Below are 57,671 nucleotides of genomic sequence, written 5' to 3'. Positions count from 1 at the left end.
CTCCCCGGCGCGGGCGCGCAGCGCGGCGGCGCAGCCGACCGCGAAGCCCGCCGCGGCCAGCGCGACGGCCACCGCCGTGGCCGCGGCGAGCGCCGCCCGCGGGCCGCGGCCCAGCGGGTCGCCGTGGAGCGCGGCGGCGGTCTCGTCGCGGACCAGGACCTGCCCGGGCTCGGTGTCGGCGCGCCCGCGCAGGGCGGCCGCGGCCCGCGCCGCGTCGCCGCCCGCGGGCCGGATCCACCACTCGGTGGCGGGCAGCGGCGCCGCGTCGCGGTCGGTGAGCGCCTCGTTGACGGCGCCGAGGTCGACGAGGAGCCCCGCGCCGTCGGCGGGCCGGTCGGCGGGGCCGGGCAGCGCCCGCACGGCGCGGACGATACGGGCCCGCAGCGGCTGCCCGTTGACGGTGACGTCCACCGTCGCGCCCGTTGTGGAGCCGCTGGCGCGCAGATACGCGTCGGTGGCGACGGCGGGCAGCGGGCCGCGCGGCGGATGGGCGGCGAGGGTGCGGACGGTGGTGACGGCGGCGCCGTAGCCGTCGGCGGGCCGGGCGCCGGTGTCGTAGGTCTGGGCGGCGAGCGCACCGGGCGGGACGGTGGCGGCACCGGCGCGCGGGCCGAAATCCTGGTCGGCGTAGGTGCTCTTGGTGCCGAGCTGCCCGGTCCAGGCCAGGCCGCGGGGCGGGCGCAGGGTGTGGTGGGTGCCGTCGGGGAGGTCGGCGCGGGCGGCGGTGAGGGTGAGCTGCTGGCGGTGGGCGACCGGCGGCTGGGACAGGGTGGCGGTGAGCGCGGTCAGCCGCAGCGGCCCGACGGCCGCGCCGCCGCTCCCGGCCGCGGCGGTGAGATCGGCGGTGAGGGTGTGCGGCCGCCCGTCGGCGGCGACGCGGCCCAGGGCCAGCGGGTACGGCGCGCCGTGGCCGTCGGTGAGCTGGACGGTCAGGTCGGCGGGGACCGGCCCGGTGTCGTGCGCCGGGGCGCCGGGGGCGGCGGCGAGGGTGTGCAGCGAGCGGAGGGCGACGGTCAGCCGTAGCCGGGCGGTGCGGTCGGGCAGGGCCACACCGGGGGCGCCGCCCGCGGGGGCCGGGGCCCGCAGGACGGGGTCGGCGGCGCGGCCCGGCGGGGCGTCGGCCGAGCCGCCGACGAGGTCGCCGCGGAGCAGCAGGGTGCCGGTGGCGGCCCGGGTGTCGAGGGTGAGGAGGGTGGCGGTGTGGCCGTCGGAGAGGCTCAGCGTGGCCTGCCCGGCGGGCAGCGCCGCCGCCACGCCCGGGGTGGCCGCCAGCGCGCCGCCCGTCCCGAACTGCGGGGCACGGCCCGCCAGGACGCGGACGGCGGCGCCCGCGCGGTGGTCGGCCTGGTCGTCCTGGGAGCGGTCCCAGGAGGCGCGTTGGCCGACGGCCAGCATGCCCAGCGCGGTGGCGAGGACGAGCAGCAGCACCGGGCCGGTGGCGCCGGTGGTGCGGCGGCCGATCTGCCAGGCGGCGAGCGCGGCGGTCAGGCCCCGCCCGGCGGCCGCGGCGCGCTCGGCGAGGCGGGCGGCGAGCGGCAGCAGCCGCAGCGTCACCACGGCGCCCGCGAGCAGCGCCAGCGCGGGCGCCGCCACCGGCACCGGATCGATGACCGGACGCCCGGCGGCATCCTCGGTCAGCACCCCGCCGCCGTCCGCGGCGTGCTGCCGCAGCTGCACGTAGGCGACAGCGGCGAGGACGAGAAGCCCCAGATCGGCCCCGGCGCGCAGCGCCCCGGGCGGCGCGGCGAACCGGCGGCGGCCGGGCCGCGCCGCCCCGGTGCGCAGGGCGGGCGCCGCCAGGGTGAGGGCGCACCCCAGCGCCACGGCGGCGCCGGTGGCCCAGGTGGTGGCGGTCGGGGCGGTGTCGAGCGGCAGGCCGTCGGAGGCGAGGAGCCGCAGCAGCGGTACGGCGAGGAGCGGGGCGGCGACGGCGGCGGGCAGGGCGAGGAGCAGCGCCTCGGTGAGGGCGGCGGCGGCCAGGGTGCGGCGGGCGCCGCCGCGGGCCCGCAACAGCGCGCCCTCCGTGGCGCGTTCCCCGTTCAGCGCCCCGGCGACCAGCAGCAGCGCGGCACCCGCGAGAAGGATCAGCTGGAGGGCGACGATCCGGACGCCGGAGCGGTTGACGAGCAGGGCGCGCCGCAACTCCCGCAGGGTGTCGGGGAGTTCGGTGCTCGCGGTGGCGCGCCCCGCGAACGCCGGATCGGCCATCAGCGCCTTGGCCGCCGGGCGGGCGGCATCCGTCAGCGCGTCCAGCCGCCCCGCGGTCAGGGTGCGGAAGTCCCCGGTGACCAGCCACCCGGCCGACTCCTGGGCGACCCGCCCGCCGTGGAACGCCTCCGGGGCGGTCAGCAGCGGCCCGTAGGTGGTGAACCCGAGGGTGCGCACGCCCCGGCCGCCGAGTTCGTCGAGTTTCCAGTAGGGGTCGGTGCGGTTCTTGGGGCGCCATACGCCGGTGACGCGGATGGTCAGGTCGGGGCCGGACAGCCGGTCGGTGAGGGTGAGGCGGCGGCCGGGGGCGATCCCCAGCCGGGCGGCGGCCGCCTCCGGCAGCGCCACCTGGAGCGGCCCGCCGCCGCTGGGCGCGGCGGGCCGGGTGCCCGCGGTGAAGGTGACGCGGGACGGGTCGAGGGCGGCGAGCTGGGTGAGGTCCGGGTCGCCGCCGCGCCGCGGACGGACGCCGGGCGCCGCGAGGCCGCCGGGCAGTGCGTACGGGCCGGAGCGGACCGGCGTCCGGACGCCGTAGGGCAGGCCGCCGAAGGCCCGGTCGGCGCCGCGGCGCACCGCGCGGTCGGCGGGTGCGGTGGCGTCGGCTGGCAGCTGCGCGGTGACGCGGAGGGCCGCCGCGGGCGCGGCGCGGGTGGCGAGGGCCCGGCGGAGTCCGGCGTCACCGACGGCGTCGGCGTAGCCGGTGAGGGTGGTCAGGACCGTCGTGGTCAGCAGCACCGCGACGAGCGCGGCGCCGGGCAGCAGCCGGTGCGCACGCAGACGCGGAAGGACGAAGCCGAACACGGGGCCCCCTGCACCGTTCAGCAACCGAACACTGTTCGGATGCTGTCAGAGCGGGGCCCGTGCCGTCAGCCGACCGCCGGGACGTCACCGGATCGTGACACGCGGCGCCACCGGGCCGCTCAGCCCGGGGAGTTGATCATCGTGGTGGCGGCGTACGTGAAGTAGTTCCACAGCTGCGCGGCGTGCTCCTCGGACAGCTCCAGGGAGTCCACCGCGTCCCGCATCAGGCGCAGCCAGGCGTCGTGGGCGGCGCGGTCCACGGTGAACGGCGCGTGCCGCATCCGCAGCCGCGGGTGGCCGCGGCGCTCGCTGTAGGTGCGCGGCCCGCCCCAGTACTGCATCAGGAACAGCGTCATCCGCTCCTCGGCCGGACCGAGGTCCTCCTCCGGGTACATCGGCCGCAGCAGCGGGTCGCCGGCCACGCCCTCGTAGAAGCGGCGCACCAGACGGCGGAAGGTTTCCTCGCCGCCGACCTGGTCGTAGAAGGTCTGCTCCGGATCGGTGGTGCGTGGGTCGTCAGTCACCCGTCCATGGTGTCAGACACGCCGACCGGCGCGGGCCGGGTCGCGGGGTGGACAGTGGAGACATGGACGCGGAACGGGGCGACCCCGCCGGGCCCGCGGCGGCGGTCGCGGAGCGGGAGCGGCTGGTACGCGGCATCGAACGCGGCGGCGGGCTGCGCGATGCGCGCTGGCGGGCGGCGTTCGCCGCGGTGCCGCGCGAGGCGTTCGTCCCGGTCTTCCACGACAGCGTCCTCGGCGGCTACGAGCGGCTGTCGGGCGACGACGCCGATCCGCTGCGCCGGGCCGCCTGGCTGCGCGGCGTCTACCAGGACGCGCCGCTGGCGCTCCGCGTCGACGACGAGGGGCGGCTGGTGTCGTCCAGCAGCCAGCCGTCGCTGATGGCGCTGATGCTGGAGGAGCTGGAGGTCACCGACGGCTGCCGGGTCCTGGAGGTCGGCACTGGCAGCGGCTACAACGCCGCCCTCCTCACCCACCGGCTCGGCGCCTCCCGGGTGACCACCGTCGACCTGGAGGAGGAGATCACCGCGCCGGCCCGGGAACGGCTGGCGGCCGCCGGGTTCCGGCCGTACGTGGTGACCGGCGACGGGGCGCTCGGCTGCCCGTCCCGCGCCCCCTTCGACCGGATCATCGCAACCTGCTCGCTGGGGGCGGTGCCGACGGCCTGGCCCCGGCAGTGCGCGGCGGACGCGGTGATCCTCGCGCCGCTCGGCACCGGCCTGCTGAAGCTGCGGGTGGCGCCGGACGGCCGCGCCGAGGGCCGCTTCCTGCCCACCCCGGTGTACTTCGTACCGCTGCGCACCCCCGGCCGGGCGGCCGGCGCCGACGGGGCGTACGAGGTGGACGCGGTGGGGCTGGGGCTGCCCCGCGAGGCGCTGGGTGACGACCGGTTCCGCTTCCTGCTGGACATCGGCGCGGCCGGACTGCTGCCGCAGGAGGCGTACGTGCTGTGGCGGCGCGAGCGGCGGCCGCGGCGGGAGCGGTACGGCGTGACGGTCGAGGGCGACCGCCAGTGGTTCTGGCTCGACGATCCGTCCGGCCCCTACGCCTGGGAGCTGGGCGGATACCCGAACGGGGCGTGACCGTGCAGGTCACGCCCCGTTCGTGGGGTCAGCCGCGGCGGACGGTCAGCGTCGTCCACGCGCCGACGTGCACCCGGTCGCCCTCGTGCAGCGCGACGGGGACGTACGGCTGGATCGGCTCCTCGGCGAGGTTGAGCGTGGTGCCGTTGGTGGAGTTCTGGTCCACCACGGCCCAGCTGCCGTCCGGCTGCTGCACCAGCAGCGCGTGCTGATGCGAGACACCCGGGTCCTCGGGCGAGCGGCCCAGGTCGACGTCGGGCGACTCACCGGTGCTGTTGCGCCGCCGCCCGATGGCGATCTGCCCACCGGCCAGCGGCAGCTGCTGCTCGGGGCCGTACGCGGGGAGGTTGAGCCCCGTGGCCTCCGGGCCGCTGCGCTCCATCATCGCCGCGAAGTACGCACGGTCCGGTGCGATGGCGACGACCCAGCCGTCCCCGACGACCGGAGCCGGACCCTGCGGCGCCTCCGGCGCCTGCCCCGGGCCGCCGCCCCACTGCTGCTCACCCGGCGGGGGCGGCGTCTGCTGCGGGTCGTACGGACCGGGCTGCTGCGGCGGCACCGGGCCCTGCGGCGGTCCGGGCGGCTGCTGCCCGAACGGCGCCGGGGGCGCGGGCGGCGCGCCCTGGGCGTCCGGCGGGCTCAGCGGCCAGTCGTCCCCGGGCTGCTGCGGCGGCACGGGCTGACCACCGGGCGGCGGGCCCTGCTGCGGCGGCGGGAAGCCGTAACCGTCCTGCGGCGGCGGGAAGCCCTGCGGGCCGGGGCCCGGTGCGGGCGGGAAGCCGTAGCCGCCCTGGGGGCCGCCGGGCGGCGGGCCCGGGTGTCCGACGGGCGGCGCGAACGACGCGGGCGCCTGCCCGGCGAAGGCGAAGCGGCACTCCTCACAGGACGGCGCACCCGCGGCCCGCGGCGTACCGCACTGCGGGCACGCCTCGGGCACCCCCTGCTGCTCGGGGCCCGGCGCGGGCGGGAAACCGTAAGCGCCCTGCGGCGGCTGACCCGGACCACCCTGCGGGCCGGGGCCCGGCGCGGGCGGGAAGCCGTAACCGCCCTGGGGGCCGCCGGGACCGGCCGCACCCGGGGGCGGCGGGAAGCCCTGGCCGCCCTGGGGACCGCCGGGCGGCGGGAAACCGGGCGCACCCTGCGGCGCGGGCGGCGGGAAGCCGTAACCGCCCTGCGACGGGCCGTCCTGCGGCGCGGGCGGCGGGAAACCGTAGCCGTCCTGCGGCGCGGGTGGCGGGAAGCCGTAGCCGTCCTGCGGCGCGGGCGGCGGGAAGCCGTAGCCGTCCTGCGGGGCACCGGGAGGCGGCGGCATCTGACCGGGCGGCGGACCGGCCTGGCCCGGCGGCGGGAAGCCGTAACCGTCCTGCGGCTGGCCCTGGGGACCACCCGGCGGCGGGAAGGCGTAGCCGTCCTGCGGACCCGGGCCGCCCTGGGGCGAGGGGGGCGGCGGGAAACCGTAGCCATCCTGGGGGCCGCCCGGAGGCGGGGGCATCTGACCCGGGGGAGGCCCGGTGGGTGCGCCGGGAGGCGGCGGCATCTGACCGGGCGGCGGACCGGTGGGCGCGCCCGGCGGCGGACCGGCCTGGCCCGGCGGCGGGAAGCCGTAACCGTCCTGTGGCGGGGGGAAGCCCTGGCCGTCCTGCGGCGGGGGACCTCCCTGGGGGCCGCCGGGCGGCGGGAAGCCCTGACCCGGGGGCGGCGGGCCGGGGCTTCCGGCGGGCGGGGCGTTCAGGAAGCCGGCGGGCAGGGAGGGCGGCGGGGGGACGGCGCCCGCCATCGGCCGGCCGCACACCTCGCACCAGTCCTCGGCCACCGACTGGTGTCCGTTCGGGCAGGTAGGCATGTCGGTTTCTTCCCCCTCCGTACCGTCTCCGGCGCTTACGGCCGGTGCTCTCGTTGGTCTGTCATGGCGTGGGGCGGACCGTCTCACGGCCGCGGCGGGAGTGCCCCACGCGCGGCGGAGCCGCCGCCCCGTCGCACAGTACCGTTCGCCCTGCCACGGCCGCCGCCCGCCTCGGAAGGGGGAACGCCCGCCGCCGGGGCGTCACCGGGCGTCGCGGCCCCCGCCCGCCCCGGGCTGTGGAGTGCGTCACCCGCCACCCGAAACGGTGCCGATCCGACGAATCCGTACGTCCCACCCAAGAGTGGCCGCGACGTTCCGCCGGACCGGCACCGGGCGCCCGGGTCAGGCCGTCGCGGCGTGTCCCGCGGGTGCGGGGAACGGCACCACCGCGACCGTGATGTTGTCGTGGCCGCCGCCGTCGAGCGCGTGCGTCACCAGCGTCCGGGCGCTCTCCAGCGGGCGGACGTGCGCGTCGGCGGGCAGCACCGCGGCCATCAGCTCGGCGGACTCCGCGTAGTTCCACAGCCCGTCCGTGCAGACCACGACGACGCCCGGACCGTCCGGCTGGAAGTGCCGGGTGTGCGGCTCGACCTCGTACGCGTCCGCGCCCAGCCAGCCGGTGATGGCGTGCGCCCGCTCGTCGGCCATCGCCTCCGCCTCGGACATCAGATTGCCCGCGATCATCTGCGCGGCCCACGAGTCGTCCTCGGTGAGACGGGTCGCCGGGACGCTGCGGTCGTCGGGCACCCAGTAGGCGCGGCTGTCGCCGACCCAGCCGACGGTCAGCAGCCCGCCGCCGACCACCGCGCCGACGAAGGTGCAGGCCGGGGCGTTCTCCCGGCGCGGCTCCTGCGGATCGTCCGGCCCGGCCAGCGCGTTCACCGCTGCCGCCGCCACCACCACCGCGTCGTGCATCGCCCGCTGGGCGTGGACCCCGCGCGGCAGCGACTCCAGCAGCGCCTCGCCCGCCGCCTCGCACGCCGCGGCCGACGCCTCGTCGGGCCGGGTCGCGGAGGACACCCCGTCGCAGACGACGGCGACGACGGCGGGCGAACCGTCCTGGAGGGCCGTCGCCGACACCGTGAAGAAGTCCTCGTTGCGGTGGTGGCGGCGGCCGATGTCGCTGACCGCGCCGACGCCCTCCAACTCCCGCTCCATGTGGTCGCGTTCGCGCGGCTGGGCCTGGCCGCAGCGGGGGCAGTAACCGGCCGCGTCCACGCCGCCCGCGCCGCACAGCACGCACCGGCGGATGCCGCGCACCGGCGTCTGCTCGGCGGCGTCGGCGACCGCCTCGTACCCGGCGACCCGCGGGTCGGTGGCCGGTTGCCGTCCGGTCGCCTCCCCGCCCAGCGCCGCGTCGGGGATCCGGGCCTGCGGGTCGGGCGGCGCCGGGTTTCCGGCGCCGCAGCGTCCGCAGCCCGCGCCCTCCTCCTCCGGCGGCTCGCCGCAGCTCGGACACCTGGACGGCCCAGTCACACCCATGTCACACCCACGTCCCGGGGCGGAAACGGTAGGCCCGCTCCACCAGCTCGATCCTTGTCTCGCCACGCCGCGCCCTGCCGCGCGGTCGGCGCCGCCTCCGGCGGTGCGGCGGCTCCGGCGGCACCGCACGGCCCGGTCCGTCGGCCGGACGGGCACCGTGGCCCCCGGAGAGTACCCAGTCCGCGCCGTGGTTCCGTACTCCGGTGGCCCCGCTGGCCGGATCCTCCCGGTGCCGTCCGCCCCGGCCGAAGTCGGCGGACGGGCCGGTGCGTTCGGCCGGGGGCCCGCTCACGCCTCGCCCCGGTCGGGTACGAGCGCCTCCGCCGCCGCCCGCTGGTAGCGCGCCACCGCCGCCTCGGCGGCCCGCAGATCGCAGGGCGCGCTCCACAGCAGCCGCCGGGCCGCGTCGTACCGCTCGGCCGGCAGCGGATCGCCCGCCAGACCGTGCCGGGCCAGCTTCGCCTTGTACGCGTCGAGGCGGCCGCGCAGCTCGGCGCGGACCGCGAGCGGTGCGGTCACCGCCGTCAGTGACTCGCGGGCGCGCAGCAGTTCGTCCTCGGCGCTCTCCTCCAGCCGGTCCAGCAGTGGCGAGAGGCGGTGCCACTGGGCGCGCCGCCGGAAGTCGGCGGCGGCCGTGAGCTGTTCGTGCAGCGCCGTCGACGGGCCGCTGACGGCCGGGACCTCGCACGCCGCGATCTTCGCCAGCACCTCGCCGCGCGCCTGCCGCGCCTCGGTCAGGGTGCGGTCCGCGCGGGAGAGGACGTCCCGCAGGCGCATCAGCCGGGCCTCGGCGTCCTGCCGTACGTCCAGCACCGCCTCGATCTCCCGGCGGACGTCCTCCAGCGCGCGGGCCGCCCGGTCGTAGCGCGCGGTGTCGGGCCGTCCGCCGCCGGGCGCGGCGCTGCCGCCCGCCGGGGCCACCCAGAACGCCAGCGGGTCGGCGATCACCTCGGCGCGCAGCCGGGTCAGCTCGTCGGTGATGTCCTCCAGGTCGTCGCCGGAGGGGTGGGTGCCGGGGCGGACGCCCACGGAGTGCGCCAGCGAGCGGGTGCGCCGCAGCTCCTCGGCGAGCAGGTCGATACGGGCGGGCAGCGTGGACCAGACCGCGTCCGCGGCGACGATGGTGTCCAGCGCGCGGGCGTAGCGGCCGTTCAGCCGTGCCACCAGCTCGCGCAGCGTGCACGGCGTGGCGTCGGCCCCGTCGGTGGCCCCGGTCGCCGGGATCGGTGCGTCGCGCAGCAGGCCGGTCAGTTCGGCGAGGTCGTCGGGGGAGAGCCAGCGCCGCCGCTCGCGCAGCGTGCGGACGGTGGCCAGCGCCTCGGTGTACGCGTCGAAGTCCGCCCAGAGCGCGGCCAGCGAGCGTTCGGTGGCCGCCCAGCGCTCCTTGGTCACGCCGGTCAGGTCCGCGCCCTCCAGCAGCCGCCGCCCCGCGTGGTCCTGGAGCGCCTGTAGCGAGGAATCGATCGCCTCGTACTCGGCGCTCAGCCGCTCCAGCGCACGGTCGGCCTCCTCGCGGTCCAGAGCCTGGCCGGGCGGCCGCTCCGCGGATCCGGGAAAGGGTCCCAAGACCCCCATCGATCACCTCTCCAAACTGCGTACGGGGCGCGGTGGTTGGTGCGCTTCGGCCGCCTCTCGGGTGCTGCTACCCCCACTTTTCCTCAATACTGACGCCCCGGCGCACCGAGTGGGGGCGATCAGGCGGGGTATTTCGCCGACGGTGGTCCCACGATGCCGGAATTGCCGGAATCACCGGAAATGGGGGTCGGGGGGCGGGGTGCGAGCCTCGGGAGCCCTGGCCTCGGAACGTGAGCTGCGGAAGCCCGTGCGCCCGGATCCGGGGCCCGGGGGCCCGGGCCCCGGATCCGGGCGCACACGCGAAAGAGGCGCGGGGCGGTGGCGCGGCGCCCTCCGCAGCCGCCGCCCGCCCCGCGCCCCTGCGCGCGGATCGGTGTGCCGTTACGTCCAGGTCTCCCGCAGTCGCGCGTACGCCGCCGTCGGGGCCCCGGCCCGGTCCAGGGCGGACAGGGCGGCGCCCAGCACCGGGGGAGCGGTCACCACCTGAGCGACCGCCTTCGGCGCGCGCTCCGCCAGCAGCCGGACCACCCGCTCGTGCAGCAGCGGATGGCGGGCGGCCAGCACCCCGCCGCCGAGCACCACCCGGGTCTCCTCGCCGAGGAGCTCCAGCCGCTCCAGTGCGACCGCCGCCAGCAGCACCACCTCGTCCGCCTGCCGCGCCACGATCGACCGGGCCACCGGGTCGCCGTCCGCCGCGGCGTCGAACAGCACCGGCGTCAGCTCGTACCGCCGGTGGTCGGGGAGGTGCCGCAGATGCAGCGCCTCGATCAGTTCGGCCATGGTGGTCAGGCCGAAGTGGGCGGGGAGCGCCCGCGCCAGCGTGCTGGGGCCGCCGCGGCCGTCCTCGGCGCGCGCCGCGAACCACAGCGCCTCGTCGGCGAGATGGCCGCCGCCGCCCCAGTCGCCGGAGATCCGGCCGACCGACGGGAACCGCGCCGTCGCCCCGTCCCGGCCCAGGCCCACGCCGTTGATCCCGGCGCCGCAGACCACGGCCACGCCGCGTGGCTCCGCGCCGTCCGGCAGCCCGGCCCGCAGCAGCGCGAAGGTGTCGTTGGCGACGGTCACCGACCCGGCCCAGCCGCGGCCGGTGATCTCCGCCTCCAGCGCGGCCTCCTCGACCGGCAGATCGGCGTTGGCGAGGTACGCCGCGACGTGCGCCACCGGGCCCTCGGCCCCCGCCTGCGCCAGGACCGACGCCACCAGCGGCGCCAGGACGTCCACCGCGGGGCCGACGCCGACCACCGGCGGCTGGAAGCCCCCGCCGCGGGCCGTGCCAAGCACCCGGCCGTCGGCGCCCACCAGGGCCACGTCCGTCTTGCTGTTGCCCGCGTCGATCGCGAGCGAGGCGCCGCTCAGGCCCACGTCAGGTGCTCCCGGTTGTGTGCGAGGAGATCGTCGGTCAGCTGCTCGGCGTAGGCGATCTGGCCGATCAGCGGGTGTGCCAGCAGCGCCTGGAAGACCCGGTCCCGGCCGCCCTTGAGCGCCGCGTCCAGCGCGAGGCGTTCGTACGCGGTGACGTTCGCGATCAGCCCGGAGAACAGCGGCTCCAGGGGGCGCACGGGCAGTGGCCGCGCGCCGGTGGCGCCGACCGTCGCCGGGACCTCGATCACCGCGTCGTCCGGCAGGAACGGCAGCGTCCCGTTGTTGAAGGTGTTGACGATCTGGGTGTCGCCGGTGTCCCGCAGCAGCGACGACGTCAGCGCCACCGCCGCCTCCGAGTAGAACGCTCCGCCGCGCTTGGCCAGCAGCTCCGGCTTCTCGTCCAGGCTCTCGTCGCCGTACATCTCCAGCAGCTGCTTCTCGATCGCGGCGACCTCCGCCGCCCGCGACGGCTTCCGCCGCAGCTCCCGCACCACCTCGTCGTGCTGGTAGTAGTAGCGCAGGTAGTACGAGGGGACGACGCCGAGGCGGTCCACCAGGGAGCGCGGCATGTGCAGGTCCTCGGCGACCGCGTCGCCGTGCTCGGCCAGCAGCCGCGGCAGCACGTCCTCGCCGTCGACGCGGACCGCCCGCTCCCACGTGAGGTGGTTGAGCCCGACATGCTCCAGTTCCACCTGTTCGGGCGTGACGCCCAGCAGGCGGGCGAACTTCCGCTGGAAGCCGATGGCGACGTTGCACAGCCCGACGGCCCGGTGGCCCTCGGTGAGCAGCGCCCGGGTGACGATGCCGACCGGGTTGGTGAAGTCCACGATCCACGCGTCGGGGTTGCGCCGCCGCACCCGCTCGGCGATGTCGAGGACCACCGGCACGGTCCGCAGCGCCTTGGCGAGCCCGCCGGCGCCGGTGGTCTCCTGGCCCACGCAGCCGCACTCCAGCGGCCACGTCTCGTCCTGGTTGCGGGCCGCCTGCCCGCCGACGCGCAGCTGGAGCAGGACCGCGTCGGCGCCGTCCACGCCCGCGTCCAGGTCGGAGGTCCAGGAGATCCGGCCCGGGTGGCCCTGCTTGGCGAAGATACGGCGGGCGAGCCCGCCGACCAGCTCCAGCCGGTCGGCCGCCGGGTCGATGAGGACCAGCTCCGCAAGCGGCAGGACGTCCCGCAACCGCGCGAAGCCGTCGATGAGTTCGGGGGTGTAGGTCGACCCGCCGCCGACCACGGCGAGTTTCATGGGAACAGCCACAGGTTCAGCCCTTTACTCCGGTGAGAGTGACGCCTTCGACGAAGGCTTTCTGTGCGAAAAAGAACACGAGGATGACCGGAACCATGATCAGCAGCGTCGCCGCCATGGTCAGATTCCAGTCGACGTTGTGTGCGCTCTTGAAGGATTCGAGGCCGTAGGAGAGCGTCCAGGCCCCGGGGTTCTGCGCCGCATAGATCTGCGGGCCGAAATAGTCGTTCCAGCAGTAGAAGAACTGGAACAGCGCGATGGCGGCGATACCGGGCTTCGCCATCGGCACGACGATTTTCAGCAGCGTACGGACCTCACCGCAGCCGTCCACCTTCGCCGACTCGATGTACTCCTGCGGAATCGTCAGCAGGAACTGCCGCAGCAGGAAGATGGAATACGCGTCGCCGAACGCCATCGGAATGATCAGCGGCCACAGCGACCCGGACAGGTGCAGCTGCTGCGCCCACACCAGATACATCGGAATGACGATGACCTGCGGCGGCAGCATCATCGTGGAAATCACCAGGATCATCGCCGCCCGGCGGCCACGGAAGCGGAACTTCGCCAGCGCGTACGCCACCGGAACCGCCGAGCACACCGTGAAGAGCGTGCCCAGGCTCGCGTACATCAGGGAGTTCTTCCACCAGTCCAGAAAGCCCGGGGTGTGGAAGACGGTGGCGTAGTTGGACCAGTGCCATTCGGTGGGCCACAATTCGCCGCTCATCGCCTGGCCGTCGCTCATCACCGACGTCAGAAAGACGAAGGCGAACGGCAGCACGAAGAAGAGCGCGGCGGCGACGGCCACCGTGTGCACGGCGATCCAGTGCAGCAGCCGGGTGCGGCGGGCCCGCAGCGCCGGGCCGATCGCGTCGCCGCCGCCGGTACGGGCAGGTGCGCCGGGGGCGCTCAGGGTCGTGGTGGTCATGGGATCAGTCCTCCGCCGGGAGCAGGCCCGCGCGCTTGCGCATCAGCAGGGTGGTGACGGCCATGGCGATGACGAAGAGCACGAGCGAGAGCACGCACGCCGCGCCGGTGTTGAAGTTCTGGAAGCCCAGCGAGTAGACGAGCTGCGGGACGGTCAGGGTGGAGTGGTCCGGGTAGCCGGGCTGGATGACCGTGCCGGGGCCGATGGTGATGCCGGAGGCGAGCTTCCCGGCGACCAGTGCCTGCGTGTAGTACTGCATGGTCTGCACGACGCCGGTGACCACCGCGAACATCACGATCGGGGTGATCGCCGGCCAGGTGACGTAGCGGAACTTCCCCCACGCCCCGGCGCCGTCCAGCTCCGCCGCCTCGTACTGCTCGCGCGGCACGTCCAGCAGCGCCGCCATGAAGATCACCATCAGGTCGCCGATGCCCCACAGTGACAGCAGCACCAGCGACGGCTTCGCCCAGTTCGGATCGTTGAACCACGAGGGTGCGTCGATGCCGACGGCGCCGAGGATCTCGTTGACCGGCCCGGTTCCCGGGTTCAGCAGGAAGACGAACGCGACGGTCGCGGCGACCGGCGGTGCCAGATACGGCAGATAGAACGCGGTGCGGAAGAACCCCGCCCCCGACTTGATCTTCGTGACGAGCAGGCCGATACCGAGCCCGAAGACCACCCGCAGCGCGACCATCACCACGACCAGCCACAGCGTGTTCCACAGCGCCGGACCGAACAGCGGCATCTGTGTCAGCACGTACTTCCAGTTCTTCAGCCCCACAAAAGCGGGCTGTTCGATCTGGTTGTAGTGCATGAACGAGAAATAGATGGTGGCGAGCAGCGGATAGCCGAAGAAGACCGAGAAGCCGACCAGCCAGGGGGAGAGAAAACCGACCGTGCGCAGTTTCTCGCGCATTTTCTTACGGCGCAGCGCGGGCGCGCGGGTGTTGAGTGCCATGGCGGGCTCCGTCAGTTCTCGGACTGGAGGTTGTCGGCGTCGATCTGCGAGTCGAGGGTCCGCAGTCCCTTGTCGAGATCGGGGACCTTTCCGGCTTCGACGTCGTAGGAGAAGTCCTGGAGCGTGGTGACGTACTGCCCGCCGTTGTTGGATGGCGGCAGCGCCGAACTGTGCGGGTTCTTCGCGATGTTCAGAAAGCTGCGGAACGTCGGGTCCGCGTCCAGCTTCGGCGATTTCAGCGCGGCGAACGTCGAGGGGACGTTGTGGATGGCGTTGGCGAAGGCGACCACCTGATCGGTGTCGGCGGTCAGGAACTTCACCAGTTCCCAGGCGGCATTCTGATGCGTGCTGCTGTGCGCGATTCCGGCGACGGTGCCGGTGAGATAGCCGCGCCCGTAGGTGTCCGCCTGGTCGTCGGGGACGGGCAGCGGCGCGGTGTCCCAGTGGAACTTCGCTTTGGCGTCCTTGAGCATCAACCCGCGCCATTCGCCGTCCAGATGCATCGCCACCTTCTGCGTGAGGAAGGCGTTCTGCGACGACATCTCGTCACCGAACATGGTGCGGAACTTCTCCAGCGGACCGTAGCCGCCCTGCGCCTTGATCAGCGCGAGCTGCGTACGGAAGAAATCCTTGCTGCGCGGATCCTTCGCCAGCGCCGCCTTGCCCTTCGCGTCGAAATAGGTGGGACCCCACTGCGCGAACAGCCGGTCCGGACTGTTCTGGTACATCCGGAAGGCGGGCATGAAACCCACCCGCCGGTACGAACCGTCCTGCCGGCGCTTGGTCAGCTTCGCCGCGTCCCGCTCGAATTCCGACATCGTCCGCGGCGGCCGGGAGATCCCGGCTTCCTCGAACGCGTCCTTGTTGTAGTAGAGCCCGAACGCGTCGGCCAGCAGCGGCAGCGCGCACTGCCGCCCCTTGTACTGCGTGTAGTCGAGCAGCGTCTTCGGAAAGACCTTCTCCTTCTCCATCCCGCTCTTCTTCAGGAACGGATCGAGATCCGCCCACATGCCCGAGGAGCAGTACTGCCCGACGTTGTTGGTGGTGAACGACGACACGACATCGGGGGCGTCGTCCCCGCCCGCCCGCAGCGCCTGGTTCATCGTCTCGTCGGTGACATTGCCGACGACCTCGACCTTGATGTTGCGGTGGAGTTTCTCGAAGCGGGCGATGCTGTCGTTCACCGCCTTCACCTCACCCGCCTCCGACCAGCCGTGCCAGAACTTCAGCGTCACCGGCTTCGTCGGATCGTCACGGTCACTGCCGACACTCGGCCGGGCACACCCCGAGACGAGCAGCCCGGCACCGGCCAGCGCCACGATCAGACACCGGCGTACGCGCGTGGGTGACATGGCGCACTTCCTTTACCGCGGGAGGAATGAAAGGAGTAATCGAGCAGGAAAAGGGAGTTCAGGCCGTGTTGAAGACGATGTCGCGGGCGGCGGCGAGTGCGGTGCGGAGCGCGCCGGTGAGAATCGGATTGCCTTCGAGGTGGCTGATGCGCAGTTCGGGCCGGGGCAGCGTCAGCCCGGTGAACTCCTCCTTGACCAGCGCCCGCAGCTCCTCCCCGCCGGCGTGCGCGACCGACCCGGACAACACCACCAGCTGCGGATCGACGACGGCCACCACGGCGGCGAGCCCGGTGGCCAGCCGTCCCGCGACCTCCGTGCGTACGGAGTCGACGCGCAGCGCCTCCTCGACGGTGCGGACGTGCCCGGCGCCGTGCCGGTGGGCGAGTTCGACGACGCTGGGCGCGCCGACCAGGCTCTGGAAGCCACCGCCGCCGTCGGGCTGCGCGGCGCTGCGGTCCCCGCCGCGCGCCAGCGGCGCCCCGGGCAGCGGCATGTAGCCGATCTCCCCGGCGCCGCCGGTCGCCCCGCGCAGCAGCGTGCCGTTCAGCACGATCGCGGCGCCGACGCCCTCGTCCGCCCAGACCAGTACGAAGTCGTCGTAGTCCTGGGCGGCGCCGTCGTGCTGCTCGGCGACGGCCGCGAGGTTGACGTCGTTCTCGATCTCGATGGGCGTGCCCAGGACCTCCGCCAGCTCCTCCTTGAGGGCCCGCGAGTGCCAGCCGGGCAGATGCGGTGCGTACCGCAGCCGCCCGGTGCCCGGGTCGAGCGCACCGGGCGTGCCGATCACCGCGCCGTGCAGCTGCTCCCGGCCCAGCCCGGCCTTGGCGAGCGCCGCGTCGACGGCCGCCGCGACCAGCTGCGCCGTGCGGTGCGGTACGTCCTCGGCCACCGCGTCGGTCCCCACCCGTGCCTCGCCGCGCACCTGCCCGGCGATGTCGGCCACGGCCGCCGTGATCCCCTCCTGATCCACGGCGAGCGCGGCGACCTGCGCCACGAACGGATTGACCTCGTAGAGTTGGGCGTTGGGCCCCGGGCGCCCGGTGACGTTGCCGGTGGTCCGCACCAGCCCGACGGCCTCCAGGCGCGCGAGCAGCTGCGAGGCGGTCGGCTTCGACAGGCCGGTCAGCTCGCCGATCTGGGTGCGGGTCAACGGCCCTTGGGACACCAGCAGGTCGAGCGCGGCCCGGTCGTTCATCGCCCGGAGTACCCGAGGCGTTCCGGGCGTCCCCTGCCCCGCTGCGGCCATGTGCGCACCCACCTCTTTCCCGGTGGCCCCGCCACCATCTGTTAGGAAACTTTCCAATCGGTTGCAAGGACGGTAGGGCGCGCCCAGAGCGGCCGTCAATGGTTTACGCGCGAAGATTTTTCCCGGAGGTGGCCGGAACGTCATCTGCCGCCCACCGCCCGGCCGTTGCCCCGCGCCGCAGGTCCCGCCACGCGAACAGCCCCCGTACCGCGCGGTGCGGTACGGGGGCCGTGGGGCGTCGGCGTGCGGGCCGTTACTTGCCCAGCTTCGGCCGGGCGATCGGCGCCGCGGCGAGGGACTGCGGCGAATCCGGGTTGTTGAGCGCGGACGGCGCGGCCACCGCGGCGGACGGGTCCGCGGCGCCCTCGTCCTCCTCCGGCTCCGGGCGCGGTGCGAGGCGGATGGCGGCGCGGTCCAGCGCCTGCTTGACCCGCCAGCGCAGCTCCCGCTCGATGCCCGCGGCCTTCCCCGGCATGGTCCTGGCCGAGATGCCCAGCGTGACGGTGTCCAGGGAGACCTCGCTCAGGCCCAGCACCTCCACCGGCTCCCACAGCTGTTCGTTCCACGGCTCCGCCTTGGACATCTCCTCGCCGACGGCGGTGATGACCTCGCGGGCCCGCTCCAGGTCCTGGTCGGCGGCGAGCTGCACATCGACGTGGGCGGTCGACCAGCCCTGGCTGAGGTTGCCGATCCGCTTGACCTCGCCGTTGCGTATGTACCAGATGGCGCCGTTCGGCCCGCGTAGCTTCGTCACCCGCAGACCGACCTCGATGACGGTGCCGGTGGCCACCCCGGCGTCGATCTCGTCGCCGACGCCGTACTGGTCCTCCAGGATCATGAAGACGCCGGAGAGGAAGTCGGTGACGAGGTTGCGGGCGCCGAAACCGATCGCGACGCCCGCCACACCGGCGCTGGCCAGCAGCGGCGCCAGGTTGATGCTGAGGGTGGACAGCACCATCAGCGCCGCCGTCCCCATGATCACGAAGGAGGCGACGGAGCGCAGTACCGAACCGATCGCCTCGGACCGTTGCCGGCGCCGCTCGGCGTTGACCAGCAGACCGCCGAGCGCGGTGCCCTGGGCGGCGCTCGCGGTGCGGTTCATCCGCTCGATGAGCCGGGTGAGGGTGCGGCGCACCACATGCCGCAGCACCACGGCGATCACGATGATCAGCACGATCTGGAGGCCGGACGCGACCCACGTCCCCCAGTTCTCCTGGATCCACCCGGCGGCGTTGGTGGCCTTCTCCGTCGCGTCGTCGAGCGAGGTCGGGCCGGTGGCGTCGGGCGCCGGGGCTGCGCTGTAGGGCGCGGCGGCGACCGGCAGGGCTGACCAGTGCACAGCAGAACCTTCCGTGTGGGGCGGGACGCCCGGACCGAGGTGGCGCCACGGCTCGGGCAGACCCACCACACTAACGGGGCAACGGACCTGAACCGCGCCCTTGTTCGAACGCCGACGGTTTCCGGAGGGTTCCCGCAGCGCCGCGAGTGCGCCCGAATGAGGGCGAAGTAACACCGTGCCGCGCGAACTGAGGGGGTGTGCCGGAAAACACCTCCGGCCCGTTACCCGGTCATGGTGGCGCCGCGGCCGGGCACCGGGTGACACTGGGGGAGATCGTCCCGGCGCGAGCCACGCGCCGCCGGCGTACAAGGAGGCACCCGTGCCGCATGTCCTGGTCCTCAACGCGTCGTACGAGCCGCTCGGCGTCGTACCGCTCCGCCGCGCGCTCATCCTCGTCCTCAATGAGAAGGCCGTCAGCCTTGAGGAGTCCGGCGCCCTGATGCACAGTGCGACCCGCGTCATCCCCGCCCCGAGCGTGGTCCGTCTCAAACGCTTCGTGCGGGTGCCTTTCCGTGGCCCCGTTCCGCTCACCCGGCGGGCACTGTTCGCCCGCGACGGCGGCCGCTGCATGTACTGCGGTGGCGTCGCCACCAGCGTCGACCACGTCATCCCCCGCAGCCGCGGCGGCCAGCACACCTGGGAGAACGTCGTCGCCGCCTGCCGTCGCTGCAACCACGTCAAGGCCGACCGTCATGTCGCCGAGATCGGCTGGCGCCTGCGTCATCAACCGGCCCCGCCGTCCGGCTTGGCCTGGCGGATCATCGGGACGGGCCACCGCGATCCGCGGTGGCTGCCGTATTTGCAGCCGTACGGCGCCGACGACGCCCTGGCCCGGATCAGTGCCGTGACGGCATAGATCCGGGCCTTCGTGTGCCGGGCCCGGCCCGGGGTGCGCGGGCCGCTGGGCGGGTGGGAGCGCCGTCCCGCCGCGCGGCGCCCTTCGCGTCCCGGGCCGTCGCGCGTACGGGGGCGGCCTCCGTGCGACGGGTCGGCCGGCGGCCCCGCGCCCCGCAGAACTTGCCGCCGGGAACCCGCTCCCGCCGCAATCTGTGCGCCCGGCCCGGGGCCGTACCGCGAAATCGCCCGTCCCGAGCCATATGATGTGGGTCACGTTTACCGGGTGGGGGCGTCTGTGATCCGGATCGCTGGGTAGTTCAGCCCTTGTCACACTGCCGATGAACGGGAGGCCCTCGTGGCCGGGTCCGCTCAGTTGCTCCTCGACGCCCTGTCCTCCACACCCGGCGACGGGCCCGTGGAACCGGACCTCTTCGACGGGCTCTCCGGCCCCGACTGCCTGGACGGCTCCGGCTCCGGCAGCTTCATCGAACCGCCGCTCACCAGCGAGCCGCCGCTCGCCGACGCCGCCCCGCTGATCAGCGAGGTCCCGATCTCCGCCGAACTGCCGCTGACGAGCGAGCCGACCGCCGCCGGTCTGGGCACGGAGTCCATGGAGGTCTGACGGCCCCGGGCCGTGCGGCCCGGGGCCGTCCCGGTGCCGCCTGATGCCCGTGCGGCCGCCTTTCTCCGGCGGTGCCGCCTTGCGTCACCCCGGGCGCGCGGGCGGTCGGGGCGTCCTATACGTTGAGTCCGTGAGCAACAAGGTCAAGAAGAATGCCCTGCGCGCCGGAACCGTCACGGCCGGCACCGCGCTGATGCTGCTGATGTCGTCCCCCGCGTTTGCGCTCACCCGCGACGACGGTGACGACCCGGGTCCGGGTCTGAGCGTGCTCTCCACGCTCGGCCTCTACGTCGCTGCCCCCATCGTTCTCTTCCTGGTCATCGCCGGGCTGGTCGTGGCGGGCGACAAGTCCCGCAAGCAGGCCAAGCCCAAGGGCTGACGCCGGGCGCCGACGCCTTCGAGGGCGCCCTTCGGTTCGTACGAACCGAAGGGCGCCCTTTGTCGTTTCCGCAGGTGAACGAGGTGAAATCGGGCGATTTGGCAGGGCGGGCGCTTAACTCGACCTCACCTACGATGCCGTAACCTACGGAGCCGTAGGTCCAACCTACGGAGCCGTAGGTCATCGTCGTCCCCAGGAGTTCCCCCGTGACCATCGCCCCCGCCCGCCATGACGGAGAGCCTGGCCTCAGTGCCTGGAGCGACGCCCACCTCCTCCACGCCCTCGAAGAGGTCGTGGAGAAGGAGCTGAACCGCCATCTGAAGGTCGCCAAGGAGTGGATGCCCCACGAGTACGTGCCGTGGAGCGACGGCCGGAACTTCGACGGCGTCATGGGCGGTGAGGCGTGGGCGCCCGAGCAGTCCAAGGTGACCGACATCGGCCGCATCGCCCTCGTGGTCAACCTCCTCACCGAGGACAACCTCCCCAGCTACCACCACGAGATCGCCACCCTCTTCGGCCGCGACGGCGCCTGGGGCACCTGGGTGCACCGCTGGACCGCCGAGGAGGGACGGCACGGCATCGTGATGCGCGACTACCTGCTCACCAGCCGCGCCGTGGACCCGGTCGAGCTGGAGCGGTTCCGGATGGCCCACATGTCGGAGGGGTTCGAGTCCGACAACAGCCACAGCATGCTGCACTCCGTCGCGTACGTCGCGTTCCAGGAGCTGGCCACCCGTATCTCGCACCGCAACACCGGCCACCACTCCGGTGACCCGGTCTGCGACCGGATGCTGACCCGGATCGCCACCGACGAGAACCTCCACATGGTCTTCTACCGCAACCTCCTGCGCGCCGCCTTCGAGCTGGCCCCCGACCAGACCATGGCCGCCGTCCGCGATGTCGTCACCGGCTTCCGGATGCCCGGCCACGGCATGCCCGGCTTCGAGCGGGCCGCCGCCCGGATGGCCATCGGCGGCATCTACAACCTCCGCATCCACCACGACGACGTGCTCCAGCCGGTGCTGCGCCACCTCAAGGTGCTGGAGATCGGCGGCCTCGGCCCCGTCGGCCTGGCGGCGCAGGAGGAGCTGGGTCTGTTCATGGGCGGGCTCGACGACCAGGCGCGCAAGTTCGACGAGCGGCGCGCCGCCCTGAAGGCCCGCCGGGCCGCCCGCGCCGCGTAGGTCACACCGTTCAGTTCGACTGAACGGAACACGTCGAATATTTCGATGGACCTGATGTTTCCGGTACTGCCACGGTGCCACGGTGGGCGGGCACCCTCCCGACCGAAAGGGCACCGTGGCAGTTCTGGAACGGCCCCGCACCCCCGCGCGGGAGCGGCGCGCGCCGTCGGCCTGACGCTCGCCCCCTCTTGCTGCGCCGCCGCCCCGACGGCATCGGCCAAGGCGCCTACCTCTTCATGACGTTCGCCCTGGGCGCCGCGATGCTGCTGCCCGCCTACGGCGTCAGCCTCGCCGTCGAGGGCGGCTTCCCGCTCACCGCCGCCACCGCCGGGCGGCTGCTCCCAAACGGCGTCCTCTCCTCCGCCGTCGCCTTCTTCACCTGGAACAAGGCCGTCGCGCCGCCCGCGCCGGAGTCGTCCACCACCTGCAGCCGGTCTGCGTGGCGCTGCTGTCGTACGCGGTCCTGGGCGAGGGCGCCGGAGCCGTCCAAGTGGTGTGCATGGCGCTGATCGTCGCCGGGGTGGTGCTGGGGGCGGGCGGCAAACGGTGAGCCCGCCCGAGGGCCGCCGCCGGGAAGCGGTGGGCGCGCCCCCGGATGCGTACGCTGCCCGCATGGCCGACTGGGACATCAAGAAGCTGCGGATCCTGCGCACGCTGCACGAGCTGGGCACGGTCACCGCGACCGCCGAGGCGCTGCACCTGACGCCGTCGGCGGTCTCCCAGCAGCTGGCCGGACTCGCCAAGGCGCTCGGCGTCCCGCTGCTGGAGGCCCACGGCCGCCGGGTGCGGCTGACCGGCGCGGCCCATCTGGTGCTCCGCCATGCCGACGTCGTCTTCGCCCAGTTGGAACGCGCCGACGCGGAACTCCTCGGCCATCTGCGGGGCGAGGCGGGCCGGGTCCGTATCGGCGCGTTCTCCACCGCGATTCCCGCCCTCGTCGTCCCCGCGGTCCAGGAGCTGCGCCGCACCCATCCCGGGCTCGCCGTCGCCGTACGGGAGGTCGAGGCGGAGGCCGCGTACGAGCTGCTGGCCGAGGGCAGCGTCGACCTGGCGCTCTCCCTCGCCGCGCACGCGCCCACCCCCAGGGACCCCAAGTTCAGCCGCCTTTCGCTGCTCGCCGACCCGCTGGACGTGGCGCTGCCCGCCGGGCATCCGCTCACCGCCGAGCCGGGGCTGCGCCTCGCCGATCTCGCGGGCGAGCCGTGGATCTTCGGCAGCAGCGGCCCCTGGTCGCAGATCACCACCGCCGCCTGCGAGAACGCCGGTTTCGTCCCCGAGCGGGCGCACGCCGCCGCCGACTGGAACGCGATCTGGGCGATGGTCGCCGCGGGCATGGGCGTCGCGCTGGTGCCCCGGATGGCGCGGCCCGGCGGCGTCGGCGCGCCCGTCCGGGGCGCGGGCGGCGGCCCCGGTGTCGTCCTGCGGGTCCTCCACGCCGACCAGCCGCGCCGCCATGTCGTCGCCGCCGCCCGCCGCGGCTCCGAGGGGGCGCCGGGGCTGTCCCGGGTGCTGGCCGCGCTCCAGCAGGCGGCCGCAGCGCGCGCCAGTGCCCGTACGGCGCCCGCGGACGGCGACGCGCCCCCGGACGGGCCGCCCACCGTTCAGTCCAGCTGAACAACGACCTCACGAACTGTCGATGGACCTGCCGGGTGGCCGCTGCGACGGTGGAGAGGTCCGCAGCGCCGCACCACCGAAGGGCGCCTCACTTCACCGAAGGGCGACGATGACCACCACCCCGGCCGACTCCACCGATCCGCACGCCAACGACGCCAACCCGTACGGCGGCGGCGACCCCTTCGCCGACTACCGCGGCGGCGACTTCGCCTTCACCTCGCTCGTCGACCTCGCCGACCGGCGGTTCGGCGCCGGGGTGATCGCCGCGAACGACGAGTTCTTCGCCGAACGCGAGAACCTGCTGAAGCCCGGCCCGGCGGTCTTCGACCCCGAGCGCTTCGGCCACAAGGGCAAGATCATGGACGGCTGGGAGACCCGTCGGCGCCGCGGCGCGGACGCGGACCACCCCTTCCCGACCGACGACGAGCACGACTGGGCGCTGATCCGCCTCGCCGCCCCCGGCGTGATCCGCGGCGTCATCGTCGACACCGCCCACTTCCGCGGCAACCACCCGCAGCAGGTCACCGTCGAGGCGACCGCCCTCCCCGGCAGCCCGGGCCCCGAGGAGCTGCTCGCCTCCGACGTGAAGTGGGAGGAGATCGTCCCCCGCACACCGGTACGCGGCCACGCCGCCAACGGCTTCGAGGTCATCGCCGAGCGCCGCTTCACGCATCTGCGCCTCAAGCAGCACCCCGACGGCGGCATCGCGCGGCTGCGGGTACACGGCGAGGTCGTGCCCGACCCGGCGTGGCTGACCGCCCTCGGCACCGTCGACCTGGCGTCGGTGCTGCACGGCGGCGCGGTGGAGGACGCCTCCGACCGCTTCTACTCCTCGCCCACCCAGATCATCCGGCCCGACCTCTCCCGCAAGATGGACGACGGCTGGGAGAACCGCCGCCGCCGCGTCAAGGGCACGAACGACTGGGTCCGCTTCCGTCTCGCCGCGCGGGGCGAGATCCGCGCGATCGAGATCGACACCGCCTATCTGAAGGGCAACTCCGCGGGCTGGGCCGCGCTGTACGGCTGCGACGGCACCCCCGAGGACGACGCCTCCTGGTTCGAGATCCTGCCCCGGACCGGGCTCCAGCCCGACACCCCGCACCGCTTCGCCCTGCCCGAGGCGGTCACCGCCACCCACATCCGGCTCGACGTCTTCCCCGACGGCGGCCTCGCCCGGATGCGCGTCCACGGCAGCCTCACGGCCGACGGGCGGGACGCGCTGGAGGAGCGCTTCACGGCGCTCGGGGGCTGACACCGCGTACGAAAAACGGGGCGCCCGGGACCACACGGTCCCGGGCGCCCCGTGTACGAAGGGCTGTCAGCCCGCCGCAGCGTCCGCCGCGCGGGCCTTCAGGGCCCGCTCGACGCCCGCCCGGGACTCCACGACCAGCCGCCGCAGCGCCGCGCTCGGCTCCGCGGACGCCAGCCACGCGTCCGTCGTCTCCAGCGTCTCGGGGGAGATGTGCAGCGTCGGGAAGAGCCCGATCGCGATCTGCGACGCCATCTCGTGGCTGCGCGTGTCCCAGACGCCCTTCACCGCGGCGAAGTACTTCGCGGTGTACGGCGCCAGCAGCTCCTCCTGGTCGTACTGCTGGAAGCCGCCGATGACGGCCTCCTGCACCGCGTTGGGCAGCGTGTCCGCCTCGACGACCGCGGCCCACGCGGCGGCCTTCGCCTCCGCCGTCGGCCGTGCCGCCCGCGCGGACGCCGCGTGCTGCTCACCCGCTGAGGTGCGGTCGCGCTCCAGCTCCGCCGCGATGGCCTGCTCGGCGGCCCGGCCGGTCGCCGCCAGCCGGCCCAGCAGCGACCAGCGCAGGTCGGTGTCGATGACCAGACCCTGCACCGTCTCGGTACCGTCCAGCAGTCCCTGGACGAGGTCGAGGTGGGCGCCGGAGCGGGCCGCCGCCGTGAACGCCCGGGCCCACGCCAGCTGGTGGTCGCTGCCCGGCGCCGCCGCCCGCAGCTGCTCCAGCGCCGCGTCCGCCCACCGGGCCATCCCGGTCTCGCGCCACGCCGGGGCCGCGTACATGCTCAGCGCCAGCTTCACCTGGCGGTGCAGGGACTGGACGACGCCGATGTCCGACTCCTTGCCGATGCCGGAGAGCACCAGCGCCAGGTAGTCGCGGGTGGGTAGTTCGCCGTCGCGGGTCATGTCCCACGCCGACGCCCAGCACAGCGCCCGCGGCAGCGACTCGGTGAAGTCCCCGAGGTGGGCGGTGACGACCTTCAGCGACTCCTCGTCCAGGCGGACCTTCGCGTACGACAGGTCGTCGTCGTTGAGCAGCACGACGTCCGGCCGCCGGGTGCCCGCCGGGAACGGCACCGCGGTCAGCTCGCCGTCCACGTCCAGCTCGATGCGGTCGGTGCGGACCAGCTTGCCGTCCTGGAGGTCGTAGCAGCCGATCGCGATGCGGTGCGGCCGCAGCACCGGCTCGCCCGTGGCGCCGGACGGCAGCGCCGGCGCCTCCTGCCGTACGTGGAAGGAGGCGACGGTGCCGTCCGCGGCGAGGGTGATCTCGGGCCGCAGGATGTTGATCCCCGCGGTCTCCAGCCACTTCTTCGACCAGGTTTTCAGATCCCGGCCGCTGGTCTTCTCCAGCGCGCCCAGCAGATCGCTCAGCCGGGTGTTGCCGAAGGCGTGCGCCTTGAAGTACTCCTGCACGCCCTGGAAGAACGCGTCCATGCCGACGTACGCGACGAGCTGCTTGAGGACGCTGGCGCCCTTGGCGTACGTGATGCCGTCGAAGTTGACGAGGACGTCGTCCAGGTCACGGATGTCCGCCATGATCGGGTGCGTCGACGGCAGCTGGTCCTGGCGGTAGGCCCAGGTCTTCATGGAGTTCGCGAACGTCGTCCACGAGTGCGGCCACTTCGAGCCCGGCGCGTATGCCTGGCAGGCGATCGAGGTGTAGGTGGCGAACGACTCGTTCAGCCACAGGTCGTTCCACCACTCCATGGTGACGAGGTCGCCGAACCACATGTGCGCCAGCTCGTGCAGGATGGTCTCGGCGCGCGTCTCGTACGCCGCGTCCGTCACCTTCGAGCGGAAGACGTACTGGTCGCGGATGGTGACCGCGCCCGCGTTCTCCATCGCCCCGGCGTTGAACTCCGGCACGAAGAGCTGGTCGTACTTCTCGAAGGGGTACGCGTAGTCGAACTTCTCCTGGAACCAGTCGAAGCCCTGCCGGGTGACGTCGAAGATCTCCTCCGCGTCCAGGTACTCGGCGAGCGACGGCCGGCAGTAGATGCCCAGCGGCACCGTCCTTCCGTCCGCGCCCTCCCACGTGCTGTGCACGCTGTGGTACGGCCCGGCGATCAGCGCCGTGATGTACGTCGAGATGCGCGGCGTCGGCGCGAACGTCCAGACCGTGCCCTCGGGCTCCGGCGTCGGCGAGTTGGAGATCACCGTCCAGCCCTCCGGCGCCGTGACGGTGAACGCGAACGTCGCCTTCAGGTCCGGCTGCTCGAAGGAGGCGAACACCCGCCGGGCGTCCGGCACCTCGAACTGCGTGTACAGATACGCCTGCTGGTCGACCGGGTCGACGAAGCGGTGCAGCCCCTCGCCGGTGTGGGTGTACGCGCAGTCGGCGACGACGGTCAGCTCGTTGCGCCCGGCGAGCAGTCCGGGCAGCGCGATCCGCGAGTCGGCGAACACCTCGGCCGGATCCAGCGCCGCGCCGTTGAGGTGCACCTCGTGCACGGTCGGCGCGATCAGGTCGATGAAGCTCTCGGCGCCCGCCTCGGCGCAGTCGAAGCGCACCGTCGTGACGGACCGGAAGGTGCCGCCCTCCTGCGCGCCGGAGAGATCGAGAACGATCTCGTACGCGTCCACGGTCAGCAGCCGCGCCCGCTGCTGTGCCTCGTCGCGGGTCAGGTTCGTGCCAGGCACCAGGTCATCTCCTCGTAAGAGTCCTCGTCTGCGGGGTGCGGCCATCCTTCCACGCCCGCATTGTCGGGGTCGGTAGGTACTGTGGCCGAAGAGGCAGTCGGCACTAGGAGGTGGTGGCCATGGCGGTTCTCGACCGACTCTGGCGGGATGTCGAGGCACAGAGCCGTATCGAGGGTTACGTCGTGGAGATCATCGACGGAAAGGTGATCATGACGCCGCGGAGCCCGACCCGGTCGAACACCATCCGCAGCTTGATCCGGCAGGCGGAGCGCGAGCTGGGAGAGGAGGTGCCCCTCGTTTTCGACGTGGGGATCGACTTCCCGGGAGAGACCTCCCTGGCTCCGGATCTCGCGATCCTCGACCTCGACGCACAGCCGCGCGGCAAGCGCTATGTCTACATGGATGTCGTCGCGGCCATCGAGGTCGTCTCGACGGCGGCCGACACCAACGACTACGTGACGAAGGTGGCCAAATACAGCCGCTTCGGCATCGAGACCTACCTGATCATCGACCCGTTCACCCGCGTGTGCACCCTGCACGAGGGCGCGGTCGGCGCACAGTACGAGAAGAGCAGCACGTACCGGTACGGGGACGTGGTGGAGATGGAGCTCGCCGACGGCCGGAAGTTCTCCATCGACACCAGCGGCTTCCCCGGGGAGACGGTCACACGGATCGCCGAGTGAGCGGAGGCGCCCACCGGACCTCTCCGGCGGGCGCCTCGGTGACGCGGTGCGGGCCCGCTCAGCCGCGCAGCTCCGCCGCGACCAGTTCGGCGATCTGGACGGCGTTGAGGGCGGCGCCCTTGCGGAGGTTGTCGCCGGTGACGAACAGCGCCAGGCCGTTCTCCGCCGTCTCGTCCTCGCGGATGCGGCCCACGAAGGAGACGTCCTGACCGGCGGCCTGGAGCGGGGTGGGCACGTCGGAGAGGGTGACGCCGGGGGCGGCGGCCAGCAGCTCCTGGGCGCGGGCGGCGCTCAGCGGGCGGGCGAAGCGGGCGTTGAGCTGGAGCGAGTGGCCGGTGAAGACCGGGACCCGCACGCAGGTGCCGGAGACCTTCAGGTCCGGGATGCCGAGGATCTTGCGGCTCTCGTGGCGGAGCTTCTGCTCCTCGTCGGTCTCGTGCAGCCCGTCGTCGACGATCGCCCCCGCCATCGGCAGCACATTGAAGGCGATCGGGGCGACGTACTTCTCCGGCGCGGGGAAGTCCACGGCCGCACCGTTGTGCGTCAGGCGGGTGGCGTCCTGCTCGACGGCCTTGCGGACCTGCCCGTTCAGCTCCTCGACACCGGCGAGGCCACTGCCGGAGACCGCCTGGTAGGTGGCGGCCACCAGCGACACCAGCCCGGCCTCGTCGTGCAGCGGGCGCAGCACCGGCATCGCGGCCATGGTGGTGCAGTTCGGGTTGGCGATGATGCCCTTGGGACGCTCGGTGACCGCCGACGGGTTGACCTCGGAGACCACCAGCGGGACCTCGGGGTCGCGGCGCCAGGCGGAGGAGTTGTCGATCACGACGGGACCGGCGTTCGCGACCTTCGGCGCCAGCGCCTTCGAGGTCGCCCCGCCCGCCGAGAACAGCACGATGTCCAGGCCGGAGAAGTCGGCGGTGGCGGCGTCCTCGATCGTGATCTCGGTGCCCTGCCAGGGCAGGGTGCGTCCGGCGGACCGCGCCGAAGCGAACAGGCGCAGCTGCTCGACCGGGAACTTCCGCTCGGCGAGAATGCCCCGCATCACGCCGCCGACCTGGCCGGTGGCTCCGACGATTCCGATCCTCATGGAACTCCCTCTTTCCTGACCTGACATCGGTGCTTCTCTGGGGAACACCTGCTCAGAAGTGTCCCCATCATGTGTGTGAACCCCGTCGCCTTGTCCAATCCGTTCCGATACGTGGCCCGCGTCACCGCGGCCGTCCACGGCACCGGACCGGTCCGCGCGGCGCGGTGATCCCTGTGCGGTGATGGGCCACCGGTGTTGCGGTGGCGTTCACGCCGCCGACACCCCAGCTGCCAAACATCCCCGGTGAGCGGGCAGTTGAGCTGCCCGGCCGCTCGCATGTACGCAACCGGGGAGTTCGCGCATGTCCCGCACACGGTCCGCCGCTTCCGCCCTCGACCGCCGCGCCTTCCTCGCCGCCACCGGCGCGGTCGGCGCCGCCGCCGGTCTCGGCCTCGCCTTCGGCGGCGGCGACCGGCCCGCCGCTGCCGCCACGCCCACGGACGCCGCCCCCGTGGCGCCCGTCCCCGTCCCCGTCGACGCCCCGCCCGGGCCCCGCGTCCCGTACACCCGGGGCACCACGCTCGCCTCCGTCGCCACCCCGCACGGCCCCGGCGGCTACCGGCGGCTCGGCGACGGGCCCGGCTGGCGGCGGCTGGTCCGCACCGAGCTGGCCCCCGCCCACCCCGGGCGGAGCGGGCGGCGCACCGCCCTCGCCTCGTTCGTGCACGTCACCGACCTGCACCTGGTCGATGTGCAGAGCCCGCTGCGGTACGAGTACCTGCGCGCCGAGACCGCCAGCGCCTGGCGGCCGCAGGAAGCGCTCTCCGTCGCCGGTGTCGTCTCGCTCATCGAACGGGTCAACGCACTGCCCGGCGGGCCCGCGACCGGAGCGCCCCTTGCCTTCGTGATGACCACCGGCGACAACACCGACAACAACTCCCGGCTGGAGCTGGACTGGTTCCTCACCGCCATGAGCGGCGGCCGGATCACCCCCAACTCCGGCGACCCGCGCCGCTACGAAGGCGTCCAGGACAGCGGCCTCGCCCTCTACTGGCAGCCCGGCAGCGCGCTGCGCGACGCCGACAAACGCCTCGGCTTCCCGCGCATCGACGGCTTCCTCGACGCGGCGATCCGCACCGTCCACAGCCCCGGCCTGCGGATGCCGTGGTACTCCACCGTCGGCAACCACGACTCGCTGCCCGGCGGCTGCTACGCGCCCGGCGACCCGTTCTTCACCGCCGTCGCCACCGGCGACCGCAAGCTGGAGACGCTCCCCGCCGACCGCGCCGCCCAGGTGTGGAAGGCCGTCCGCAAGGGCCTCGACCCGCGCGGTGAGGACTTCAAGGAGCTGCTGCGCTCCCAGGCGAAGAAGGCCCGGCACGTCACCCCGGACCCCCGGCGGGCCCCCTTCACCCGCACCGAGTACCTGCGGGCCCACCTCGACCCGGCGCACACCGGCCCAGGACCGCACGGCCACGGCTACACCGCCGACCACCTCGACGACGGCCGCCTCCACTACACCTTCCCCGTCGCCGATGACGTCCTCGGCATCAGCCTCGACACCACCGACCCGGCGGGCCACTACACCGGCTCCGTCGGCGCGGAGCAGTTCGCCTGGCTGCGCCGGACGCTGCGGGAGAACGAGCGGGGCGGCGCCCGGCATGTGCTGGTCTTCAGCCACCACACCTCCGCGACGATGGACAACACCCGCCCTGACCCGGCCCGCCCTCGCGAGAAGCGGCACACCGGGGCCGAGCTGGCCGCGCTGTTCTCCGCCCACCCGTCCATCGTCGCCTGGATCAACGGCCACAGCCACAAGAACGAGGTCACCGCCCACCCGGGCTTCTGGGAGGTCTCCACCGCCTCCCACATCGACTTCCCGCAGCTCGCCCGGGTCATCGAGCTGACCGACAACCACGACGGCACGCTGTCGCTCTTCACCACCCTCGTCGAGTCGTCGGCCCCGCACCGCGCCGACCCCGCCGACCTCTCCCGGACCGGCCTGGCCGCCCTCTACCGCGAACTGGCGGCCAACGCGCCCAAGGCCCGTAAGGATCTGGCGGGGGAGGCCGTCGACCGGAACCTGGAGCTGGTGGTGCGGGGGCGCTGACGGGCGGGGCCGGGGAGTCCCGCGCCGCCGTGCCGGGCGGGGCAGCGCCGGGCGGCCGTGCCGTGGCCCTGCCCGCCGGGTGCGCCCGCCCCGAAATCCGCTGGACACCCGGGCCGCGACCCCCTTGGCTGGCCGGATGGCCGCCGCACCGCCCGTACCCCGTCTGCACACCGCCCGTCTGCTGCTGCGCGAATGGCGGGACGCCGATCTCGCGCCCTGGGCGGCGATGAACGCCGACCCGGAGGTCCGCCGCCACCTGGGCGGCCCGCTCACCCGCGAGGAGAGTGACGCCTCCGTCGCCCGCTTCCGTGCCGCGTTCGCCGCGCGCGGGTACGGCTGGTGGGCCGTCGAGGAGCGGGCGGGCGGCGCGTTCCTCGGCTTCGCCGGGTTCGACCGCGTCGAGGAGGAAAGCCTGCCGTTCCACGGCGTGGAGGTGGGCTGGCGGCTGGCCCGCCACGCCTGGGGCCACGGCTACGCCACCGAGGCCGGCCGCGCCTGTCTCGGCCACGGTTTCACCACGCTCGGCCTGCCCGAGATCCTGGCGCTGACCACCGCAGCCAACACCCGCTCCCGCGCGGTGATGGAACGCCTCGGCATGGTCCACGACCCGGCCGACGACTACGAGGACCCCACCGTCCCGGAGGGCCCGCTGCGGGCCGGGGTCTGCTACCGGATCCGGGCCTGAGCGACGCGGGACCTGGGGGCGTACGGGCGGACGCGGCCGACCCGGCGGCAGCCCGGTCCCGCGCCCGCGCGTCCCGGCCCGGCGACGCCCGCTGCCCGGCCTCGTACGGGCGGACGCCCCGGCCCGGCGGCGCCCCGGTCCGTTTGCCCCGCCCCTACCGCGGCGCCACCACCACCGCCCCCGCCGGGTCCCGGTCCGCCGCCGCCATCAGCGCCGTACGCACCACGACCGCCTGCTCCCCGGGGGCGCGGCGCAGGTCGTCGGGGGTGCAGCGGACCACCGTGATACCCAGACGCTCCAGATGTTCGCGCTTGCGGTTCCAGGCCGCGCCGGGCAGGGTGCCGTCGCCGTCGGGCGCCGCCGTGTCGATCTCCACCGCCACCGCCTCGGCGGGCCAGTACGCGTCCACCCCGCCCAGGTGCGGGCCGCCCGGCAGCCGCAGGCCGACGTTCCACAGCGGGTCCGGCAGCGCGTGATCGCGGACCAGCGCGTAGAGCCGGTCCTCGGCGCGGGCGCGGTCCCCGGCCAGCAGCAGCGTCACCGTGTCCACCACGTGTGGCCGCCCCGCCAGCCGTGCCCGCCGCAGCTCGCCGACGACCGTGGCCGCCTCGGCGTGCCCGTCGCGTACCGCCTCCGTCACCAGATGCCGCACCGCCGCCGTATCCGTCAGCGTCGCCACGGTGTCCGCCAGCGCCCGCGCCACCGGGGCCACCGGCAGCCCGTCGATCTCCTCGGCCCCCGGCAGCTCCGCGGACCGGACGACCCGGGCGAAACCCGCCGAGCGCAGCCGCCGCCCGCGGCCCACCAGGACGTGCAGCCGGTTGAGCGACGGCAGCGGGGGAGCGGCGGCGACGCCGTGCAGCGCCAGCGCCGCCGGACCGGTCAGCATCGCCCGCGCGCCCGGGCGCACCCCGCCGCCCTGATACGGGACCGACGGGCCGCGCTCCGTCGCGTACAGCACGGCGGCGCGCAGCCGCTCCTCGGTGGACGGCGGCCCCGGACGCAGCAGGTACACGCCGGGCAGCACCTCGCGCCAGGGGCCGCCGGGGCGGCAGCGCCCGGCGGCCTCGGTGGGCGTGACGCCCCGCTCACGCAACCGGTGCGCGGTGACCAGTGGGCTGCTGCCGTCGGTGCGGGGGAGCGGGGAGAGCGGGGTGTTCTGGGTCATGCCCGGCACCTTCCCGTGCGCGGGCCGCCCGCTCACGGTTGTTACACACCTGTGGCAGGAAGCGGACAACTCCGTTCAGATGGACGGGTGTTCGGGCCCGCACCCGCCGGGCCCGGTGGCCCGCACCGCGGCCGGGGCCCGGCCCGGGCCGCCGGAGGCCGCGAGCCCGCCGCCTCCCGACCGGGCCGGGTCCGGGCCCGTCACCCCCGCTCGCCCGCCCCCGCATCACACGCCCGGGCCCGCAGCGCACGCGCCAGATCGTCGCGCTGCTCCGACACCAGGCGGCGCAGCGCCGGGGCGGCGTCCGTGTGCCCCGTCAGCCAGGCGTCGGTCGCGTCCAGCGTGGCCTGCTCGATCCGCCAGAACGGGAACAGCCCGCGGACCACGGCCATACCGATCTCGATCGACCGGTCCTGCCAGATCCGTTCGATCGCCGCGAAGTACCGCTCGCCGTACGGCGCCAGCAGCTCGCCCTGACCGGGCCGGGCGAAGCCGCTGATGGTGGCCTCCACCAGCGCGTTGGACAGGGCGTCCGACTCCATCACGTCCGCCCATGCCCGCGCCTTGACACCGGCGTCCGGCCGGGCGGTCAGGCAGCGCACCTGGTGCCGCTTGCCGGACGCGGTGTCGTCGCGGGACAGCTCGGCGTCCACCGCGGCGGCGTCGGCCGCGTCCGCGGAGGCCAGCGCCGCGAGGAGCGTCCAGCGCAGCTCCTGGTCCACGTCCAGCCCGTCGATGCGCGCGGTGCCGTCCAGCAGGCCGCGCAGCAGCTGGAGGTCGGCGGGCTCGGCGGCGACCGCGGCGAAGTGACGGGCCCAGGCCAGCTGGTGGTCGCTGCCCGGCGCGGCGACCCGCAGCTCGTGCAGCGCACCCTCGGCCAGCGCACGGGCCGCCGCCTCCCGGTGCTCCGGCGCCGTGTACGACTCCAGCGCCCCCTGCGCCTGCGTGTGCAGCGTCTGGAGCACGCCGATGTCGCTCTCCCGCCCCGAGAACCTCAGCACCAGGTCCAGGTAGTCGCGGGCCGGCATCAGCCCGTCGCGCGTCAGCCCCCACACCGCCGACCAGCACAGGGCCCGCGCCAGGGGGTCGGCGAGGTCGCCGAGGCGGGCGCGGAGGGTGGCGAGCGAGCCCTCGTCGAAGCGGGTCTTGCAGTACGTCAGATCGTCGTCGTTGACGAGGATCAGCTCGGGCCGCTCGGCGCCCGCCAGCTCCGCGACGACGGTGTGCGGACCGGCGACGTCGACCTCGGCGCGGGCGTAGCGCACCAGCGAGCCGTCGGCGTCCTCCCGCCGGTAGAGGCCGACCGCCACCCGGTGCGGCCGCAGCTCCGGGTGGGAGGCGGCGGCCTCCTGGAAGACGCTCAGCTCGGTGATGCGGTCCTGTGCGTCATAGGTGACCTGCGGGGTCAGCGCGTTGACCCCGGCGGTCTCCAGCCAGCCGCGTGACCAGGCGGCCATGTCGCGGCCGGAGGTCTCCTCCAGCACCGACAGCAGATCGGTCAGCCGGGTGTTGCCGTAGGCGTGCCGTTTGAAGTAGCGGCGGGCGCCTTCCAGGAACGCGTCCCGGCCCGCGTACGCCACCAGCTGCTTGAGGACGGAGGCGCCCTTGGCGTACGTGATGCCGTCGAAGTTGAGCTTGGCGTCCTCCAGGTCACGGATGTCGGCGGTGACCGGGTGGGTGGAGGGCAGCTGGTCGGCGCGGTAGGCCCACGCCTTGCGGTGGTTGGCGAAGGTGATCCAGCCGTTGCGGAAGCGCGTCGCCTCCACCAGCGACAGGGCACCCATGTAGTCCGCGAACGACTCCTTGAGCCACAGATCGTCCCACCACTCCATGGTGACGAGGTCGCCGAACCACATGTGCGCCATCTCGTGCAGGATGACGTTGGCCCGGCGCTCGTACGCCGCCTCGGTGACCCTGCCGCGGAAGACGAACTCCTCGCGGAACGTCACACACCCCGGGTTCTCCATCGCCCCGATGTTGTACTCCGGGACGAACGCCTGGTCGTACTTGCCGAACGGGTACGGGTAGTCGAAGTGGTCGTGGAAGAAGTCCAGGCCCTGCTTGGTGACGGTGAAGATGTCGTCCGCGTCGAAGTGCTTGGCCAGCCCCTTGCGGCACAGCGCGCCCAGCGGGATCACCAGCTCCGTGCCGTCCTCGAACGTCCGCCGGTAGCTGTCGCGTGCGTAGTGGTACGGCCCGGCGACCACCGCGGTGATGTACGTGGAGATCGGCCGCGTCGTCGCGAAGCGGTGGCGGCCGCCGGACGGCTCGCCCTCCTCCGCGCCGTTGCTGAGCACCAGCCACTCCTCGGGCGCGGTCACCTCGAAGGTGAACGGGGCCTTGAGGTCGGGCTGTTCGAAGGTGGCGAAGACCCGGCGGGCGTCGGCCGGTTCGTACTGCGTGTAGAGGTAGACCTCGCCGTCCTCGGGGTCCACGAAGCGGTGCAGGCCCTCGCCGGTGCGGCTGTAGGCGCACTGCGCGTCGACGGTGAGGGTGTTCTCCGCCGCGAGGCCCGCGAGCGTGATGCGGGTGCCGTCGAAGACCGCCGACGGGTCCAGCACCGTGCCGTTGAGGGTCACCGACGTCACCGACGGCGCCAGCAGATCCGCGAAGGTCGTGGCGCCCGGCTCGGCGCAGCGGAAGCGGATCGTGGTCAGCGAGCGGAAGGTGCCCTCGCCCTTCACCGCCGACCGGACGTCCAGCGCCACGTCGTACCCGTCGACGCTCAGCAGCCGTCCGCGCTCGTGGGCTTCGTCCCGGGACAGATTCTCACCTGGCACGCTGTGACTCCTTCGTCCTGTTCGTCGTCTTCTTCGGTTTCGTCGTCCACCGGTCGAACACGGGAATCATGGCACGCCCGATCTCTGTTGAAGCGGGCGCCGACCGGCGTACGCCCCGGCGTCCACCGCACACGAGGAGAGCCTGTGTCCGACACCGCGAAGACCCCCGCCGACTTCTGGTTCGATCCGCTCTGCCCCTGGGCCTGGATGACGTCCCGTTGGATGCTGGAGGTCGAGAAGGTCCGCCCGGTCGAGGTCCGCTGGCATGTCATGAGCCTGGCGGTGCTCAACGAGAACCGCCTCGACGAACTGCCGCCGGAGTACGCCGAGCCGATGCGGCCCGGCGGCAGCTCCTGGGCCCCGGTGCGGGTCTGCATCGCCGCCGAGCAGCGGTTCGGCAGCGAGGTCCTCGGGCCGCTCTACACCGCCCTCGGCACCCGTATGCACAACGAAGGTCTGGGCCGCGACCGCGCCGCGATCACGGGCGCCCTCGCCGACGCGGGCCTGCCCGCCGAGCTGGCCGAGGCCGCGGACTCCGACGCGTACGACACCGCGCTGCGCGCCTCCCACAAGGAGGGCATCGAGCTGGTCGGGCAGGACGTCGGCACGCCCGTCATCGCGGTGCCCGGCGCGGACGGCGAGCGGATCGCGTTCTTCGGGCCGGTCGTCACGCCCGCGCCCAAGGGCGAGGAGGCCGCCAAGCTGTGGGACGGCACCCTGATGGTCGCCTCTGTCCCCGGCTTCTACGAGATCAAGCGGACCCGCACGGCCGGTCCGGTCTTCGACTGACGCCCCGGACATGGGCGGGGCCCCGCGAGTCACGTCCTCGCGGGGCCCCGCCGTTTTTCCGCCTGCCGGGTGAAGGGTGAGAAGACGATCACGAGGCAGGACGCTCAAGGGGCCTCAGGGGGCCAGCAGCAGCGTGTGCGCGCGCTCCTTGGCGGCGGCGTAGCGCTTGGCCACGTCCTGCCAGTTGACGACCTGCCACATCGCCTCGATGAAGTCGACCTTCTGGTTCTTGTACTGGAGGTAGAAGGCGTGCTCCCAGGCGTCGAAGACCAGGATCGGCACGGAGCCCTGGCCGACGTTGCCCTGGTGGTCGTAGATCTGCTCGACGATCAGGCGGCCGCTGACCGGCTCGAAGGCGAGCACGCCCCAGCCGGAGCCCTGCGTGGTGGCGGCGGCCTTCGTCAGCTGGGCCTGGAAACCGGCGTACGAACCGAAGCTCTCGGCGAGGGCGTCGGCCAGCTCGCCCACGCCGTCCTTCGCGTCCGGCTCGCCGCCGCCGTCACCGCTCATGTTGTGCCAGTAGATGCTGTGCAGGATGTGCCCGGAGAGGTGGAACGCGAGGTTCTTCTCCAGCCCGTTGATGCCGCCCCACTGCTCCTTGTCGCGGGCCTCGGCGAGCTGCTCCAGGGTGTCGTTCGCCCCCTTCACATAGGCCGCGTGGTGCTTGTCGTGGTGCAGCTCGATGATCTCGGGGCTGATGACCGGGGCCAGCGCCGAGTAGTCGTAGGGGAGCTCCGGAAGGGTGTAGGTCGCCATGTGCCCAGCCTCTCCAACTGCTTACGCCTTCTTATTGCAACAGGGAGCTATTGCAATGGATGTGCAAGAACGGTCGCCACGCTACCAGCCGGGGTGATCACCGGCCCGGTAAGGGCGGGCTGCCTGGTTCCGAAGACGGAGGCGGGGCGGGACCCCCGAAGGAGTCCCGCCCCGCCTCGTGCGGTGCGTGCGGTCCGGTCAGCCGGCCGCCGTCCGCTCGCCCTCCGTGCGGCCCAGCTTCGACCGCAGCAACCCGATCGCGGCCAGCGCCACCGCGAATCCGCCGGTGAACAGCAGCTGGATGCGCTGGTTCTCGTCCCGCAGCATCAGCAGCAGCACCGCCGCGATACCGGCCAGCGCCACCCACGTCAGGAACGGGAACGCCCACATCTTCACGACCAGCTTCTCCGGCGTCTCCCGCTCCAGCTGGCGGCGCATCCGCAGCTGGGCGGCGGCGATGAAGCCCCACACCACCAGCACCGCGGCGCCGACCATGTTGAGCAGCCACTGGAAGACCGTCGTCGGCCACCAGAAGCTGAAGAGCACCGCGAGGAAGCCGAACGCCGAGCAGAACACCACCGCACGGCGCGGCACCCCGCCGCTGACCTTGCCGAGGAACGCCGGGCCCTGCCCGCGCGAGGTCAGCGAGAACGCCATCCGGGACGAGCCGTAGATGTTGGCGTTCATCGCGGACAGCAGCGCCACCAGGATGACCACGTTCATGATCTGACCGGCCGCCGGGATGTCCAGGTAGTCGAGGACCGCGACGTACGGGCCGCTCTTGGTGAGGGAGGGATCGTTCCACGGGATGACGGTGACGATGATCGCCATCGAACCGACGTAGAAGAGGGCGATCCGCCACATCGCGGTCCGCACCGCCCGCGCCACGCCGCGCACCGGGTCCTTCGACTCGGCCGCCGCGATGGTCACCGTCTCCAGACCGCCGTACGCGAAGACCGACGCGAGCAGGCCGACCATCAGGCCGTCGACGCCCTTGGGCAGGAAGCCGCCGTCGCCGGTGAGGTGGGTGGCGCCCGGTGCGCTGGTGCCCGGCAGGACGCCGAAGATCGCCAGCAGGCCCAGGATCAGGAAGATGCCGATCGCCGCGACCTTCAGGGCGGCGAACCAGAACTCGAACTCACCGAAGTTGCTGACCGACGCGAGGTTGGCGCCACAGAAGATCACCATGAAGAGCAGCACCCACATCCACGTCTGGGTGCCCGGGAACCACTGCGTCATGATGCCCGCCGCGCCGATCGCCTCGGCGGCCACCGCCACACACAGCAGCGCGGTGAACATCCAGCCCGCGGTGAACCCGGCCCACGGCCCGATCGACCGCCCGGCGTGCACCGAGAACGATCCGGACGCCGGGTTGGCCGCCGCCATCTCGCCCAGCATCCGCATGATCAGCATGACCAGCGCGCCGGACACCGCATAGGCGAGGACGATCGACGGCCCGGCGGCGGCGATGCCCGCACCGGACCCGACGAACAGTCCCGCGCCGATCACCCCGCCCAGGGCGATCATCGACAGATGGCGCTGCTTGAGGCCGTTGGACAGCGGGGTGCCGCCGTCGCCTCCCGGGTCCGCGTCGGACCGCTCGCGCGCGGTCGCGGCGGACGGGGGTATCCCATTCATGTCGTACCTGTCCCAGTGGTGAGAGCGAAGCGGAGCGAATCTGCGTTCTCCCGGGGCTGCGACCTGTACGCCTCCGCCGCCGACCCCCGGCCCCCCGCCCGCGACGGCAGGCACAGCCCTGCGAATGGCGCGTTGCTCCCCAGGTCGTAAACGGGGGGTCCTCGGTGAAGCGCGCTCAGTCTGGGCGTCGGTGTCCGCTCAGGGCAACAGGCATACAGCGAATGTTCGGTATTCAGACGCGATCGTGACCGTACGTGTCCAGGTCATCGTTGTATGCCACCACAAGCCCGCCCAAGGCGGCACAACTCCGCCTCAGCGACGGGATGTCCGGCCCCGCACTTCCCGGACACCGGCGACCAACAGGACCACCGCGGTGGCCCCCGCCGACCACAGCAGCTGCGGCCGGGCAGTGGCGTCGGTCAGCATCAGCACCAGCACCGCGGCCATCCCCGCCAGAGCGGCCCACGTCAGATAGGGGAACGCCCACATCCGCAGGGTCAGCTTCTCCGGCGCCTCCTGCTCGATCCGCCGCCGCAGCCGCAACTGTGAGACGGCGATCAGTGCCCAGACGAAGAGCAGCACCGCGCCGACCGCGTTCAGCAGATAGAGGAAAACCGAATCCGGCCACTTGAGGTTCAGCAGCACCGACACGAAGCCGAACGCCACCGACGCCAGCACCGCCCGCCGCGGCACGCCCCCGCCCGCCACCTTCAGCAGCCCGCGCGGCGCCTCGCCCCGCTCCGCCAGCGAGAAGATCATCCGGGATGCGCCGTAGAGATTGGCGTTCAGCGCCGACAGCAGCGCCACGAACACCACGATGTTCATGATCATCCCAGCGCCCGGGATCCCGATGCGATCGAGCACCGCGACGTACGGGCTCTTCCCCGGCACCAGCTTCGACCACGGCAGCAGCGTGACGATCACCAGCATCGAGCCGACGTAGAAGAAGAGGATGCGCCACACCGCGCTGCGCACCGCGCGGCCCACCGCACGCGCCGGATCGTCCGACTCGGCGGCCGCGATGGTGACGACCTCCAGACCGCCGAACGCGAACACCACCGCCAGCACCCCGGAGACCACCCCGGACCAGCCACGCGGCAGGAAGCCGCCCTGCCCGGTCAGGTTGGCGAGCCCCACCGGCTCGGTGTCCGGCAGCACGCCGAAGACCGCCAGCAGGCCCAGCACCAGGAAGAGCACGATCGCGGTGACCTTCAGCGTGGCGAACCAGAACTCGAACTCGCCGAAGTTCTTCACCGCCGCGAGGTTGGCGCCGGTGAACACCACCATGAAGAGGAGCACCCAGCCCCACTGCGGCACCGCCGGAACCCAGCCGTGCGCGATCTGCGCTGCGCCCGTCGCCTCCACGGCGAGCACCACGACCAGCAGGAACCAGTACAGCCAGCCGACGCTGAACCCGGCCCAGCGGCCCAGTGCCCGCTCCGCGTGCACCGAGAACGCCCCGGACGCGGGCATCGCCGCCGACATCTCGCCCAGCATCCGCATGACCAGCATCGCCAGCGCGCCCGCGATCAGATACGACACCGTGATGCCGGGACCGGCCACCGCGATGCCCGCACCGGATCCGACGAACAGCCCGGCGCCGATCACCCCGCCCAGGCCCAGCATCGTCAGATGCCGCTGCTTGAGCCCCCCGGAGAGCGGTTCCCGCTCGCCGGCCCCCTCTCCGAGCGGCGGTTTCCCGGAGGAGGGCGGTGCGTCGTGCATGGCTCGTACTCTCGCGAGGTGCGGGGGCCCCGCGGACGGCGTGGCCTGTGGTCCTTCACAGTTTCCCCGCCCCGGCGACCACCGCAAAACGCTCGCCCGCTTGGTGACGAGCATCACGTGACCTGCGAAAAGGTCCGCGCGGGCGGCCGCGCCCGGCACCGTGGGCCTTGTTCGGAACTCTCCAAGCCGCCCGGCGCCGCTTTGTCGCCGCCACACGATGATCGCGGTGGCCCCGCTCGACTAACGTCCATCGGGTCCGACCTGTCCGTATCCCTCTGACCTTCGCGGAGTCCTGATGAGCACTGCCGCTCTCACCCGTCCCGGTGCGGTCCTCGCCGATCTGCTGCCCGCCGCCACCGCCACCCGCGCCCGCGTCCGTGACGCCGCGCTGGTCGCCGGGGGCGCCGTCCTGACCGGCGTCGCCGCCCAGATAGCTCTGCCGATCCCCGGCTCCCCGGTGCCGGTGACCGGCCAGACCTTCGCCGCGCTGCTGGTGGGCACCGCGCTCGGCGCCCGCCGCGGCCTCGCCTCCCTCGCGCTGTACGCGGCGGTCGGCATGGCGGGCGTGCCGTGGTTCGCCGAGGGCAGGTCCGGCCCCGGCGGCGCCACCTTCGGCTATGTCCTGGGCATGCTGCTGGCCTCCGTCGTCGTCGGCGCGCTGGCCCGCCGCGGCGGCGACCGGGGCACACTGCGCACCGCCGGGACGATGGCCGCCGGTCTCGCGGTGATCTACGCCGTCGGCGTCCCCTACCTCGCGCTGAGCACCGGCATGTCCTTCGGTCAGGCGCTCGCCGCCGGAATGGTGCCGTTCCTCATCGGCGACGCCCTCAAGGCGGCCCTGGCGATGGGCGCCCTGCCCACCGCCTGGAAGCTGGCCGGGCGCCGCGGCTGACGGACCACGGGCAGCCCGGCGCATGCCACGCGCCGGGCCCCGGAACCGCGGAACGGGCCGGGCCCCGCACTCACCCAGTTGGTGACTGCGGGGCCCGGCCCGTTCCCCGTATCCGTACCTTCGTGCCGTACGTGCCTGGCGGCTACGCGCGGTCCGCGGCCTTCGCGGGGGCGGCCTCGGGCGCCTCGGCGGGCACGGCCTGCGCCGGAACGGCGGCGGCGGCCTCGCGGGGACGGCGCCGGTCCAGGACCAGGCCGATGGCGAGGACGACCACCGCGGCGACGACGGACAGGACCATCTGCTTGCGGCCGTCCGGGTCGTAGAACATGTAGCCCACGACGAAGAGGATCAGCGCGATCGTCGCGTACGTCAGCCACGGGTACAGCCACATCCGGACCGTCAGCCGCTCCGGCATCTCCTTCTCGATGATCTTGCGCATCCGCAGCTGCGAGAAGCAGATGACCAGCCACACGAAGAGCGCGACGGCGCCCGAGGAGTTCAGCAGGAACTGGAAGATGGTTTCCGGCGAGGTGTAGCTGAAGATCGTCGCGACGAAGCCGAAGGCGACCGACGCCCAGATCGCGACGGCCGGGACGCCGCCCTTGTTGACCTTCGCGAACGCCTTCGGCGCGTCGCCGCGCTCACCCAGCGAGAAGGCCATCCGGGACGCGGTGTACAGACCCGAGTTGAGACAGGACAGCACCGCCGTCAGCACCACGATGTCCATCACGGTGCCCGCGTACGGGATCTTCAGCGACTCCAGCACGGCCACGTACGGGCTGGCGTCCAGCTTCGGGTCGTTCCACGGCAGCAGCGTCACGATGACCGCGATCGAGCCGAGGTAGAAGAGCGCGATCCGCCAGATGACGCTGTTGACGGCCTGGCGCACGGCCTTCACCGGGTTCGGCGACTCGCTGGCCGCCAGGGTGACGATCTCGCTGCCCATGAAGGAGAAGACCACCAGCAGCATGCCGGAGAGGATCGCCCCGGGGCCGTGCGGCAGGAAGCCGCCGTGGCCGGTGAGGTTCTCCATGCCCACCGCGTGGTCGCCCGGAGGCAGGCCGAAGATCGCCAGCGCGCCGATGACGATGAAGACGACGATGGCGACGACCTTGATACCGGCGAACCAGAACTCGAACTCGCCGAACGAGCTGACGGAGATCAGGTTGGTGCCGGTCAGTACGATCATGACCAACAGTGCCCACGCCCACTGCGGGACGGCGGGGACCCAGTTGGTGAGGATCGAGGCGGCCGCGGTCGCCTCGACGGCCAGCACGACCGACCAGAAGAACCAGTACAGCCAGCCGATGGTGAACCCGGCCCAGCGGCCGAGCGCACGGTCCGCGTATGCGGAGAACGAACCGGACGTGGGGGAGGCCGCGGCCATCTCACCCAGCATCCGCATGACGAGCACTACCAGAAGTCCGGTCAGTGCGTAGGAGAGGAGAATGCCCGGCCCGGCGGCCTTGATACCGGCTCCGGACCCGACGAACAGTCCGGCGCCGATGACGCCACCGATGGCGATCATCGACAGATGCCGGTTCTTGAGTCCTGCCTGAAGCCCGTCCGTGGTAGGCGGGTGCGTGCCCATGTGCACCGTCCTTCAGTGGTTCTCGGTTTCGAGTCCCCGCATTAGACAGTCGACACCGACCGCTTAGGAAGATCCGACTCCGGATCGTTGTCGTTCCTGTTCAGCTGTATGAAGAGTGGCTGAAACCTCCCCGCCATATGTACGAAGACCCGGCGCCACAGAGCCGCATTCCGCATGCCACACTCATGCCATGCGCGTGTATCTCGGCTCCGACCATGCCGGTTTCGACCTCAAGAACCACCTCGTCGAGTGGCTCACGGCCCACGGCCACGAGCCCGTCGACTGCGGTCCCCACCTCTACGACGCCCAGGACGACTACCCGCCGTTCTGCCTCCGTGCAGCTGAGCGCACGGCCGCCGACGCCGACGCGCTCGGCATCGTGATCGGCGGCTCCGGCAACGGTGAGCAGATCGCCGCCAACAAGGTCAAGGGCGTCCGGGCCGCACTGGCCTGGAGCGAGGAGACCGCGAAGCTCGGCCGCGAGCACAACAACGCAAACGTGATTTCCGTCGGTGGCCGGATGCATTCCCTTGAGGAGGCGACCAAGTTCGTCGAGATCTTCCTCGCCACCCCGTACTCCGGCGAGGAGCGTCACACCCGCCGCATCGAGATGCTCTCGGCGTACGAGACCACCGGCGAACTCCCCCCGATCCCGGCCCACCACCCCCAGGGCTGACCGCCCGCGAGCCCGATGCCGCCCGCTTCCCCGACCGCCGGGGGAGCGGGCGCGCCCACCTAAGGACGCACCGCATGCCCGAGGGGCACACCATCCACCGCCTCGCCCTCGACCACCGCGAGCGCTTCGCGGGCGAGACGGTCCGCGCGAGCAGCCCGCAGGGCCGGTTCGCCGCCGGTGCGGCGCTCGTCGACGGCCGGGTCCTGGAGCGCGCCGAGGCCCACGGCAAGCACCTCTTCCTCGGCTTCGGGCCCGCCGGATGGATCCACATCCACCTCGGCCTCTTCGGCAAGCTCGGCTTCGGCACCGCCCCCTCCTCCGGGGACCTCCGGCACACTCCGGTCCAGGCGGGACCCCCCGCGCCCGCCGCCGACACCGTCCGGCTCCGCCTCGCCACCGGCGAGCACCACGCCGACCTGCGCGGACCCACCGTCTGCGCGCTGATCACCGACGCCGAGAAGCAGGCGGTACACGACCGCCTCGGCCCCGATCCGCTGCGCCCCGAGGACGACGGCGAGCGGGCCTGGCGCCGTATCTCCCGCAGCCGCACCACCGTCGCCGCGCTCCTCCTCGACCAGAAGATCGTCGCGGGCGTCGGCAACGTCTACCGCGCCGAGGTCCTCTTCCGCCGCGGCATCGACCCGTACCTCCCCGGCCGGGCCCTCGCCCGCGACGACTGGGACGCGATCTGGGCCGACCTCGTCGCCCTGATGCGCGAGGGCGTCCGCCACAACCGGATCGACACCGTACGGCCGGAGCACATGCCGGAGGCGATGGGCCGCCCGCCGCGCGTCGACGACCACGGCGGCGAGGTGTACGTCTACCGCCGCGCCCACCAGCCCTGCCACCTGTGCGCCACCGAGATCCGCACCGCCGACCTGGCGGCCCGCAATCTCTTCTGGTGCCCGCGCTGCCAGCCCACGAACGGGGGCTGAGCGGGGGCACCCGGCGGCGCCCGCCCGGAGGCGCCCGTCAGCCGCCCGCCGCCGCGCTCAGAACTCGTGCGGCAGCCACGGCGCGACGTCCGTGCCGAACGCCACCGACGCCGCCGCCAGCGCGCCCGGCCGCAGCTCCCGCACCCGCCCGGCCCCGGCCAGCGCCGACAGCGTGAACCCGCCCAGATACGCCGAGCTCAGCTCCCGCACGGACAGCGCCAGCTCGGCCGGGTCGGTGGTCCGCTCGCAGGTCGCGCCGGTGCCGTCGCCGGACAGCCGCCAGCGGCCCTCGTTCCACGGGCAGAACGGGTCGGCCACCTCCAGCACCGTGTCCACCGGCCGTTGGTACGTCCGTGCCGCCAGCGCCGCGCCCAGCTCCACCGGCCGTACGAACGCCGCCTCGTGGAGCCCGATCAGGCACCGCCGCATGTCCTCGACGAGGTGCAGCAGCGGATCGTCCACCGGCAGATTCCGCGCCGTCACGTAGGTCGTCAGGTCGATGCCGAACAGATAGCGCCACAGCGCGGCGCCCACCACCGGATCGGTCGCGGTCAGGTCCCACACCCGGACCGTGCCCTGCGGACCCGCATCGGACCAGTCGGCCACCACGGCGTAGCGGGCGTAGCCGCACACCTCGCCGCCGGCCTCGGCCACCACGCACTGCAGCGGCCCCTCGTCGTCGTCGCGGTCGTCCTCCGGGTCGAGGATCATCATCCGATCCCAGCCCGGCGGCCGTACCAGCATCCCGGCGCGCCCCGCGACCGTTCGCGCGTAGACCGCCTCGCACGCCGCCAGCGCCTCGGCCGGCTCCTTCAGCCGCAGTCGTACGTCGTCGGAACCGGGCAGGTCCGGTTCCGCCACCCGGGTGGTGTCGACCTTGATCCGCATCTCCTGCGTCGCCGCGCCGTACCCGAACCGTCCGTAGATCGCGGGCTCGGACGCCGTCAGCATCGCCAGCGGCTCGCCCCGCTCCCGTACGTCGTCCAGCTGCCGCCGCATCATCGCCCGCAGCGCCCCGCGGCGGCGGTGCGTCGGCTGCACGCTGACCATCGTCACCCCGGCCGCCGGCACGGACGCCCCGCCCGGCACCGTCAGCCCGAAGGAGAACGCGCCCGCCGTCCCGACGATCTCGTCGTCGTCCCAGGCCGCGAGGGAGCGTCCGGGCTCCATCAGCTCCCGCCACATGGCCCGTTCCTCGGCGGATTCCTCCTCGCCGAACGCCCGCTCCAGCTTCCCGTACCAGGCGTCTCCTTCATCCGGCTGCAACACCCGCAACTCTGTCGTCATACGCCACCTGTACCAGGAGGCCCTCCGGCAGCGCGACCGCATTTCGAACGCGATTCCCGGCAATCACACCGAGCGGCGTCCGGCGAATCGACGCGCCGCCGAACGGGTGGATAAAGTCCCCGTGACATGACACGCCGCCCGAGATCGGAACCCCTGACGGCCCGGCTGCACAAAGCGCTGCACCGGGCTCGCGCCGGCGTGCGCAAGGCGGGGGTCGACTACTTCCGCGGCGACGGCTCCGACGGGCCCGCGCTCGCCGCGCTGCTGTTCTCGGTGGTGCTCATCGCGGGCGGCACGCTGTGGCATCCGGAGTGGTTCGGGCCGACCGCGTTGGTCCTTCCGGTGATCGCCGGCGGCCTCCTGTTGCGCCCCGCCAACCTCCTCGCCCTCTACGCCGCTTCCGCGACCGCCCTGATCGTGGAGGCGGCGCTCTTCGGTCCGTACGACGAGGGTCCGGACCGCATCACGCCCGGCACGGTCCTGATCGTCGCCGCCGTCGGGCTGACCGGCCTGCTGATCGCGCAGTTCCGCAGCCGGGTCGGCGTGCCCTGGCGGCGCGGCAGCACCATGCTCTTCGACCTGCGCGAACGCATCCGGGTACAGAGCGAACTGCCCCGGCTGCCGGAGGGCTGGCACCACGAGATGGCGCTGCGCCCGGCAGGCGGGCAGTCCTTCTCCGGGGACTTCGTCGTCGCCTCCCGCACCCAGGGCGGCAACATCCTGGAGGTCGTCCTCACCGACGTCTCCGGCAAGGGCATGGACGCGGCCTCCCGCTCGCTGCTGCTCTCCGGCGCCTTCGGCGGCCTCCTCGGCTCCCTGCCGCCGAACAGCTTCCTGCCCGCGGCCAACGGCTATCTGCTGCGCCAGGACTGGGACGAGGGCTTCGCCACCTCCATCCACCTCGTCCTCGACCTGGAGTCCGGCGACTACGAACTGCTCTCCGCGGGCCACCTCCCGGCCCTCCAGCTCTGCGCCGGGACCGGCCGCTGGGAGGAGAAGTCCGGCGAGGGCCCGCTGCTCGGGGTCTACGACGGGGCGCAGTTCGACCCGGTGAAGGGCCGGTTGCGCCCCGGCGATGTGCTGATGATGTTCACCGATGGCCTGGTCGAGTCCGCGGACCGCGACATCGCCGAGGGCATGGACCGGCTGACCGGCGAGGCCGACCGCTATGTCGCGGCCGGCTTCGCGGGCGCCGCCTGGCATCTGATCGAGGCGGTGGCCAAGGACGTCAACGACGACCGGGCGCTGCTCCTCATCTGCCGGGACGCGTAGCGCCGACGGGTTCCGGCGCCGCTTCCTCCTGCGCCGCGTCCCGGGTGGCGATCAGCCGGTCGACGACGCGGGTGCCCCACCGCGCCGCGGCACAGGATTTCCCGGATAGACCTCTGCACGACGGGAAGGTGAGGAACACGCGGCGGAGGCCGCCCGGTGCGAGGTCTGGCAGGAGGGGCCGTGGCTCAGGGGACGGGTGGGAGACGGTGAGCGCGCGTCGGTGGCTGTACCGGTTCGGAGGGCGGGCGCGCGTCGCCGGGAAAGTTGTGGGCGGGGTGGCCGTGACGGCTCTGGCGGCGTCGTTCGTCGTCCTCGGGTACGGGTTCGTCCGTACCGGACTCGACGGGCTGAACGACGCCTCCGCGGGCGCCGCGCGTGAACGGTCCGTCGACGGAACCGTCCTGGCGAAAGACAAGGTGAGCGAGCCCCAGGGAAGCCACAGCAAGAGGATCGAAGTTCGTTTCACCACGGCCGCCGGGACGTCCTACCGGTTCTGGGAGGCCGGCGATGCAGACATCGGCGACACGATCCGCGTCCGCTACGAGCCGGGGCGCCCAGAGACAGCGACCACCCACTCCGTGACGAGCAACAGGACGGGGTACGGCATGCTGACCCTGGTCGGGCTCGCGCTCGTGATCCTCATGCCGCTCCTGATACTCAGGCTCGGCCGGGAAGGTCTCCGCGACATCCGGCGGACGGTACGGCTACGGTCGGCCGTGGGATGACGCTGCCGGCCCGGGGATGTCCGCGTCCTTACGCCCCGGGTGCCGTCCTCGCCCCCACGGCATCACCCTGCGGATCACGCGGGTGAGGGAAGTGACGAGCCTTCGGAGTTACCGCGTGGCCGCGGTGCGACTGTCCCGGTCCGCTCCCGGGGCGCCCGCCTCGGGCCCGTTCCGCCCCGCGACCGCCCGACGCGCGTCCTCCGGGTCCTTACGGAACGCCCACGCCATCGTCGGCTCCATCGCGAACCGGAAGACCTTGCGGACCGGCGGGGTGCACAGCGCCGTCACCACCACACCGGCGATCACCGTGACCGCGATCTCTCCGAGCGGCGTGTGCAGCCAGGCGTAATCGTCGAACCAGCCCCAGAAACGGGAGCCCTTGGCGAGGAAGCCGTGCAGCAGATAGCCGTAGAGCGTGCCCGCGCCCAGCACCGTGAACCACGTCCGCCGGGTCGGCACCCAGGAGTAGAAGCACGCCGTCAGCACCAGCGAGCACCCGAAGAGCGCCAGGCTCATCGCCGCCCCGGCCCACCAGGTGGCGCCCAGCTCCTGCGCGCTGTCGCGATGGTAGAACCACGCCGACGTCATCCGGGGCGCCGCCCAGTACGCCACGGCCACCGCCGTCGCGAAGACCGGCACCGCCGCGATCCGCACCGCCCGCCGCCGCACCCACGCGAAGTGCTCCGGCTTCAGATTCAGCCCCAGCACGAAGAACGGCAGGAACTGCAGCACCCGCTGGAGGTCGAGGTCGTCACCGATCTCCGGCGAGACGGAGGCCGCGACGGCGATGGCGAGCGCCAGCGGGACCGGCCGGCGGACGGCCTTCCACAGCGGCGTCGTCAGCCGCCAGATGAACAGCGCGACCAGGAACCACGTCAGGAACCACGGATCGAGCAGGCTGATCGGCATTTTGGGATCGTCGTTCGCCCACCGCGCGAAGAAGGTGTACGCGACCTCGAAGAGGAGGTACGGGACGACGACGCCGGTGATCAGCCGCTGGAGCCGGTCCTTGCGCATGTCGAAACTGCGCGAGAAGTAGCCGGAGATGATGATGAACGCCGGCATGTGGAAGGCGTACACCGTCATGTACAGCGCCTCGGCGGCGCGGCTGCCGTCGGTCAGCGGCTCCCAGGAGTGCCCCATCGCCACCAGCACGATGGCGAGGTACTTCGCATTGTCGAAGAACGCGTCCCGCCCCTGCGCGGGCGCCGCCACCCCGGGACCGGGGTGCTCGGCCGGTCCGCCCGAGGGCGGCGCCGGGTCCGCATCCGCCCCCTCCCGGGCCTCGGGGAGGGCACGTCGCGAGGTCGGCGCAGGCTGAAACATCTGAGGCACCCTAGTGGCGATTCGCCGAATGCGTAAAACCGCCGTCAGGTAATTCGCCATTCCCCCAGGTAAGCGCCGCATACCGGCGCCGACCCCCGCGTGATCCATTTCCGCGGGACGCTCCGCAATATCGCGTACGAATGCCTCATTCGCCGGCGAACTCCCCGATCAACGCGCCGTTTTGTGGCATTTCACCCTCATGAAACGGTCAATAAGGTGCGACGGAGTCACCGGAGGGAATGTCACACTCCCCGGCCGCACATCACCGCGCCGAACGTGAGTGACGCCACATCGGGAAATGTGCTCCGGCGCCCGCGCGGCGAATGCACCGGCTCCGCCGGGTGAATACCCAAGTGGTGAACGTCACTTACCGGCCAGGTGGAACGAAATGATCAGGCCGAATTACCGTTCACGCGGCACGCACCGTTTCTCTCCGCGCCGCCCGCACCGTACGGTGCCCCGCCCGGCCGCCTCCGCGCCCGCTTCCTGGCACCTTGCCGAAACGTCCCCTCGCCCACCACGCGAGCGTGACGTTCGTCCGCTTCGCCCCTCAACGGTACGAAGCGGGCAAAGCGTTGGCCGATGATTCATCACCCGTATGCAGTGGGAAGTGACTTGGTGGCACGATGGGTGCCTGCGGGGGTGTGCACGGCTGCACACTTCCCGGCCGGTGAGGCTTCCGACCGAGGGTGTGATCAGTTGTGGCTCTGTCGCTGTCAGTGGTGCTGCTGTTGGGGATCGTGCTGATCGTGCTGATCCGCGGCAAGACGATCAAGCCGGGCCCGGCGATCGTCGCCATTCTCTTCGGGTTCTTCCTCGCATCCAGCGGTATGGCCCCGTCCATAAACCGGTTCTTCAACTCCCTCGCGGACACGATCAACCACATCACCTTCTGAGCGCCGCCCCGCCGCCGTCCGGCGGCACACCGCGCGGCACCGCCCGCCGGCCCCGGGGCCGGACCGCACCCGCGGCCCGGCCCCGGATCCGTGTCAGCTCCCGGCCGGACCGCCCTGTGCGCCCCGCGCCAGCGCCGACCGCACCGCGTCCTCGCTGCGCCCGACGACGGCTGTGCCGTCGTCCGCGGTGATGATCGGCCGCTGGATCAGCCGGGGATGCGCGGCCAGCGCCTCGATCCACCGCTCCCGCCCCGCGTCCGACCGCTCCCAGGACGCCACCCCCAGCTCCTTCGCCTCGGCCTCCTGCGTCCGCGTGATGTCCCACGGCTCCAGCCCCAGGCGCTCCAGTACGGCCCGCAGCTCGTCCGCCGTCGGCGGCTCCTCCAGGTAACGGCGCACCGTGTACTGCGCCCCCTCCTCGTCGAGCAGGTCGACCGCCGAACGGCACTTGGAACACGCGGGATTGATCCAGATCTCCATGCCGGTCACCCTATGGGCCGCCGCCGCACCCCGTGCGCCCGCCCGCGTACGAAACAAGAGGCCCCGGACCAGTCGGTCCGGGGCCTCTTCACTCTCTGAGCGGGCGACGGGAATCGAACCCGCGTAGCCAGTTTGGAAGACTGGGGCTCTACCATTGAGCTACGCCCGCATGCGCCACAGGTCGTCGCGACCCCGGCACGCAGTGCACTGTAGCGGGTCGGGCCCCTCCACCGCACACCGGTTGACCACGCCTCGGATATCCGGCAGCCGCAGCGCCATCGGCCATGTACCCTACGTGTCGCACCGACGGGGTGTGGCGCAGCTTGGTAGCGCGTCCGCTTTGGGAGCGGAAGGTCGTCGGTTCGAATCCGGCCACCCCGACCAGCAGTACGGCGTACGTCCCGGTGGACAGGTTCCCCGGGACGCGGCCCGCCCGGCCACCACCTACGGATATCCGTAGGTGGTTCGTCCACGGCCCCAGGCGCCGCGAGCGCCCGCCGGACGGGCCCGCGAGGTCGCATTGTCGGTGCCGTCCTCCTTGCGGTTACTATGCAAGCTGCGTGCCCGTGTGTCTCTGTACCGGGCGCGATCGGCCGGGGCCCGCGCCTGAGGGAGCATCCCGGAAGATCCCAGCAGAACCCCAAGAAGTCAGCCCCAAGGAGACCGAACCGTGAAGAGCGCCGTGGAGACCCTGAACCCGACCCGGGTTCGGCTCACTGTCGAGGTGCCCTTCGAGGAGCTCAAGGACAGCCTCGACGCGGCGTACAAGAAGATCAACCAGCAGGTCACGGTGAAGGGCTTCCGCAAGGGCAAGATCCCTGCCCGCGTCATCGACCAGCGGTTCGGTCGCGGCGCCGTGCTGGAGGAGGCCGTCAACGACGCGCTCCCGAAGTTCTACACCGAAGCGGTCAACGAGGGTGAGCTGAACGTCCTCGGCCAGCCCGAGGTCGACATCACCGAGCTGAAGGACGGCGAGCTGCTGGCCTTCACCGCCGAGGTCGACATCCGCCCCGCCCTGGAGATCCCGGACTACTCCGGCATCGAGGTCGAGGTCGACGCCGTCGCGGTGTCGGACGAGGACATCGAGAAGTCGGTCGAGCAGCTGCGTGAGCGCTTCGCCTCCACCAGCCCGGTCGAGCGCGCCGCGCAGGACGGCGACGTCCTGACCCTGGACCTCGAGGCCAAGGTGGACGGCGAGGTCCTGGAGGACGGCGTCGCCAAGGGCGTCAGCTACACCGTCGGCTCCGGTGAGCTGCTGGACGGCATCGACGACGCCGTCAAGGGTGTCGAGGCCGGTGGCACCGCCACCTTCACCTCCGAGCTCAAGGGCGGCTCCGCCCAGGGCAAGGAGGCCGAGGTCAAGGTCGACGTCACCGCCGTCGCCGCCCGCGAACTGCCCGAGCTGGACGACGACTTCGCGCAGCTGGCCAGCGAGTTCGACACGCTCGACGAGCTGAAGGCCGACAGCGTCAAGCGCCTCGAGCAGATGAAGAAGTACGACCAGGCCACCCAGGCCCAGGAAAAGGTGCTGGACGAGCTGCTGAAGCTCGTGGAGGTCCCGATCCCCGAGAAGCTGCTCGAGGACGAGATCAACACCCGCAAGCACAACCTGGTCAACCACCAGCTCGGCCAGATGGGCCTCGACCTCGCGAAGTACCTGGAGATCCAGGGCAAGACCGAGGAAGAGTTCGACGCCGAGACCAAGGAGCAGGCGGAGAAGGGCATCAAGACCCAGTTCATCCTCGATGAGCTGGTCAACAAGGAGAAGCTGAACGTCAGCCAGGAGGAGCTCACCGAGCACCTCATGCGCCGCGCCCAGTCCTCCGGCATGTCCCCCGACCAGTTCGCCCAGGCCGTCGTCGAGGGTGGCCAGGTGCCGATGCTCGTCGGCGAGGTCGCCCGCGGCAAGGCGCTCGCCGTCGTCGTTGAGGCCGCCACCGTCAAGGACAGCAACGGCGAGGTCGTCGAGCTGGACGACGACGAGGACGAGATCGCCGAGACCGTCGTCGCCGAGGCCGAGGGCACCGAGGCCGCGGAGAAGACCGAGAGCTGAGCTCCGGCACCCTCCCGCACCCCTTGATCACGGGCCCGAACGCGCCGCTGCGTGTGTTCGGGCCCGTGCTCGTCACCGCCCGGTGAGCCTGCGCTCACAGCGAACAGTTCTCCCAGCGGGATGGCGTTGTCCGACCTGCGCGTTAGGGTCCGTAGATACGAGGGCAGGGGAGTCTCCGAAACGCGCCGGGGCCACACCGTACGGCGCAGACCCCCACGCCCCGGCAGACGACGCTGAGACGGTTCCGTACCGTCCGACAACGAGCAGGTGGACACGTGACGATCCCGATGCCTTCCGCCGCCGCTGAGCCGACCTTCGGTGGCCTCGGCGACCAGGTCTACAACCGGCTGCTCGGCGAGCGGATCATCTTCCTCGGCCAGCAGGTCGACGACGACATCGCCAACAAGATCACCGCGCAGCTGCTTCTCCTGGCCGCGGACCCGGACAAGGACATCTTCCTCTACATCAACTCCCCGGGCGGCTCGATCTCGGCCGGCCTGGCGATCTACGACACCATGCAGTACATCAAGAACGATGTGGTGACGATCGCCATGGGCCTGGCCGCCTCCATGGGGCAGTTCCTGCTGAGCGCCGGTACCCCGGGCAAGCGGTTCGCGCTGCCCAACGCGGAGATCCTCATCCACCAGCCCTCGGCCGGTCTCGCCGGTTCCGCGTCGGACATCAAGATCCACGCCGAGCGGCTGCTGCACACCAAGAAGCGCATGGCCGAGCTGACCGCCTTCCACACCGGTCAGACCGTCGAGCGGATCACCCAGGACTCCGACCGTGACCGCTGGTTCTCCGCCGACGAGGCCAAGGAGTACGGCCTCATCGATGACGTCATGACCTCCGCCGCCGGCGTTCCGGGCGGGGGCGGCACCGGGGCCTGAGCCCGCGGACCACTCGCCCCACAGCCACCCAGCCCCTTGATCGCCACCAGGACGGTGAACCTCCCGATGAACAACTTCCCCGGCAGCGGCCTGTACCAGGGCGCCGAGTCCGAGTTTTCCGGCCCGCGCGCCGAGTCCCGCTACATCGTTCCGCGTTTCGTCGAGCGCACCTCGCAGGGCGTGCGCGAGTACGACCCGTACGCGAAGCTCTTCGAGGAGCGGGTGATCTTCCTCGGCGTGCAGATCGACGACGCATCGGCCAATGACGTCATGGCGCAGCTGCTGTGCCTGGAGTCGATGGATCCCGACCGTGACATCTCGATCTACATCAACTCCCCGGGTGGCTCCTTCACGGCGCTCACCGCGATCTACGACACGATGCAGTTCGTGAAGCCCGACATCTCGACGGTCTGCATGGGCCAGGCGGCCTCCGCCGCCGCCGTGCTGCTCGCCGCCGGTACCCCCGGCAAGCGGATGGCGCTGCCCAACGCCCGCGTGCTGATCCACCAGCCGTACAGCGAGACCGGCCGCGGTCAGGTCTCCGACCTGGAGATCGCCGCCAACGAGATCCTGCGGATGCGCGCGCAGCTCGAAGAACTGCTGGCCAAGCACTCCTCGACCCCGATCGAGAAGATCCGGGACGACATCGAGCGTGACAAGATCCTGACCGCCGAGGAGACCCTGGCGTACGGTCTGGTCGACGAGATCGTGTCGACGCGCAAGGCGTCGGTCTCGATGGGCTAGCGGTACCGCACAGCCGCCGGGCGCCCGCCCCCTTGAACCGAGTCGACGGAGTCGGTCCAAGGGGGGCCCGTACGAAGGGCCCGGCAAGGTACCGTCGATAGGCAAGCACCCGGGTCCGTAGGAGTAATGCGGATCCCAGGCGAAGGGGAAGCACCTCGTGGCACGCATCGGTGACGGCGGCGACCTGCTCAAGTGCTCGTTCTGCGGAAAGAGTCAGAAGCAGGTGAAGAAGCTCATCGCGGGACCTGGTGTGTACATCTGCGACGAGTGCATCGACCTCTGCAACGAAATCATCGAGGAGGAGCTGGCCGAGACCTCCGAGGTGCGCTGGGAGGAGCTTCCCAAGCCCCGCGAGATCTACGAGTTCCTCAACGGCTACGTCGTCGGCCAGGATCCCGCCAAGAAGGCCCTCTCGGTGGCCGTCTACAACCACTACAAGCGGGTGCAGGCGGGCGAGAACGGCGGCGGCCGCGGCGATGAGGGCATCGAGCTGGCCAAGTCCAACATCCTGCTGCTCGGCCCCACCGGCTCCGGCAAGACGCTGCTCGCGCAGACCCTCGCCCGGATGCTGAACGTCCCGTTCGCCTTCGCGGACGCCACCGCCCTCACCGAGGCCGGTTACGTCGGCGAGGACGTCGAGAACATCCTGCTCAAGCTGATCCAGGCCGCGGACTTCGACATCAAGAAGGCCGAGACGGGGATCATCTACATCGACGAGATCGACAAGGTCGCCCGCAAGAGCGAGAACCCCTCGATCACCCGTGACGTCTCCGGCGAGGGCGTCCAGCAGGCGCTGCTGAAGATCCTGGAGGGCACCACCGCCTCGGTGCCGCCGCAGGGCGGGCGCAAGCACCCGCACCAGGAGTTCATCCAGATCGACACGACGAACGTGCTGTTCATCGTGGGCGGCGCGTTCGCCGGCCTGGACAAGATCATCGAGGCGCGGTCCGGCGCCAAGGGCATCGGCTTCGGCGCCACGATCCGCTCCAAGCGCGAGATCGAGTCGAAGGACCAGCTCAAGGACGTCATGCCGGAGGACCTGGTGAAGTTCGGGATGATCCCGGAGTTCATCGGCCGCCTGCCCGTCCTCACCTCGGTCCACAACCTCGACCGCGAGACGCTGCTGCAAATCCTCGTCGAGCCGCGCAACGCCCTCGTCAAGCAGTACAAGCGCCTCTTCGAACTCGACGGCGTGGAGCTGGACTTCGACCGCCCGGCACTGGAGGCCATCGCCGACCAGGCCATCCTGCGCGGCACCGGCGCCCGCGGTCTGCGCGCCATCATGGAGGAGGTCCTCCAGTCGGTGATGTACGAGGTGCCGTCCCGCAAGGACGTGGCCCGCGTCGTCATCACCGAGGACGTCGTGCACTCCAACGTCAACCCGACCCTGGTGCCGCGCAGCCGCGGCGAGTCGGGCGAACCGCACGAGAAGAGCGCGTAGCGCCCACCCCGTACACACGAGAGCCGCCCGGCAGCGAACGCGCTGCCGGGCGGCTCTCGTCGGTCCCGCGGGGCCGTTACTTCTCCTGGCGCACCTCGTTGCGGACCTTCGCGGTCTTCTCCGACAGCTGCTCCGCACTGAGCGCCTGCGCGGCGGAGGCGCCGGACGGGTCGGGCTTGGCGGCGGAGTTGACGACGCCGATGGCGCTGCTGTCGGCCCAGATGCAGGTGGAGGCCGTCGCCGACGCGCTGACGCCGCCCGACGAGAAGGTGGCCTTCTGCGTGCGGCACTTCATCACGGCGCCGTCGAAGTCGTCGGGGGAGAACGACGTGATTGGCACCGTCGTCTCGATCGTCGTCTTCGCCGCGCTCTTCTTCTGGTCCGCGTCGATCTTGGCGAACAGGGTGTCCACCGCCGAATTCGGGTCCGCGACCTCGCCGTAGACGCCGACCACGCTCAGGGCCTGATCGCCGGCGTTGGCGTAGGACCCCGTGACGGCCTTGCCGTTGGTGATCCCCATCGTCCGCAGTTCCTTGTCGTTGGAGAAGTCCTTGGCTCCGCCCTCCGACCCCGGCTGCTCGGGCGCCTTGGTGTACTCGCCGTTCACCAGCTTGTCCTTGAGGACGATCGTGTACGGCGGAACGCTGCCGCCCGAGCCGAACGCGAAGTACGCGCCCACGGCGATCGCCGCGACGACCGCCACGCCGCCGATGATCAGGCCGATCTTCTTGCCGCCGCCGGAGGAGGGCGGCGGCCCCTGCGGGATCGCGCCGTAGGGCGTCTGCTGGCCGTACGGGGCCTGCTGCTGGCCGTAGGGGCCCGGCTGCTGCGGCTGGCCGTACGGTGCCTGCTGGGGCGCGCCCTGCTGGGGGTAGCCGTAGCCCTGCTGCGGGGGCACCGGGGCGCCCTGCTGCGGATAGCCGTAGCCGGGCTGCGGGGCCGGAGGCTGCGGCTGACCGTACGCTCCGGGCTGCTGCGGCTGACCGTACGGTCCGGGCTGCTGCGGCTGCTGCGGCTGCTGGCCGTACGGTCCGGGCGGCGGCTGGTTGAAGCTCATGGAGCGGTTCCCCTCGTGACAACTGGCGGGCAGGCTGCGTTCCTGCCGTACACATCCTGTACGACACCGCTGACAGTCGGTGCCCCGGGGGCGAAACCGATTCGAAGCTGCGACATCCACGCCCGTACACTGTCGGTCGTGACCGAGAACACTCAGCAGAGCCACCACAGCGCCCCCGAACTGCCGACTCAGTACACGCCGGCCGACGTAGAGGGGCCGCTGTACGAGCGCTGGGTGGAGCGGGGCTACTTCACCGCCGACGCGAAGAGCGAGAAGCCCCCGTACACGATCGTCATCCCCCCGCCGAACGTCACCGGCTCGCTGCACCTGGGCCACGCCTTCGAGCACACGCTGATCGACGCCCTCACCCGCCGTAAGCGCATGCAGGGCTACGAGACGCTGTGGCAGCCCGGCATGGACCACGCGGGCATCGCCACGCAGAACGTCGTCGAGCGGGAGCTGGCCAAGGAGGGCAAGTCCCGCCACGACCTGGGCCGCGAGGCGTTCGTCGAGCGGGTCTGGCAGTGGAAGGCCGAGTCCGGCGGCCAGATCGCCGGGCAGATGCGGCGCCTGGGCAACGGCGTCGCCTGGGACCGCGACCGCTTCACCATGGACGAGGGCCTCTCCCGCGCCGTCCAGACCGTCTTCAAGAAGATGTTCGACGACGGCCTCATCTACCGCGCCGAGCGCATCATCAACTGGTGCCCGCGCTGCCTGACGGCCATCTCGGACATCGAGGTCGACTACCAGGACGACGACGGCGAGCTGGTCTCGCTGAAGTACGGCGAGGGCGAGGACACCGTCGTCGTCGCGACCACCCGCGCCGAGACGATGCTCGGTGACACCGCGGTCGCCGTCCATCCGGACGACGAGCGGTACGCCCACCTCATCGGCAAGCGGATCGTGCTGCCGCTGACCGGCCGCACCATCCCGGTCGTCGCGGACACGCACGTCGACCCGGAGTTCGGCACCGGTGCCGTCAAGGTCACGCCCGCCCACGACCCGAACGACTTCGCCATCGGCCTGCGCCACGACCTCGAATCGATCAAGGTCCTGGACGAGCGGGGCGTCATCACCGCCCACGGCCCGTTCGAGGGGCTCGACCGTTTCGAGGCGCGCTCGGCGATCGTCGCCGCGCTGCGCGCCGAGGGCCGGATCGTCGCCGAGAAGCGGCCGTACGTCCACTCGGTGGGCCACTGCTCGCGGTGCAAGACCACGCTGGAGCCGCGGCTGTCGCTCCAGTGGTGGGTGAAGGTCGAAACGCTCGCCGAGGCGGCGGGCGACGCGGTCCGCGACGGGCGGGTGAACATCCACCCCGCCGACCTGACGCAGCGCTACTTCGACTGGGTCGACAACCTCAACGACTGGTGCATCTCCCGGCAGCTGTGGTGGGGCCACCGCATCCCCGTCTGGCACGGCCCGAACGGCGAGACCGTGTGCGTCGGCCCCGACGAGCAGCCGCCGAGCGGCGAGGGCTGGGAGCAGGACACCGACGTGCTCGACACGTGGTTCTCCTCCGGTCTGTGGCCGTTCTCCACGCTGGGCTGGCCGGAGAAGACCGAGGACCTCGCGAAGTTCT

General features: G+C 72.5%; 46 protein-coding genes, 2 tRNA genes and 1 pseudogene (2 of these 49 only partly in view). 24 read left to right on the top strand and 25 right to left on the bottom strand.

Translation table 11 applies throughout. The features are described from left to right. Both OG422_RS10030 and OG422_RS10025 read right to left on the bottom strand, forming a co-directional pair. On the bottom strand, positions 1-3,009 hold the 5' portion of the coding sequence (locus tag OG422_RS10030) for an FtsX-like permease family protein (protein ID WP_405742075.1). It extends 318 nt beyond the left edge of the window; the window shows 3,009 of its 3,327 coding nt (coding positions 1-3,009); the start codon lies at positions 3,007-3,009; its stop codon lies beyond the left edge, outside the window. A gap of 119 nt (positions 3,010-3,128) precedes the next feature. Beyond that, positions 3,129-3,533 carry a globin gene (locus tag OG422_RS10025; protein WP_143942480.1) on the bottom strand — a complete coding sequence of 135 codons (405 nt, stop codon included), beginning with the start codon at positions 3,531-3,533 and terminating at the stop codon, positions 3,129-3,131. Positions 3,534-3,595: 62 nt separating this feature from the next. Between OG422_RS10025 and OG422_RS10020 the strand changes: the two genes are divergently transcribed. Further along, on the top strand, positions 3,596-4,612 hold the full coding sequence (locus OG422_RS10020; protein WP_405742073.1) for a methyltransferase domain-containing protein: 1,017 nt from the start codon (positions 3,596-3,598) through the stop codon (positions 4,610-4,612). 28 nt (positions 4,613-4,640) lie between these two features. Here OG422_RS10020 and OG422_RS10015 read toward each other — a convergent pair whose 3' ends face one another. The 10 genes from OG422_RS10015 to OG422_RS09970 all read right to left on the bottom strand — a co-directional run bounded on the left by OG422_RS10015 (position 4,641) and on the right by OG422_RS09970 (position 17,938). Beyond that, positions 4,641-6,104 carry an FHA domain-containing protein gene (locus OG422_RS10015; RefSeq protein WP_405742071.1) on the bottom strand — a complete coding sequence of 488 codons (1,464 nt, stop codon included), beginning with the start codon at positions 6,102-6,104 and terminating at the stop codon, positions 4,641-4,643. A gap of 693 nt (positions 6,105-6,797) precedes the next feature. Then, the gene (locus OG422_RS10010; protein ID WP_405742069.1) at positions 6,798-7,937 is read right to left on the bottom strand and encodes a PP2C family protein-serine/threonine phosphatase; all 1,140 of its coding nucleotides are present in this window, start codon (positions 7,935-7,937) and stop codon (positions 6,798-6,800) included. Positions 7,938-8,225: 288 nt separating this feature from the next. Further along, on the bottom strand, positions 8,226-9,512 hold the full coding sequence (locus OG422_RS10005; RefSeq protein ID WP_405742067.1) for a hypothetical protein: 1,287 nt from the start codon (positions 9,510-9,512) through the stop codon (positions 8,226-8,228). A 381-nt stretch (positions 9,513-9,893) separates the two neighbouring features. Beyond that, a complete protein-coding gene (locus OG422_RS10000) occupies positions 9,894-10,874 on the bottom strand; it encodes an N-acetylglucosamine kinase (RefSeq protein ID WP_405742065.1) in 981 nt (326 codons plus the stop codon). Beyond that, positions 10,865-12,118, bottom strand: a complete 1,254-nt coding sequence (locus OG422_RS09995; protein ID WP_405747716.1) for a 6-phospho-beta-glucosidase — start codon at positions 12,116-12,118, stop codon at positions 10,865-10,867. The genes OG422_RS10000 and OG422_RS09995 overlap by 10 nt, the downstream gene beginning before the upstream one ends. Before the next feature lie 16 nt (positions 12,119-12,134). Next, the gene (locus tag OG422_RS09990) at positions 12,135-13,043 is read right to left on the bottom strand and encodes a carbohydrate ABC transporter permease (protein WP_405742063.1); all 909 of its coding nucleotides are present in this window, start codon (positions 13,041-13,043) and stop codon (positions 12,135-12,137) included. A 4-nt stretch (positions 13,044-13,047) separates the two neighbouring features. After that, entirely contained in the window at positions 13,048-14,001 is a 954-nt protein-coding gene (locus tag OG422_RS09985; RefSeq protein ID WP_143942281.1) for a carbohydrate ABC transporter permease, read from the bottom strand. 11 nt (positions 14,002-14,012) lie between these two features. Next, positions 14,013-15,353, bottom strand: coding sequence for an ABC transporter substrate-binding protein (locus OG422_RS09980; RefSeq protein ID WP_405742060.1), 1,341 nt, complete (start codon positions 15,351-15,353; stop codon positions 14,013-14,015). A gap of 58 nt (positions 15,354-15,411) precedes the next feature. Then, the gene (locus tag OG422_RS09975) at positions 15,412-16,548 is read right to left on the bottom strand and encodes an ROK family transcriptional regulator (RefSeq protein ID WP_405742058.1); all 1,137 of its coding nucleotides are present in this window, start codon (positions 16,546-16,548) and stop codon (positions 15,412-15,414) included. Between the two features lie 304 nt (positions 16,549-16,852). Continuing rightward, positions 16,853-17,938: a mechanosensitive ion channel family protein gene (locus tag OG422_RS09970; protein ID WP_143942278.1), complete on the bottom strand. Its 1,086-nt coding sequence runs from the start codon at positions 17,936-17,938 to the stop codon at positions 16,853-16,855. Between the two features lie 319 nt (positions 17,939-18,257). Between OG422_RS09970 and OG422_RS09965 the strand changes: the two genes are divergently transcribed. The 7 genes and pseudogenes from OG422_RS09965 to alc all read left to right on the top strand — a co-directional run bounded on the left by OG422_RS09965 (position 18,258) and on the right by alc (position 23,826). Then, complete coding sequence (locus OG422_RS09965) at positions 18,258-18,794, top strand: HNH endonuclease (protein ID WP_143942277.1); 537 nt, start codon at positions 18,258-18,260, stop codon at positions 18,792-18,794. Positions 18,795-19,130: 336 nt separating this feature from the next. Beyond that, a complete protein-coding gene (locus OG422_RS09960) occupies positions 19,131-19,397 on the top strand; it encodes a hypothetical protein (protein ID WP_405742055.1) in 267 nt (88 codons plus the stop codon). A gap of 130 nt (positions 19,398-19,527) precedes the next feature. Continuing rightward, positions 19,528-19,776: a hypothetical protein gene (locus OG422_RS09955; RefSeq protein ID WP_143942275.1), complete on the top strand. Its 249-nt coding sequence runs from the start codon at positions 19,528-19,530 to the stop codon at positions 19,774-19,776. A gap of 206 nt (positions 19,777-19,982) precedes the next feature. Next, positions 19,983-20,960 carry an acyl-ACP desaturase gene (locus OG422_RS09950; RefSeq protein WP_405742053.1) on the top strand — a complete coding sequence of 326 codons (978 nt, stop codon included), beginning with the start codon at positions 19,983-19,985 and terminating at the stop codon, positions 20,958-20,960. Between the two features lie 188 nt (positions 20,961-21,148). Continuing rightward, a pseudogene (locus OG422_RS09945) lies at positions 21,149-21,510 on the top strand (EamA family transporter); the annotation flags it as partial. A gap of 62 nt (positions 21,511-21,572) precedes the next feature. Next, positions 21,573-22,574 carry a LysR family transcriptional regulator gene (locus OG422_RS09940; RefSeq protein ID WP_405742051.1) on the top strand — a complete coding sequence of 334 codons (1,002 nt, stop codon included), beginning with the start codon at positions 21,573-21,575 and terminating at the stop codon, positions 22,572-22,574. Positions 22,575-22,683: 109 nt separating this feature from the next. Beyond that, positions 22,684-23,826 carry an allantoicase gene (gene alc / locus OG422_RS09935; RefSeq protein ID WP_405742049.1) on the top strand — a complete coding sequence of 381 codons (1,143 nt, stop codon included), beginning with the start codon at positions 22,684-22,686 and terminating at the stop codon, positions 23,824-23,826. A gap of 66 nt (positions 23,827-23,892) precedes the next feature. On the opposite strand, the gene pepN (OG422_RS09930) is transcribed toward alc, so the two are convergent. Next, positions 23,893-26,463 carry an aminopeptidase N gene (gene pepN / locus OG422_RS09930; RefSeq protein WP_405742047.1) on the bottom strand — a complete coding sequence of 857 codons (2,571 nt, stop codon included), beginning with the start codon at positions 26,461-26,463 and terminating at the stop codon, positions 23,893-23,895. A gap of 119 nt (positions 26,464-26,582) precedes the next feature. Here pepN (OG422_RS09930) and OG422_RS09925 point away from each other — a divergent pair, with 119 nt between their 5' ends. Continuing rightward, entirely contained in the window at positions 26,583-27,146 is a 564-nt protein-coding gene (locus OG422_RS09925; protein WP_405742045.1) for a Uma2 family endonuclease, read from the top strand. A gap of 58 nt (positions 27,147-27,204) precedes the next feature. Here the strand turns inward: OG422_RS09925 and OG422_RS09920 are convergent, their stop codons facing one another. After that, complete coding sequence (locus OG422_RS09920) at positions 27,205-28,236, bottom strand: aspartate-semialdehyde dehydrogenase (protein WP_143944734.1); 1,032 nt, start codon at positions 28,234-28,236, stop codon at positions 27,205-27,207. A 301-nt stretch (positions 28,237-28,537) separates the two neighbouring features. Between OG422_RS09920 and OG422_RS09915 the strand changes: the two genes are divergently transcribed. Both OG422_RS09915 and OG422_RS09910 read left to right on the top strand, forming a co-directional pair. Then, positions 28,538-30,286 (top strand): TIGR03767 family metallophosphoesterase, encoded by a 1,749-nt coding sequence (locus OG422_RS09915; protein WP_405742043.1) that lies wholly within the window; start codon positions 28,538-28,540, stop codon positions 30,284-30,286. A 136-nt stretch (positions 30,287-30,422) separates the two neighbouring features. Beyond that, entirely contained in the window at positions 30,423-30,971 is a 549-nt protein-coding gene (locus OG422_RS09910; RefSeq protein ID WP_143944808.1) for a GNAT family N-acetyltransferase, read from the top strand. 154 nt (positions 30,972-31,125) lie between these two features. Here OG422_RS09910 and OG422_RS09905 read toward each other — a convergent pair whose 3' ends face one another. Both OG422_RS09905 and pepN (OG422_RS09900) read right to left on the bottom strand, forming a co-directional pair. Continuing rightward, positions 31,126-32,139 (bottom strand): hypothetical protein, encoded by a 1,014-nt coding sequence (locus OG422_RS09905; protein WP_405742040.1) that lies wholly within the window; start codon positions 32,137-32,139, stop codon positions 31,126-31,128. A gap of 200 nt (positions 32,140-32,339) precedes the next feature. Further along, positions 32,340-34,919: an aminopeptidase N gene (gene pepN / locus OG422_RS09900; protein ID WP_405742038.1), complete on the bottom strand. Its 2,580-nt coding sequence runs from the start codon at positions 34,917-34,919 to the stop codon at positions 32,340-32,342. A 144-nt stretch (positions 34,920-35,063) separates the two neighbouring features. Between pepN (OG422_RS09900) and OG422_RS09895 the strand changes: the two genes are divergently transcribed. Further along, positions 35,064-35,708 (top strand): DsbA family protein, encoded by a 645-nt coding sequence (locus OG422_RS09895; RefSeq protein WP_143942937.1) that lies wholly within the window; start codon positions 35,064-35,066, stop codon positions 35,706-35,708. Positions 35,709-35,822: 114 nt separating this feature from the next. Here the strand turns inward: OG422_RS09895 and OG422_RS09890 are convergent, their stop codons facing one another. The 3 genes from OG422_RS09890 to OG422_RS09880 all read right to left on the bottom strand — a co-directional run bounded on the left by OG422_RS09890 (position 35,823) and on the right by OG422_RS09880 (position 39,827). Beyond that, complete coding sequence (locus OG422_RS09890) at positions 35,823-36,464, bottom strand: superoxide dismutase (protein ID WP_143942938.1); 642 nt, start codon at positions 36,462-36,464, stop codon at positions 35,823-35,825. Between the two features lie 198 nt (positions 36,465-36,662). Then, a complete protein-coding gene (locus OG422_RS09885) occupies positions 36,663-38,102 on the bottom strand; it encodes an amino acid permease (protein WP_405742035.1) in 1,440 nt (479 codons plus the stop codon). 312 nt (positions 38,103-38,414) lie between these two features. Further along, positions 38,415-39,827 (bottom strand): amino acid permease, encoded by a 1,413-nt coding sequence (locus tag OG422_RS09880; RefSeq protein ID WP_143942940.1) that lies wholly within the window; start codon positions 39,825-39,827, stop codon positions 38,415-38,417. Positions 39,828-40,122: 295 nt separating this feature from the next. On the opposite strand from OG422_RS09880, the gene OG422_RS09875 reads away from it, so the two are divergent. Next, positions 40,123-40,719 carry a biotin transporter BioY gene (locus OG422_RS09875; protein WP_143942941.1) on the top strand — a complete coding sequence of 199 codons (597 nt, stop codon included), beginning with the start codon at positions 40,123-40,125 and terminating at the stop codon, positions 40,717-40,719. A gap of 142 nt (positions 40,720-40,861) precedes the next feature. Here OG422_RS09875 and OG422_RS09870 read toward each other — a convergent pair whose 3' ends face one another. Continuing rightward, positions 40,862-42,310 (bottom strand): amino acid permease, encoded by a 1,449-nt coding sequence (locus tag OG422_RS09870; protein WP_405742033.1) that lies wholly within the window; start codon positions 42,308-42,310, stop codon positions 40,862-40,864. A 190-nt stretch (positions 42,311-42,500) separates the two neighbouring features. Here OG422_RS09870 and OG422_RS09865 point away from each other — a divergent pair, with 190 nt between their 5' ends. After that, a complete protein-coding gene (locus OG422_RS09865) occupies positions 42,501-42,986 on the top strand; it encodes a ribose-5-phosphate isomerase (RefSeq protein ID WP_405742031.1) in 486 nt (161 codons plus the stop codon). A 74-nt stretch (positions 42,987-43,060) separates the two neighbouring features. Then, positions 43,061-43,921, top strand: coding sequence for an Fpg/Nei family DNA glycosylase (locus tag OG422_RS09860; protein WP_405742029.1), 861 nt, complete (start codon positions 43,061-43,063; stop codon positions 43,919-43,921). 57 nt (positions 43,922-43,978) lie between these two features. On the opposite strand, the gene OG422_RS09855 is transcribed toward OG422_RS09860, so the two are convergent. After that, positions 43,979-45,208, bottom strand: a complete 1,230-nt coding sequence (locus tag OG422_RS09855; RefSeq protein WP_405742027.1) for a GNAT family N-acetyltransferase — start codon at positions 45,206-45,208, stop codon at positions 43,979-43,981. Between the two features lie 126 nt (positions 45,209-45,334). On the opposite strand from OG422_RS09855, the gene OG422_RS09850 reads away from it, so the two are divergent. After that, on the top strand, positions 45,335-46,480 hold the full coding sequence (locus tag OG422_RS09850) for a SpoIIE family protein phosphatase (RefSeq protein WP_405742025.1): 1,146 nt from the start codon (positions 45,335-45,337) through the stop codon (positions 46,478-46,480). Positions 46,481-46,761: 281 nt separating this feature from the next. After that, on the top strand, positions 46,762-47,205 hold the full coding sequence (locus OG422_RS09845) for a DUF3592 domain-containing protein (protein WP_405742023.1): 444 nt from the start codon (positions 46,762-46,764) through the stop codon (positions 47,203-47,205). A 108-nt stretch (positions 47,206-47,313) separates the two neighbouring features. Here the strand turns inward: OG422_RS09845 and OG422_RS09840 are convergent, their stop codons facing one another. Continuing rightward, on the bottom strand, positions 47,314-48,531 hold the full coding sequence (locus tag OG422_RS09840; protein ID WP_405742021.1) for an acyltransferase family protein: 1,218 nt from the start codon (positions 48,529-48,531) through the stop codon (positions 47,314-47,316). Between the two features lie 701 nt (positions 48,532-49,232). On the opposite strand from OG422_RS09840, the gene OG422_RS09835 reads away from it, so the two are divergent. Beyond that, a complete protein-coding gene (locus OG422_RS09835; RefSeq protein ID WP_143940896.1) occupies positions 49,233-49,427 on the top strand; it encodes a hypothetical protein in 195 nt (64 codons plus the stop codon). Positions 49,428-49,520: 93 nt separating this feature from the next. Here OG422_RS09835 and OG422_RS09830 read toward each other — a convergent pair whose 3' ends face one another. Beyond that, positions 49,521-49,907: an arsenate reductase family protein gene (locus OG422_RS09830; RefSeq protein ID WP_143940897.1), complete on the bottom strand. Its 387-nt coding sequence runs from the start codon at positions 49,905-49,907 to the stop codon at positions 49,521-49,523. A 98-nt stretch (positions 49,908-50,005) separates the two neighbouring features. Further along, a tRNA-Gly gene (locus tag OG422_RS09825) sits at positions 50,006-50,076 on the bottom strand. Positions 50,077-50,214: 138 nt separating this feature from the next. On the opposite strand from OG422_RS09825, the gene OG422_RS09820 reads away from it, so the two are divergent. From OG422_RS09820 to clpX, 5 genes are all read left to right on the top strand, one after another. After that, positions 50,215-50,291 (top strand) — tRNA-Pro (locus OG422_RS09820). 286 nt (positions 50,292-50,577) lie between these two features. Continuing rightward, positions 50,578-51,960: a trigger factor gene (gene tig / locus OG422_RS09815; protein WP_143940898.1), complete on the top strand. Its 1,383-nt coding sequence runs from the start codon at positions 50,578-50,580 to the stop codon at positions 51,958-51,960. A gap of 287 nt (positions 51,961-52,247) precedes the next feature. Beyond that, positions 52,248-52,850: an ATP-dependent Clp protease proteolytic subunit gene (locus OG422_RS09810; protein WP_185993847.1), complete on the top strand. Its 603-nt coding sequence runs from the start codon at positions 52,248-52,250 to the stop codon at positions 52,848-52,850. A gap of 66 nt (positions 52,851-52,916) precedes the next feature. Continuing rightward, the gene (locus OG422_RS09805; RefSeq protein ID WP_143940900.1) at positions 52,917-53,594 is read left to right on the top strand and encodes an ATP-dependent Clp protease proteolytic subunit; all 678 of its coding nucleotides are present in this window, start codon (positions 52,917-52,919) and stop codon (positions 53,592-53,594) included. A 157-nt stretch (positions 53,595-53,751) separates the two neighbouring features. Further along, positions 53,752-55,035, top strand: coding sequence for an ATP-dependent Clp protease ATP-binding subunit ClpX (clpX, locus tag OG422_RS09800; protein ID WP_143940901.1), 1,284 nt, complete (start codon positions 53,752-53,754; stop codon positions 55,033-55,035). A 76-nt stretch (positions 55,036-55,111) separates the two neighbouring features. Here the strand turns inward: clpX and OG422_RS09795 are convergent, their stop codons facing one another. Next, positions 55,112-56,092 carry a hypothetical protein gene (locus tag OG422_RS09795; RefSeq protein ID WP_405742018.1) on the bottom strand — a complete coding sequence of 327 codons (981 nt, stop codon included), beginning with the start codon at positions 56,090-56,092 and terminating at the stop codon, positions 55,112-55,114. Between the two features lie 138 nt (positions 56,093-56,230). Here OG422_RS09795 and OG422_RS09790 point away from each other — a divergent pair, with 138 nt between their 5' ends. After that, positions 56,231-57,671, top strand: partial view of a valine--tRNA ligase gene (locus OG422_RS09790; RefSeq protein WP_405742016.1) — the 5' portion only. The gene runs 1,178 nt beyond the window's last position; only the first 1,441 of its 2,619 coding nucleotides appear in the window; it begins with the start codon at positions 56,231-56,233; its stop codon lies beyond the right edge, outside the window.

The sequence above is a fragment of the Streptomyces sp. NBC_01525 genome (assembly GCF_045040405.1).
Taxonomy (GTDB): Bacteria; Actinomycetota; Actinomycetes; order Streptomycetales; family Streptomycetaceae; genus Streptomyces; species Streptomyces benahoarensis.
This window is presented reverse-complemented; position numbering and strand designations above follow the sequence as displayed.

Coding starts and splice junctions, on each gene's coding strand:
- OG422_RS10020 (WP_405742073.1), top strand. CDS start 3,596: ATGGACGCGGAACGGGGCGACCCCGCCGGGCCCGCGGCGGCGGTCGCG.
- OG422_RS10015 (WP_405742071.1), bottom strand. CDS start 6,104: ATGCCCCCGCCTCCGGGCGGCCCCCAGGATGGCTACGGTTTCCCGCCG.
- OG422_RS10010 (WP_405742069.1), bottom strand. CDS start 7,937: ATGGGTGTGACTGGGCCGTCCAGGTGTCCGAGCTGCGGCGAGCCGCCG.
- OG422_RS10005 (WP_405742067.1), bottom strand. CDS start 9,512: ATGGGGGTCTTGGGACCCTTTCCCGGATCCGCGGAGCGGCCGCCCGGC.
- OG422_RS09995 (WP_405747716.1), bottom strand. CDS start 12,118: ATGAAACTCGCCGTGGTCGGCGGCGGGTCGACCTACACCCCCGAACTC.
- OG422_RS09990 (WP_405742063.1), bottom strand. CDS start 13,043: ATGACCACCACGACCCTGAGCGCCCCCGGCGCACCTGCCCGTACCGGC.
- OG422_RS09985 (WP_143942281.1), bottom strand. CDS start 14,001: ATGGCACTCAACACCCGCGCGCCCGCGCTGCGCCGTAAGAAAATGCGC.
- OG422_RS09980 (WP_405742060.1), bottom strand. CDS start 15,353: ATGTCACCCACGCGCGTACGCCGGTGTCTGATCGTGGCGCTGGCCGGT.
- OG422_RS09975 (WP_405742058.1), bottom strand. CDS start 16,548: ATGAACGACCGGGCCGCGCTCGACCTGCTGGTGTCCCAAGGGCCGTTG.
- OG422_RS09940 (WP_405742051.1), top strand. CDS start 21,573: ATGGCCGACTGGGACATCAAGAAGCTGCGGATCCTGCGCACGCTGCAC.
- alc (WP_405742049.1), top strand. CDS start 22,684: ATGACCACCACCCCGGCCGACTCCACCGATCCGCACGCCAACGACGCC.
- OG422_RS09925 (WP_405742045.1), top strand. CDS start 26,583: ATGGCGGTTCTCGACCGACTCTGGCGGGATGTCGAGGCACAGAGCCGT.
- OG422_RS09920 (WP_143944734.1), bottom strand. CDS start 28,236: ATGAGGATCGGAATCGTCGGAGCCACCGGCCAGGTCGGCGGCGTGATG.
- OG422_RS09915 (WP_405742043.1), top strand. CDS start 28,538: ATGTCCCGCACACGGTCCGCCGCTTCCGCCCTCGACCGCCGCGCCTTC.
- OG422_RS09910 (WP_143944808.1), top strand. CDS start 30,423: ATGGCCGCCGCACCGCCCGTACCCCGTCTGCACACCGCCCGTCTGCTG.
- OG422_RS09905 (WP_405742040.1), bottom strand. CDS start 32,139: ATGACCCAGAACACCCCGCTCTCCCCGCTCCCCCGCACCGACGGCAGC.
- OG422_RS09890 (WP_143942938.1), bottom strand. CDS start 36,464: ATGGCGACCTACACCCTTCCGGAGCTCCCCTACGACTACTCGGCGCTG.
- OG422_RS09885 (WP_405742035.1), bottom strand. CDS start 38,102: ATGAATGGGATACCCCCGTCCGCCGCGACCGCGCGCGAGCGGTCCGAC.
- OG422_RS09880 (WP_143942940.1), bottom strand. CDS start 39,827: ATGCACGACGCACCGCCCTCCTCCGGGAAACCGCCGCTCGGAGAGGGG.
- OG422_RS09875 (WP_143942941.1), top strand. CDS start 40,123: ATGAGCACTGCCGCTCTCACCCGTCCCGGTGCGGTCCTCGCCGATCTG.
- OG422_RS09870 (WP_405742033.1), bottom strand. CDS start 42,310: ATGGGCACGCACCCGCCTACCACGGACGGGCTTCAGGCAGGACTCAAG.
- OG422_RS09865 (WP_405742031.1), top strand. CDS start 42,501: ATGCGCGTGTATCTCGGCTCCGACCATGCCGGTTTCGACCTCAAGAAC.
- OG422_RS09860 (WP_405742029.1), top strand. CDS start 43,061: ATGCCCGAGGGGCACACCATCCACCGCCTCGCCCTCGACCACCGCGAG.
- OG422_RS09855 (WP_405742027.1), bottom strand. CDS start 45,208: ATGACGACAGAGTTGCGGGTGTTGCAGCCGGATGAAGGAGACGCCTGG.
- OG422_RS09850 (WP_405742025.1), top strand. CDS start 45,335: ATGACACGCCGCCCGAGATCGGAACCCCTGACGGCCCGGCTGCACAAA.
- OG422_RS09840 (WP_405742021.1), bottom strand. CDS start 48,531: ATGTTTCAGCCTGCGCCGACCTCGCGACGTGCCCTCCCCGAGGCCCGG.
- OG422_RS09830 (WP_143940897.1), bottom strand. CDS start 49,907: ATGGAGATCTGGATCAATCCCGCGTGTTCCAAGTGCCGTTCGGCGGTC.
- OG422_RS09810 (WP_185993847.1), top strand. CDS start 52,248: ATGCCTTCCGCCGCCGCTGAGCCGACCTTCGGTGGCCTCGGCGACCAG.
- OG422_RS09805 (WP_143940900.1), top strand. CDS start 52,917: ATGAACAACTTCCCCGGCAGCGGCCTGTACCAGGGCGCCGAGTCCGAG.
- OG422_RS09795 (WP_405742018.1), bottom strand. CDS start 56,092: ATGAGCTTCAACCAGCCGCCGCCCGGACCGTACGGCCAGCAGCCGCAG.